Origin of the sequence: Methylobacterium sp. 77 (assembly GCF_000372825.1) — a bacterium.
Lineage (GTDB): Bacteria > Pseudomonadota > Alphaproteobacteria > Rhizobiales > Beijerinckiaceae > Methylobacterium.
Genome location: NZ_KB910516.1, coordinates 4,450,511 through 4,507,497, shown reverse-complemented (window position 1 = coordinate 4,507,497; position 56,987 = coordinate 4,450,511). Strand labels below are relative to the sequence as shown.

The following is a 56,987-nucleotide window of genomic DNA, read 5'->3' as shown; positions in this document are numbered from 1 at the left end:
GATCGGAGGCGATTCCTTCGCCGCGCCCCAGCACGAAGCCGCAGGTGGAGAGCCCGCCGAGACGGCGCCCGCGAACACCACCTACAAGCCCCTGCTTCCCAACCAGACCCGCGCACCGAAGCCGATCGAGGCGACCAAGGTCCAGACCACGACCGTCGCCAAGGGCCTCGACAGCCCCTGGGCCATGGAGTTCTTGCCGGACGGCCGCATGCTGGTGACCGAGAAGGCCGGAAAGATGCGCATCGTCGCGAAGGACGGCGCGCTCGGCCAGCCGATCGCCGGCGTGCCGAAGGTGGATGCGCGTGGCCAGGGCGGCCTGCTCGACGTGGCGCTCAGCCCGAGCTTCGTTGCCGATCGCCTGATCTATTTCAGCTATTCCGAGCCGCGCGAGAAGGGAAACGGCACGACGGTCGCCCGCGCCAAGCTCATCGAGGACAAGGATGGCGGTCGCCTCGACGAGGTGAAGGTCATCTTCCGCCAGATGCCGACCTATGACGGCGACAAGCATTTCGGCTCTCGCCTCGTCTTCGCGCCGGATGGCAAGCTGTTCGTCACCGTGGGCGAGCGCTCGGATAAGGTCACCCGCGTCCAGGCGCAGGATCTCACCAGCGGCCTCGGCAAGGTCTTCCGCATCGACACCGACGGCAATGCACCCAAGGACAACCCGTTCACGGGCGGCGAGAAGGCCAAGCCCGAGATCTGGTCCTACGGCCACCGCAACATTCAGTCCGCCGCCCTCGACGGTCAGGGGCGACTCTGGACCGTCGAGCATGGACCGCGCGGGGGCGACGAGTTGAACCGTCCCCGGCCGGGTTTGAACTACGGCTGGCCGGAAGTGACCTACGGCATCGAGTATAGCGGCGAGAAGATCGGCGAGGGCAAGACTCAGGCGGGCGGCACGGTCCAGCCGGTCTATTACTGGGATCCCGTGATCGGCCCGTCCGGCATGGCCCTCTACACCGGCACGCTGTTTCCGGCCTGGAAGGACGCCTTCCTCGTCGGTGGCCTCGTGAGCGGCGGCATCGTCGCGCTGAAGCTCGACGGCGACAAGGTGGTCACCGAGGAGCGCATCCCCCTCGATCACCGTATCCGCGACGTGAGAGTCGGCGGCGATGGTGCGGTCTACGCGGTGACGGACGGCCCGGACGGGCAGATCATCAAGCTGACGCCGTGACGGCAGGCTGAGCCGGACGCGAAGCGAGCGAGGCGAGCGCCGACGAAATGTCGGCCTCGCCGAGATGGCGAATGACCGGCCCGGAGGTCCAGACCAGCATCGCCTCGACGGGACGGCCCGGATAGATGTCCCGCAGAAGCGCCACGTAGAGGGCGATCTGCGCCGCCTCGTCTTCAGGGACGGGAGCATGATCCGCGGGCGGTCGACTCGTCTTGAAATCTGCGACGACGATTCTGTCCGGGCGGATGCTGAGCCGATCGACGCGGCCGAAGACCGATCTCGGACGCCCTTCCACGTCGACGCGCCCCGACAGGGTGACCTCGGCTCTCGCATCGCCGTCGAAGAGCGTGATGAGAGCGGGGTCGTCGAGCAATCTCAGGACATCCGCGACCAACCGGTCCTGTTCGGCAGCGGGGAGCGACGGCGCCCGTGCTCTGACGAACGAGGCAGCGGCGTTCGGTCTCTGGTTCTTATCGAGCCGTGGAAGGTGCTCGATCAGCGAATGGATGAGGATGCCCCGACGGCGTGAATGCGGGTTCGACTGCCGCCGTGGCACCTCGCGCTGCCCATCGGCGGCGCCGAGGGCACCGGAGGGACTGACCGGCGGCGCCACCTCGACTTCGATCCGCGCCGGCTGCCTCAGCCATGCCGGAATCGATGGCTCGGCAAGGTCCTCACCCGCATCGTCGACGGAGATGGATCGCGCCGTCCCATCGCGCCACAGAAGGGCGGGGCCATAGGCGGTCTCGATCGATTCGCCGGACCCGAACTCCTGCTCCAGCCCCTTTCGGACCATCTCGCACCAGGCGGTCTCGCCCTGCTCCTCGTGGCCGCGATAGGGCGCGATGACGAGGCGGTCGGCGGCGCGGGTCAGGGCGACGTAGAGGAGCCGGTTATGCTCCTCACGGGCGCGGGCCTGATGGTCCGCGCGGGCGGAGGCGACGGCTTCCGCATCCTGCGTCTTCGACCCGGCCCAGACCGGCGGCAACGCCCCGTCCCGGCCCCCCGGCATGGCGAGGAGTTGCGGATCGTTGCGCCCGAGCGGTTCGCAGCCGTCGATCATCACGACGACGGGCGCCTCGAGGCCCTTGGCGCCGTGAATCGTCATGACCCGGACCTCGTTGCGGCCGGATTCGAGATCGCGCTTGACGGTGAGCCCGTTGACGCCACGCCCCGGGGTGATGTCGTAGCGGGTGAGGAAGCAGTCGAGGGACGGAGCTTCCGCCGCCTGCTCCGCCTCGGCCGCCTTCATCAGGAACACGTCGATGGCATCCCCCGCCTCACCGCCGAGGCGCGCGACCAATCGCATCCGCCCTTCATGCGGCCCGAGCAGGCTCGCGTAGAAACCGAAGGGTCCGTGCCGTGCGGCAAGATCGATCCATAGGGTAAGGGCGGCATAGCCCCGAATCGCGGCCGGTTCGCCCGCCGCCGCATGACGCGCGAGCGCATCCTCCAGGGTCTCGGATTCCTCGCGACCAGCGGCGATGCGGACGAGGTCGTCGTCGTCGAGCCCGACCAAGGGTGTCTTCAGGGCGCCGGCCAACGTGAGATCGTCGGCAGGCAGCAGCCCTGCGCGGCCGACGGAGACGAGGTCGTTCACCGCGATATGGGCGGTGATGTCGAGGCGGTCCTGGCCCGCCACCGGCACGCCGCACACTTTCAGGGCGCGGATCACCTCCTCGAACGCAGCCGAGCGCTTGCGCACGAGAATGAGCACGTCGCCGGGGCGCCAGACGCGGCCTCCCTCGTCACCGGCGGTGGTCCAGGTCTTCACCGCCCGCGCCACGCGCCGGGCCGTGACGATGGAAGGTGCATTGGCCTCCGGCGCGTCCACCGGTGCCGCCCAGGCATCCGGCTCGTCCTCCTCGGCGGGAATCTCCACCGGCCAGATCTCGACCACACCCGGCGCGTCCCGGCGGGCGGTCTCGTGCGTGGTGCCGATCGCGGCATCGCCGAAGGACAGGCCCTGGTAATGCTCGGGAACGGCGAAGGTGGCGTCCACCGCGCGCAGGATGCCCTTGGTCGAGCGGAACGACAGGTTCAGCGTGACGTCCTCGAAGGGCAGCCCGGCCTGTTCCGACGCCGTCCGCCATTCGCGGTGCACGGTTGCGAATTCGCGCGGCTCCGCCCCCTGGAAGCTGTAGATCGATTGCTTCGGGTCCCCCACCGCGAAGCGCGTGCGCAAAATCTCGCGGGCGCCCTCGCCGCTGGCGAAATCCGCGGTGATGCGGCGCAGGATGTCCCATTGGCGCGGGTTGGTGTCCTGTGCCTCGTCCACGAGGACGTGATCGATCCCCCGGTCGAGCTTGTACAGGACCCAGGTCGCATCCACCCGCGAGAGCAGATCCAGCGCCTTGTGGATCAGATCGTCGAAATCGAGGGCGCCGAGCCGCGTCTTCTGGCGCTCGACCCGCCGATGAATCTCCATGGCGATGACGAACAGGGCCTGTGTCCGCTCCAGCGCCCGCGCGGCGCGTAGGGTATCGAAGAGCGGGTCGAGCCTGTCGCGTTCGGCGAGGAGCGCCTCCTTCACCTCGCCGGGGACGTCCTTGGTGCCGAGGCTTTTATCGGCCTTCGGCGTCCCCTTTTCCGTGAAGAAGACGGAGCGGTAGAGATCGAGCTTGTCGGTGGGGTCCGTCGCCGCCTCAGCCGCGACCAGCCTGTCGGCGAGGCCCTCATCGGTCGCCTTTCCCGTCCGCAGGCGCTGCGAAAGCTCGCTCCAGCCGTCGAGACCTCCGGTGAGCATGCGTTCCACGATCGCTTCCACCGTGTCGGCGGTGCGAAGGCCGAGGGCCGTGGACAAGGCTGCGACCGGCGCGGCGAGGCCATCACTACCGTCGAACAGGGAGCGCGCGCGCATCGCCGCGCGCAGGACCGAACGCAAGGTTTCGCCGGTGGCCTCCGGCCCGACACGGTCCCATGCCGCCCGGAGCTCGGGGTTCCTGGCCGTCATCGCCACAGCGAGCACACGGTCCGTCTCGGCCGCGAACATGTCCGAGGCCTGGTTTTCGTCGAGCACCTGGAAGCGGGCGGGCACGTTGGCCTCGAACGGGAACATGTGCAGCAGCCGCTCGCAGAGGGCATGCAGCGTCTCGATCTTGAGGCCGCCCGGCGTCTCGACCGCGCGGGCGAACAGGCGCCGCGCCACTTTCAGCAGGCGGCGAGCGGGCGCCTTTCCGGTCAACTCGGTGAGTTCGGCGGTCAGCGCGGCGTCGTCGAGGGTGACCCAGCGCCCGAGGGTGCGGAACACCCGGATCGACATGTTCGCCGCCGCGGCCTTGGTGAAGGTGAGGCAGAGGATGCGGGCGGGCGGCGCGCCGTTGAGGAGGAGGCGCACGACCCGGTCGGTGAGGACCTTGGTCTTTCCCGCTCCGGCATTGGCGGAGACCCAGGCCGAGGCCAGCGGGTCGGCGGCACGGCGCTGGCTCGCCTTGGTGAGATCGTCGACGACGAAGGGCAACCTGTCTGTCTCCGGGCTTGAAGCATCTCTCCATAGCCGGCCTTGGCCTCCTCCCTCCAGAGGCATTTCCCGCGAGGGAGATGGGTGATCGCCTCGCCAAAGCCCCCTATGTTCCCGCCTTGCACACCATGCGGAAGGCGCGATCCATGCACAGCCACAGTGTCGAGACCTGGCAGCACCGCCATGATTTCCTCGGGCGCTCGCATGCGCGGAACGAGCGCCGGACCGTCCTCGTCGTCGGCCTCACACTGGCGATGATGGTGGCCGAGATCGTCGGCGGCGCCGTCTTCGGCTCGATGGCCCTCACCGCCGATGGCTGGCACATGTCGACCCATGCGGCGGCGCTCGGCATCGCGGCCCTGGCCTACCGCTTCGCCCGCCTCCATGCCGACGACCCGCGTTTCGCCTTTGGCACGGCCAAGCTCGGCGATCTCGCCGCCTTCGCCAGTGCCATCATCCTCGCCATGATCGCGCTCGCCATCGGCTACGAGAGCCTTACGCGCCTCGCCAGCCCGCAAACCATCGCCTTCGGCGAGGCCCTTCCCATCGCCGTGCTCGGCCTGTTCGTGAACCTCGCCAGCGCCTGGCTGCTCCACGGCGACGGACACGACCATGGACACGCTCACGGCCACGGGCACGCTCGCGACGATGCGGACCATCATGAGCACCTCCACGATCGCCACGACGAGCATGGGCATGCCGGCGACGGGGACAGCAACCTGCGCGCGGCCTATGTCCATGTGCTGGCGGATGCGCTGACCTCGGTCCTGGCCATCGTCGCCCTGCTGGCGGGCCGCTACCTCGGAATCGCCTGGCTCGACCCCGCCATGGGGCTGGTGGGCACGGTGGTCATCGTCGCCTGGTCCTGGACGCTGATCCGCTCGGCCGGCGCGACGCTTCTCGATGCCGTGCCCGACCGGGGCCTCGCCAAGGCCGTGCGCGGACGCCTGGAGACGAATGGCGACACCATCACCGATCTCCACCTCTGGCGTCTCGGCCCCGGCCATACCGGCTTGATCGTCTCTCTCGTATCGGACGATCCGCAGGCGCCGGCAGCCTACAAGGCGAAGCTCGCCGGTCTCGAAGGGCTGTCCCACGTGACGGTCGAGGCGAATCCGTGCCCCGGCCATGGGCATGGCCAGGAGGCGGTTTGATCTATCCCTCGCCCTCACCAGCCAACGACCATTCGAGCACTCGGGCGAGGTGGTCGTAATCGCCGTAGGATTTGGCGTATTTCGGATAGGGCCGTGAGACGTAGGCCGCCTCCCCCGCCATGAAACGGGCGACGAGGCCGCGGAAGCGTCGTTCATGCTCCTCGACGATGGCATCCAGGGTCCGCGGGTCGCCGCGGGGCGGCTTGACGGAGAGCGGTTCGAACGGTTTCCGGCCGCCTGTGGCGTGAACGTAGAGCAGGTCCGGCGTCTCCTGGGTTCGCGCCACGCCCTCGAAGGCGCCGGCCTTCAGCATCGCTGCCTCCAGAGTGAGCTGAGGCGAGAATCCGGCGAAGACCTCCTTGTTGCTCGGCGGCTGGCCGGTCTTGTAATCGACGATGCAGGCGGTTCCGTCGCGGCGCAGCTCGATGCGGTCGGCGCGTCCGCGTAGCGTGAAGCTCTCCTTGCCCATGGGCAGGACCCAGCGTCCGGACATTTCGGCCCGAACCCGCGAGAGGGCGGGACGGCGCTCGGTCTCCCAGTCCAGGAACTCGGCGGCGAGGCGCTCGTAGCGCGGCCACCACTCGGCGTAGAGCTCGGGAAAGTCTCGCGCGATCTCGGCGAACTCCTCCTCCGCGAGCGCGCGCAGACGCGTCGCCGCGTCGTCGGGCAAGATGTCGGGATAGCTCTGCGCGAAATCGCCGAGGACCGCGTGAATCAGCGTGCCGCGCTCGCTGGCGCCGGGGCGCCCGGCCACGGGTTCCAGGGGATCGAGCCCGAGAACGTGGCGAGCGAAGATGATGTAGGGGTCGCGCACCAGGGTCTCGACCTCGGTGACGCTCAATGTCCTCGGGAACAGGGCCGGATCGGGCTTGGGCTTCGGCTGGGTCAGGCGCGGCGGCGCGGGCTCCGTCCCCCGGTCGAGGGCGGCGACGTAGCTCAGAAAGCGCCGGCCGCCCTCGCGGGCCCTGTCCCAGCAGGCCTCGCCGGCAAAGGCCTGCAGGCGCTGGAGAAAGCGCGAGGGCACGGTCGGCGCACCCTCGCGCTTGGCCGAGCGGGTGATGACGGCGTCGCGGCACCCGAGCGCCTGCACGAAATCATGCGCGGTCTGGCCGATCCGTCGTTCCGGCGGATTGAGGCCGATGCGCTCGCGCATGGGACGGTTGAGGAAGGCGTCGGTGACCGTCTTCATCGGCCAGACGCCCTCGTCGAGGCCGCCGAGGACGATGCGGTCGGCATCGAGGAGGCGCGCTTCGAGCAGACCCAGGATTCGCAGGCGAGGGTGAGGGCGTTCGCCGCCGCAGGCCACCACTCGCTCTCGCGCCAGCGCGGTGAAGAAGGCCGGGTAGTCGAGGGGCCTTCCCGACAGCAGGCCCGGCTCCGAGGTCGAGAGATCGTCGAACAGGGTGTCGAGGACGCAGAGCGAATTGTCCTCCGCCGGCACATCGCTCTCGGCCGGTGCGATCAGCCGCTCGAAGACGGCGGCATGGCTGCGCCCCAGGGCCACGAGGTCGGCGCTCCCCTCCTCCTCGGACCGGAGGAACCCATCGAAAGCCAGTTCCAGGCGATCGACGATCCGGGCGGCGAGATCCCAATCCGTATCGGTGAGGCGACGCTGTGCCCGTGGAATTCGTCCCGTCGCGACCCGGCGATCGGCAAGCACCCTGCGCAGGCCCTCGAAGCCGGGAGCCGGCGCAGGCCCGCGCAGGGCGCCGATCTCGAGGGCCGCCGCCCCGCGCCTGACCTCATCGCGCTTCATGGACAGGCGGACCAGAGGATGCGCCAGAAGGGAGATCACCCGGTGCGGCTGCAGGTCGGCCGCCATTTCGGCCGCCATCCGCGCGAGGCGCCCGGCCGGACTGACGGAGAGTGCCTCACCGGCGGAATCTTCCGCCACGATACCCCAGCGCGCGAGTTCGGCCGCGACCCGTATGGCGAGGTTGCGGTCGGGGGTGACGAGGGCGGCCGTGGCGCCGGGCTTCTCCAGCGTCTCGCGCAGGGCGATGGCGGCAGCGAGCGCCTCCTCGCGCTCGTCGGCCGCCTCGACGACCGCGACCCCCTCCATCCCCGTCTCGGCGGTCTCGCGGCGCGCATCGGCCGTGAGTTCGGACCAGGAATCGGTCGTCTCGGCGGGGCGCAGGGCCTGCGACAGCAAAGCGGCCCGCGCCCGGCCGCGATCCGTCGGCTGCCCGAGAGTGGTGATCGCGGCGCGATCGAGATCGAGGCAGCCGGCGCCGAGAAGCCGATGCAGGATGGCTTGGGGATGGCCGTGGGCGATCTCGCGCTCCGCCCCCTCCCCCGTCTCGATGGCGCTCCAGCCCTCATCGTCGAGGTCGAGATCGAGGCCCGGCAGCACCACGGCCCCCCTCGGCAGCGACGCGACGGCGGCGATGAGCTTCGCGGTGGCCGGGACCGATCCGGTGGAGCCGGCGATGATGATCGGGTCCGCCGGCTTGTCGCGACGCAGCCGCGCCGCCTCCGCAAGGATCAGGGTGCGCGAGCGCGCCACCGGATCGCTCAAGGCGCGGTCGTGCAGGATCTTCGGCCAGTTCTCGGCGGCGATGCGCACGAAATCGAGGGTCAGGCCGAAATAATGCGAATACTCGGCCTCCACCGCGCTGGCGATCTCGGTCCAGGCCACCCCCTCCACCGTGAGGGCATCCATCAGCTTTTCGAGATCCGAGGCGAGATAGACCGCATCGGCCGGCGAGGACGGGACGAGGAAGGGCACGTCGTCGCCCATGGGGAGCAGCTTGCGGTCGACGGTCTCGGCCCAGGCCTGGACGAGGCGGGCCAGGATCAGCCGGCGCTCCAGCGGCGGCATCGCCGGGGCGAGCTGGTCGGGACCGCTTTCCAGCAAGGGGTTGGCGGCGACGTCGAGTTCGGCCTCGTCGGCCTCACCCAGCGGGATCAGGCGCGGCAGGAGCGCGCTGCCGACCCTCTCGGCCAGGAGCGCGGACAAGGCCCGCGTCGCGCGCCGCGTCGGCAGGTAGAGGGTGACGCTGGCGAGCGCGAAAGGATCGCCGGCGACATCCCCCACGAGTCGACCGGAGATCAGCGCCTCGGCGAGCGTCGGCAGGAACGGCGCGCCGGTTGGGATCGTGAAGACGTGAGAATCTGTCATGCCGTCATCCCGATCTGCGCCCGTCACCGCTTCCGTGGGCGTCACTGCACCTGTGCGCTCGCCTTCACCCGCTTCTCGGCGGCCTCGATCGCTTCCGGGGTGCCGACATGGAGCCATTGACCATCGAGGCGCAGGCCGAACAGGCGCTCCCGCTCGATGGCACGATCGAACAGAAGGTTGAGGGAGAACGATCCTTCCGGCGTATCGGCGAACAGGTCCGGCTTGAGGATGGCGACGCCGGCATAGATGAAGGGCGCGACCTCGCGCTCGCCCCGGCGCTGAAGGGCGCCGCCGGCATTCATCACGAAATCGCCCTTGCCCTCGTAGCCGAGGCTCGTGGCGGTGGGCGCGACGAGGAGCAGGATGTCCATCCGCTCCGGCTCCCAGGTCTCGATCAGGCGGCCGAGATTGGGCTTCGGCCCTTCGAGCCAGAACGAATCCGAGTTGAGCACGACAAAGGGGTCGGCGCCCAGCAGCGGCAGCGCCTTCTTCACCCCGCCTCCGGTCTCGAGCAGGGCATCGCGCTCGTCGGAGATGCGGATCGCGGGAGCAGTGCGGCGGCGGCCGAGATGCCCTTCGAGCAGGTCGGCGAGGTAGTGGACGTTGACGACCGCATTCGCGATGCCGGCCTCCGCCGCCCTGTCCAGGGCATGGTCGAGGAGAGCGCGTCCCGCCACCTCCACCAGGGGTTTGGGCACGGTCGCCGTGATCGGACGCATGCGTTTGCCGAGGCCGGCGGCGAGGACGAAGGCCTGGGTGATGGCGGGGTCGGGTCTGTCGGACATTCCGTCGGCGTCTCGGGCGCGAGGGCTATGGCATCGGCCCGGATCGGACATCCGGGAGGATGATCTGGAGGCACCAGCGGGTGCGGCGGCATCGTGGGGAACTCGGCCCTCGGGTCAAGCCCGAAAGCGGCTCTTCTCCGTCTCGGCCGACCGGAGATCCGCCTCGGGCGCCGCCTACGCCTCGCCTTCGTCCGTCGCCATCTTCGCCACGAGATGCGGAAGGTGCTCCTCGTGCCACAAGCGGATGCGGGTGAGCGCGGGATGGGCGAGGTTGCGGGCGAGGTAGCCCTCGATCCGCGGCAGATGTGCGAGATAGCCCGGCTTGCCGTCGCGCTTGTCGAGGCGGGCGAAGATACCTAGGATCTTGGTGGCACGCTGGGCCGCCATCACGGCATAGGCCCGCGCGAAGCTCTGCATGTCGAAATCCAGCTCGCGGTTGCGCCGTTCGCGCACGTAGAGGCCGAGCAGGCGCAGCTCGAAATCGGCCGAGGCATCGACCCGCGCATCCTGCAGCAGCGAGGCGACGTCGTAGGCCGGATGGCCGAGCACCGCATCCTGGAAATCGATGACGCCGATGCGCTCGAGCCCCTCCCGGTCGGGCAACCAGATCAGGTTCGGCGAATGGTAGTCGCGCAAGGTCCAGGTCGGCCGCTCCGGCTCGACGCCGCGCAGCACCTCGGCCCAGAGCGCCACGAATTCGGAGCGCGCGGCCGCGGGCAGCGAAGCCCCGCGCACCGAGGGGCAGTACCAGTCGGGCAGGAGTTCGGTCTCGAACAGCAGGGCTTCGAGATCGTAGGGCGGCAGGACGTGATCGATGCCGTCGGCGACCGGCAGCACGCCGGGAAGCTCGGTCGCGTGCAGCTTGGCGAGGAGACGGACCGCCTCGGCATAGCGCTCGGGACGTGGACCGTTGGCATCCACCACCGGCTCCGAGCCGAGGTCCTCGATGATGAGCAGGCCCTCGTCGAGATCCTCGCCATAGATGCGGGGTGCCGAGAAACCGAGGGCGCGAAGGCCGCGGTCGACTCCGACGAAGGCATGGACGCTCTCGGCGAGTTTGACGATGGCGCTATAGGGCTTGCCGTTGCGCACCGGCGGACCGTCGGCCCGGGCCGGGGAGATCATCAGAACGGCCTTGCTCCCGTCCGGTTTCACCAGCCGCTCGTAGGCGCGCGACGAGGCGTCGCCCTGCATGAGACTGCGTTCCGCCTCGTCCCAGCCGCTGCGATCGAGCAGGGCCCGCAGGGCCCGGGCGCGCTGCATGCGGGCCCGCATCTCGCCGTGGGCATCGATGCGGGCGAAGCGTGCACCCTCGCCGAATTCCGGCCTGAGCGACAGGTCCACGGACAGGATCGGCCCGTCGCGCGGACCGAGGCGCTCGGGCCATTCCACCAGGGTGATCGCGGTCTCGGTCATCTCATCGAAGCCGAGCTCCACCAGTTCGTCCGAGCTGCGCAGGCGGTAGAGGTCGGCATGGACGATCTGCCGACCGTCCTTGGCCTCGTAGGGCTGGATCAGGGTGAAGGTCGGGCTCGGGACTTCGAGATCCGGCTCGCCCGCGAGTTCGCGGATCAGCGCGCGCGCGAGCGTCGTCTTGCCGCCGCCGAGACCGCCGGACAGCGCGACGATGTCGCCCGGTATCAGGAACTCGGCGAGAAAGCGGCCGAGATCCTCCGTGGCGCCCTCGTCGGGAAGGACGAAGGCCCAGGCGGGTTTGGTCTCGCGCCGGGGCTCGCCCGAACCGTCCTCACTCACCGCCACAATCTCCGCCTTTCACATCGACCGCCGTTTCGCCAGGAGATGCGTATTATGCCCTCATAGCCCGGCAATCCTAACCCGAGCCTTCTTAACCCAACTCCCAGCGGGGAAGAAAAGTAGCGGAGAGAATCCGGCCCACCGATCCTGTCTCCCGGTCGCCGGAAAGCGAGGCCGGCGACTTCTGTACGCCCGGAGACCACGAACGCCATGGACTGCGCTCGTCTCGTGGAATTCAACGATCGGGCCTCACGCCCGGCGCCCGAGGCAATACTCGCGCAACAACTTTCACGCGAACCTTCAGATATACAAATAACCAATTCTCTCTACTGGTCATCAATTCGACTGGGCGCTATCGTCGCCGACTCCGGGAGTGAGTCCACCCCTGCACATGCAATAGCCTTGGGGATCGGAATGGTCGCCTTCAATGCGTACACCGATCTAGACAGCAGGACGCTCGATATCTTCGACCGTTTCGACGAGGCCGTCGCCGTCACACGTCGCACGTTCGATGGCTACTCCGTCCGGTTCAGTGATGGCGATTCGGCATCCATCAATGGATTCGAGTTTTTCTATCCCGGAACCATGTATCCGTCATTCGGAACTGCCATGTCCATCTCCCGCCATACGGGCGGTGAATGGGCCTTCAGCATTTCACTGGATCTCGATCAGACGGATATGGGCCCCTATTTCTCGGAAGATCCGTTGCTTGTGAACACGGAGATCTTTGTCGGCGACGATCTGATCAACGGCTCGATTTTCAAGGACTACATCAACGGCTGGTCGGGTGCCGACAGGCTCGTCGGTGGCGCCGGGAGCGATACGTACGTCGTCGACAATCGGCGCGACAGCGTCATCGAGTTGAAGGATCAGGGAACCGATCTGGTCAAATCCTACGTCTCGTTTTCCCTCGCGGGCCAGTTCATCGAGAAGCTGACCTTGATCGGACGCGATGCGGTCGACGCCAGCGGCAACTCACTCGCCAATCTGATCAAGGGGAATTCGGCCGCCAATACGATCAAGGGCAATGGCGGCGACGATGTCCTCGTCGGCGGACTGGGCCGGGATATCCTCACCGGCGGCGAAGGAGCCGACCGTTTCGTCTACAAGAGCGTCGACGACAGCGTCGTCGGTCTCGAGCGCCGCGATCAGATCACCGATTTCACGTCCGGTCACGACCTGATCGATCTGTCTCCGATCCAGGCGGCGAACGGTGCGATCCAGGACGAGGCTTTCGGCTTCATCGGATCGCGCCCTTTCACGCACCATGCGGGCGAACTCCGCACCGTTCTGGTGGGGGGTTCGACCGTCGTGGAAGGCGATGTGACCGGAGACGGCAAAGCGGATTTTCAGATCGTGCTGCGAGACGTCATAGCGGAATTGCACGCCTCCGACTTCGTTCTCTGATCCGGCATCACTCGCCGGTTCCCCCTCGCCCCTATTCCGCCGCCGCGCGCTTCGGCTCGGGATTGTTCACGGGAAAGGTGCAGGTCACGCAGGTCCCACCGCCCGGCCGTGACGCGAGTTCGACCCGGCCCCCATGGAGTTCCACGAAGGAGCGCACGATGGAGAGGCCGAGGCCGACGCCACGGTGGCGGGTGCCGAGGGTATGGCTCTCGAAGCGGTCGAACACCCGCGCGGCGACGTCCTCCGGCATCCCGCGACCCTCGTCGCGCACGGTGAGGGTCAGTTCCGCATCCGTCCGCCGGGCCGTGACGCGAACCCTCTGGCCGGGAGAGGAAAAACCGACGGCGTTGGAGAGCAGGTTGAACAGGATCTGGCGGACGCGTTTTCCGTCGGCGACGAAATTGCCGATGTCGGCGGGCATGTCGAGGTCGAGTCCGATGGCGGATTCGGCCAGGCGATCCTCGAGGCCACGCGCGGCCGCCTCCACCGTGGCCCTCACGTCGATGACTTCGCGGGCGAGTTCGAGTGAGCCGGCATCGATCGAGGCGAGATCGAGAATGTCGTTGATCATCACGAGCAGCGCCCCCGACGAGCGCATGATGTGGTCGGAATATTCGCGCTGGCGGTCGTTGAGCGCTCCCACGGTCTCGTCGCCGAGGAGCTGGGTGAAGCCGATGATGTTGGTGAGCGGCGAACGCAGCTCGTAGGAAACGTGGTGGACGAAGGTGTCGCGCAGCTGCGAGGCGCGCTCCAGCGCATCGTTCTTGTCGGTCAGCGCCCGCTCCACGTTCACGCTGGCGGTGACATCGATGAGGGTGAGCAGCGTCGCCCCTTCCGGCAGGGGCTGGGCCGCGCAATCGAGCACCGTCCCGTCCACGATCTCCAGGCGGCAGGTCAGGCCGGCGCGACTTTCGAGCCCGGTGATGGCGCCGCGGATATCGAGCCAGGGCTCCTCGTCGGGCGAGAGCCTGCGGCAGGCCTCGATCACCGTATCGACGCGGGGACGCTCGCTGAGGGTCGCATCCTCCAGGCGCCACAGGGTGGCGAAGGCGCGGTTGGCGAAGGTCAGGCGGCCATCGGCGCCGAACACCGCCACCGGCTCCTTGAGGGTGTCCAGGGTCTCGGCCTGCACCCGCATCAACGCGTTGTAGCGGGATTCGAGCTTCACGTTCTCGGAGACGTCGTCGAACAGGTAGGTCAGACCGCCCTGCGGGTTGGGATCGGCGACGACGCGGAGCGAGCGTCCATCCGGCGGATGCCACCATGTCTCGCTGGCCTCGACGGCACGGTAGGCGGCGAGCACGTCGGCCTTCCAGGCCTTGAAGTCGGCCTGTTCGGGAAGTTTCCGGGCGGCGCGCAGATGGTCGAGAATCTCGCCGTCGAGGGGGCCTGAATCGAGGAAGGCCTGATCGAGGCTCCAGAGCTGGCGATAGGCGGCGTTGTGGAAGATCAGCCGCTGGCGCGCGTCGAACATCGCCACCGCGGTGGGAAGCTGGTCGAGGGTACGGACGTTGGCGTCCATCTGGCGCTGAAGGTCGGCGCGCACGCTCTCCAGCTCGGAGACGTCCACGGCGATACCGACGCGGCCGGAATCGATCGCGGTCTCGGTGACGTCGAGGATGCGCCGTCCACCGGCCACCACCGCCGAGAGGCGTTGAGCGGCCCTGCCCCCGGAAGCGGACCGGTCCCGGTCGCCGCGGGCGATGAGGTCGCGCGCCTGACGGTCGAGGAGTTCGATCCCTTCGGCGACGGCCCTCTCCCGGCTGCCGGCTTCCACGGCGGCGACGTAGGCGGTGTTGACCCAGGCGAGGCCGCCATCGCGGTTGCGGCGCCAGACCGGCTGAGGAATGGCGTCGAGCAGGCTCGCGAGGGCGGACAGCCCGCGCTTGGCCTCATCGAGGGTCTGACGCAATTCGGCGAGTTCGCGATGTTCCTCGGTGGTCTCACGCAGGCGCAGCAGGGCCCGTCCGGCCAGGGCTTGCCCGTGAGCGTCGACGATCCGACCCGATTGCGCCCGCACCGTCATGCGGAAGCCGGCGCCGCGCTCGCGCAGCGCCTCCAGGGCCGCCTCGATCGCGCCGGCATCCGCCGGCAGCAGCCAGGTGCCGAAGGCGAGGATGAGCCCGGCGGGACCGGGCTTCGTGCGGTTGCCGTCGAAGGCGAGGGTCAGGTCGCCCTCGATGACCGGCTCGCCCCGCCCGGACCACGTGACGATGACCTGCCGCTCGGAGCTGAGCAGCATCTCGGCCCGATCCTCGGAACCGCGCAGGATGTCGAGGTCGGCGATGAGTTCGCGCTCGCGCCGCGTCCATCGTCCCCGCTCGCGTAGATGCAGCAGCGACAGGATCGTCGCGAAGACGGTGAGGCCGATGAGGACCGCGAGGCCGGTGGCGTTGTGCATGTGCGGCGGCAGGCCGATCACCCACGAGGATTGGTCGCCGGCATAGCCGGCACCGAGCGTCGCCGCTATCGGCAAAGGCGTCGCCGCCCCGTCCGCGGAGGCCGCCATGGTCTCGCTCGCCATCGTCACGCTTGCCGCGAGACCGACCACGACAGAGACGACGGAAGCGCCGACACGCCTGCAAAGGCGCGCCGTTTCATCGACCCTCATGACCCGTACCGCCTCCACGAATCGTCGCTGAGGCGCGATTGCGCCCAACCCGCGCGTCGCCTCGAAAGGCGGGTGCGGGGTTACCTCCACATGAGGAATCACCCCACACTAGCGCGAGCCGGAATCCTGCCGGAAGAGGGTTAAGCTTAACTTCACCATTCCGCCGACCGGTTGCATGCTCATCGGCGCAGAAAGGACACACTTGTGCCGCCGGGGCGCCACGGATTTTTCGACGGGACCGACCTTCGACACGAAAAAAGCCCGGCGCGAGGCCGGGCTTTTCCAGATCGGGGCGAAGAGGCGATGCCTCCTCGCCGGTATCCTCAGTAGCGGTAATGGTCGGGCTTGAACGGTCCGGTCTCGCCGACGCCGATATAAGCGGCCTGCTCGGGGCTGAGCTTCGACAGCTTCACGCCGATTTTCTCGAGGTGGAGCATCGCGACCTTCTCGTCGAGGGCCTTCGGCAGGGTGTAGACCTGCTTCTCGTACTTGCCCGGGTTGGTCCAGAGCTCGATCTGGGCCAGCGTCTGGTTGGTGAACGAGGCCGACATCACGAAGGACGGGTGGCCGGTGGCGTTGCCGAGGTTCACCAGGCGACCCTCCGACAGGAGGATGATGCGGTGGCCGTCGGGGAAGGTGATCTCGTCCACCTGCGGCTTGATGTTCGACCATTGCATGTTCTTCAGGCCGGCGACCTGAATCTCGTTGTCGAAATGGCCGATGTTGCAGACGATCGCCCGGTCCTTCATCGCCCGCATGTGGTCGAGGGTGATGATGTCCTTGTTGCCGGTGGCTGTGACGAAGATGTCGGCGCGGGGGGCCGCGTCTTCCATCGTCACGACCTCATAGCCTTCCATGGCGGCCTGAAGAGCGCAGATCGGATCGACTTCCGAGACCAGCACGCGACAGCCGGCGTGGCGGAGCGACGAGGCCGAGCCCTTGCCGACATCGCCGAAGCCGGCGACCATGGCCACCTTGCCGGCCATCATCACGTCGGTGCCGCGGCGGATGCCGTCCACCAGGGATTCACGGCAGCCGTAGAGGTTATCGAACTTCGACTTGGTGACGGCGTCGTTCACGTTGATCGCCGGGAAGAGCAGCTTGCCCTCCTTGGCGAGGTTGTAGAGCCGGTGCACGCCCGTGGTGGTCTCTTCCGAGACGCCCTTGATCGAATCGGCCAGACCGGCGAACCAGCCCTTCGGCTTCTCGGCGAGCTTCTTCTTCAGGAGCGCGAAGAAGATCTCTTCCTCTTCCGACTCGGGCTTGTCGAGGAACGCGGTGTCGCCGTTCTCGGCGCGCAGGCCGAGATGGACGAACATGGTGGCGTCGCCGCCATCGTCGAGGATCATGTTCGGCATCGAGCCGTCATGCCAGTCGAACAGCTTCGAGGTGTAGTCCCAATACTCGGTCAGGGTCTCGCCCTTGATGGCGAAGACCGGGATGCCGGCGGCGGCGATGGCGGCGGCGGCGTGGTCCTGGGTCGAGTAGATGTTGCACGAAACCCAGCGGATGTCGGCACCGAGCGCCTTCAGCGTCTCGATCAGCACCGCCGTCTGGATCGTCATGTGCAGTGAGCCGGCGATCTTCGCGCCTTTGAGCGGCTGCGACGGACCGTATTCCTCGCGCGTCGCCATCAGGCCCGGCATCTCGGTCTCGGCGATGGAAATTTCCTTGCGGCCGTAATCGGCCAGACCGATGTCCTTGACGATGTAATCATGGGCCATGGCGTCGCTGCTCCGTCTCTCGCTTCGTGATGGTCGAGGGCTATAGCAGGGGCCGCCGCGGGAAGCAATCAAGACATAAAGATGTCTTTATACGTGTTCCAGGCTAGGGCTGATCGACACCCGGATCGCGGGATAGGGAGGGATCGAGAGGATGGGACGCTTCACTGACGCAATGCGCGCGCGCCTGCCGGGCGCCTTCACGCTGCCGGCGGAGATCGCGGCTCTGTTCGACTGGATCGAGGAGCGCGGCCTGCTGCACGAAAGCCAGCGCGTGCCGGGCGACCGGTTCGGGACTCTCCAGCCCCTGGAGCCGCCCTATCGCGGCGCGGTCGTCCTGTTCCGCGTCGAGAGCGAGGACGAGGCCCGGGCCTATGCCGAGGGCTGGTTCGGGAGCCCGGACTACGCGGCGCGCCTGATCCCCTTCGCCAGGACGGGAGCGGACGGATCCTATGCGGCCTTCTGGCTCGACGACGGGGGACGTCAGCACATCGTCCATCTCGGTTCCGAAGGCGACGGCCTCTGCGTGCTCGGCGAGATGCCCCTAGATTTTCTGCGGCTCCTCGCCATCGGACACAACGAGTTGGGCAGCGGCCTCGCGGATCCCGACGCGGAGCCGGAGGACGAACCGGAATACGATATGGAGGTCGACAACCCTCCCTTTCGCGATTGGCTGACGACGACCTACGGCGTGAGCATCCCAGGACGGTGTCGCAGATCGTGCCGGCACCGCCGGACAGCTTCGCGACGGCGAGCGACGACCCGTTCTGGCAATGGGTTCGCAAAATTCAGGACGTCAGGGACGGGGCAGCCACGCCCGGTCCCTGATCCCGTCCGGTGGCCTGCCCCCGTCAGGCCGCCTGACGGGGCTCCTCCACCAGTTCATCGGCGGGGCCGAAGAACTCGAACCGCACCCGGTCAGCCGGAACACCGTGCCGGGCGAGGCCGTGGACGAGGGAGGCGAGAAACGGCTTGGGGCCGCACAGGTAATAGGTGGCCTCGGTGAGCGGGGTCTCGCGCGCCAGCCACTCCGCCGTGACGAGGCCGCCGGCATCGTAGTCGACGCCCTGCCGGTCAGCGTCCTCCGGTTGCGCATAGAACGTCCCGACCGTGAGGTTCCGCGCTCGGGCCGCCAATCCCCGGACATGCTCGCGCATCGCGTGGACACGACCGCTGAGGCAGCCGTGCACGTACCAGACCGGCCGGTCGGAACCCGTGTCCACCAGCGTCTCCAGCATGCTCAGCATCGGTGTCAGGCCGACACCACCACTGACGAGGACGACGGGCGCCGTCGTCGAACGGTCGAGGAAGAAGTCGCCGGCGGGCGGCGCCAGGCGCAGGGCCGTGCCCGGCACGGCCTCGGCATGCAGCCAGCCGGACACGATCCCGTCCGGCTCACCCGCCCTGCCCTCGCGCTTGACCGTGATGCGGTAGGTCCGGTCGTTCGGCGCGCAGGAGATCGAGTAGTTGCGCTTGAGCACGCCCCGCCCCGGCAGATCGAGGAGGAGGCCGAGATACTGGCCCGGCTCGTGACGCAGGACCTGGTCGCCATCGCGCGGCACCAGCACGAAGGACCGGATCGTCTCGCTTTCCTCGGCTACGGATTCGACGACGAAGTCGCGCCAGCCATTCCAGCCGCCGGGCCTGTGCGCGAGATCGCGGGCGATGGCGGCCTCGCGCCCGATGAGGATATGCGCCAGGAACCAGTAGGCCTCGCCCCATGCGGCGCAGATCTCCGCGGTGGCCGCATCGCCGAGAACGTCCTGGATCGCACCGAGGAGCGCGTCGGCCACGAAGGGATAGTGCTCGGGCAGGATGTTAAGGGCGACATGCTTCTGGGCGATCCGCTCCACGGCTCCGCTCAGGGCACCGAGATCGTCGATGTGGCGCGCATAGGCCAGAACCGCGAGGGCGAGGGCCTTCGGCTGGGAACCGGTCTCGCCGTGATGCGACTGGTTGAACAGGTCGCGCATCGCCGGGTCCTGGAACAGGCGCTCGTACATGCGCTTCGTGATGGTCAGTCCATGGGCCTCTAGGGCCGGAACGGTCGCCTTGATCAGGGCGATGGTGGCGGGCGTCAGGGGCTGGGACAAAGCGCGCTCCAAAGGTTCATTTGATATGAACCTTATCACCCGCGCCAGCGATAAGATGCAAGCAGAATGTATCTTCAAAACGCTGTATGACAGCGGGATGCGTCTGACCCGCTACACCGACTACGCCCTGCGCACCTTGATCTATCTTGGCTTGAACGAGACTCGGGTGAGTTCGATCGCCGAGATCGCGCGCGCCTACGGAATTTCGGAGAGCCATCTCACCAAGGTGGTGCATCAGCTCGGCCGCATCGGCCTCGTGCAGACCACGCGCGGTCGTGGCGGCGGGCTGCGGCTCGCGCGTGCACCGGCCGAGATCGTGGTCGGCGCCGTGGTCCGGCAGACGGAGGAGGATCTCGCCCTCGTCGAATGCTTCGCCAACGGGGTCTGCGCGATCACCGCGCCCTGCCGGCTTCGAAAGGCGCTGGGCGAGGCGCTGGCCGCCTTCCTCGCGGTGCTGGACCAGTACACCCTCGCCGATCTCCTCGGCGACGGCGCGGCGCCCGATCTCGCCTTTCTCCTCGGCCTGCCGGCACCGGCCGCTTCCATGCCGCCGGGCCGGGCGGGTGCGTGATGCTACCCGCCGGGCGACCTCGCACGGCCGATTGAGCCTCAGCCCTCGTCCCGCAATTGCCGCCGGATGATCTTGCCGGTCGTCGTCATCGGCAGGCTGTCGCGAAACGCGATCTCGCGCGGGTATTCATGGGCCGAGAGCCGTTGCCTGACGAAGGCCCTGATCTCGTCCGCCAACGCGTCGCTACGAGTGAAGCCCTCGCGCAGGACCACGAACGCCTTGACGATCTCGGTGCGGAGCGGGTCCGGCTTTCCCACCGCCGCCGCCAGCGCCACGGCGGGATGGCGCAGGAGGCAATCCTCGATTTCCACCGGGCCGATGCGGTAGGCCGCCGAGGTGATGAGGTCATCCTCACGGCCGACGAAATGGATGTACCCGTCGGCATCCCGCCGGGCGGTGTCGCCGGTGAGCATCCACTCGCCGCGAAACTTCGCCGCCGTCGCCTCGGGCTGGTTCCAGTAGTTCAGGAACATCACAGGGTCGGGCCGGGCGACGCAGATCTCGCCGGGCTCGTCCACCGCCGCTTCGCTGCCGTCGGCGCGCTGGATCATCACCCGATGGCCGGGCACCGGACGGCCGGTGGAACCGGCCCGCGCGATGCCCGCTGCCTTGCAGGAGGCGAGGACGAGGTTGCACTCGGTCTGGCCATAGGCCTCGCCGATGGTGAGGCCGAGTTCGCTGCGCGCCCAGTCGAACGTCTCGGGCCCCAACGCCTCGCCCGCCGAGGCGATGTTGCGCAATCGGGAGAGGTCGAAGCGACCGCGCGGGTCGGAGACGCCGCGCAGCATCCGGAGAGCGGTGGGCGGCAGGAACGTCGTCGTGATGCCGAGATCGGCGATGAGTTTCAGGGCCGTCTCGGGCTCGAACCGTGCGGAGGCCCGCGCCACCACTGGGACGCCGTGGTGCAGGCTCGGCAGGACCGCGTTGAGGAGGCCGCCGGCCCAGGCCCAATCGGACGGCGTCCACATCAGGTCGCCGGATTTTGGCGGAAAGTCGTGCATCATGGCAAAGCCCGGCAGGTGCCCGAGGAGAACGCGGTGGCCGTGGAGCGCGCCCTTGGCGAGGCCGGTCGTGCCGGAGGTGTAGATCATCAGCGCCGGGTCGTCGGCCCGGCTGTCGATCGCCGTGAAATCGGAGGGGGCAGCGGCGAGGAGATCGTCATAGGCGAGCGCGCCAGCGACGGCGCCGTCCAGGCAGATGACGTGGGACAGAGCCGGCAGGGCATCGCGGATGCCGGCGATCTTCTCCATTCCGGCCGCATCGGTGACGAGCGCGCAGGCGGCGGAATCCGACAGGCGGTATTCCAGGGCCTCCGGCCCGAACAGGCCGGCCAGCGGCAATGCGATCGCGCCGAGCTTGTAGGCGGCGGCATGAGCGATGACCACAAAGGCCGATTGCGGCAGCAGCACCCCGACGCGGTCGCCCGGCCGTATGCCCAAGGCCGACAGGGCCGAGGCGAGGCGTCCGGACGCCTCGCTCAAGCCCCCGAACGTGGTGGTGGTCACCACGCCCGAAGGCGAGACGTCGTGGATCGCCGCGCGATCCGGCTCGATCCCCGCCCAGCGGTCGCACACGTCGACGCCGATATTGAAGCGCTCGGGGACGTCCCAGGTGAACCCTGAGACGAGGGCGTCGTAGTCGGAGGCCGGTTTCAGCACGGCGGAGTCCTCACGCCTCGATGGGCTTGAAGCCGCCCGCGAAGACGAAATCCGTGATCGGACGACGTCCGGTCGGGCTCTCCTTTGTCTTCTGCTCCTCCGAGTAATCCTCCGGGTCGGTCATGCGGCCGATGCCGTAGGCGGCCTCGACCCGGTAGGTGTCCGGCACGTTGAGGACGCCGATCGCGCGCTCCCGGTCGAACCCGGTCATCCCATGCGCATGCCAGCCCTGACGGATCGCCTGGAGCTGGAAGTTCGCCGAGGCCGCGCCGGCATCGAGGGAATGGCTCCAGGACGGTTTCAGCTCATCGCCGACCTTCATCTGTGAGTTCGAGATCAGGATGACGATGGCGCCGGTATCCTTCACCCATTTCTGGTTGCCGGGCACGATCAGGTCGAAGAAAACCTGCCAGTCCGGCGTACCGCGCAGGGCATAGAGGAAGCGCCAGGGCTGGGAATTGTAAGCCGACGGTGCCCATCGGGCCGCCTCGAACATCCGCAGCAACTCGACTTCGGGAACCGCTTCGCCGGTGAAGGCACGCGGCGAACGGCGCTCGATGAAGAGCGGATCGATCTCGTGGTCGGGCTGACGAGGTGGCAAGGCAATCTCCGTGGAATGACGAGCCCGCACGACGAAAGTTGGTCGACAAGGCGTTGCAACGGAGATGCACGAGGTTGGGCACAAAGCGCAAATGCGCCGCGCGCAATCGGATGTGCCGTCACGCCGCTTGCGTGGCGGTCGGTCGCGGAAGATCGATCAAATTGTATCGATCGCCTTCAACCGAATGAAGCACCGATCTGTACTATTAAACACATTCGCGCTTTCCTCTAAGCAACGATGCGACGAAACGGCGGTACCGAAGTTGGTGCCGGTGTCGTCTAAGGTTGGTGCGAAGATGAATTCGTGGCGAATGACATTGGCCCGCGGGCGGATTGCGTGACGGAACGTTCAGCACATCGACTGAGAACGGTTAGGCCTCTGGTGCCCGAATTTTCGGATGCCTCCAGAGACGTGCGCATGCTCGACGTCATCGACCGTCAGATGCGTTCGAAGAGCTACGGTCTCGCCTTCGATGCGGAGCTCGAAGAGCGCTTCGAGGACGATACGCGCGAGAAGCGCGTCCGCGACATCCGCCGCACGATCGTCCTCGGGCTGGTGGTTTTTCATATCTACAACGTCGCGGGTTTCGTGACGACGCCGGACCTGGCCCTGCTCAACTTGGGCCTCCGCATCTTCGGAATGACCCCGCTCGCCCTGCTCATCATCTGGGCGGTGGGTCGGGTCGACGGACCGGTCCGAGAGGCGATCGGCGGGATCGGCATGCTCGCCGCCACCGGTATTCCCATCCTGATCTTCTGGATGGGAACGGGTCCGCTCGTCTCGCTGACCACGGCGACGATCTGGCTCAGCGTGCTCTTCGCCAACATCACCCTGCCGCTACGGTTCTTCTGGGCCTGCTTCGTCTCGAGCATCACGGCGGTGGCGGTCCTGGCCGGGCTGTATCTCAAGCCGGAGATCGCCGCCTCGGTGGGCGGCGTCCTCGGCCTCGACATGGTGACGGGCATCCTCTTCAGCCTCGTCGCCACCTACAGGATCGAATCCGCCAACCGGCGGGACTATCTCGTGAACCTGCGCGAGACTCTGCGCGCCAACCGGCTGGCAGCCGACAACACCACCCTCGTCCACCTGTCCAGCACCGATCCCCTCACCGGCATCGCCAACCGCCGGGCCTTCGCGCGCGAGCTCGGAGAATTCTGGGAGGCCAGCCTGTCGGGCCGGCACTTCGCCGTGATGCTGATCGACATCGATCACTTCAAGCTGTTCAACGATTATTACGGCCATGGGGCCGGCGATACGTGCCTGCGTGAGGTCTCCGGCATCCTGGCGAAGACGGCGGCAGGGTCGGGCGCCTTCGTGGCCCGCTATGGCGGCGAGGAATTCGCCGTGCTGATCCATACGAGGGACCCCGACGAGGCCCACGGTCTCGCGGAACGGTTTCGTCGCAGCGTCGCCGAGAAGGGTCTCCTCCACGGAAACCGGAACGACGATCTCGACTTCGTCAGCGTCAGCGTCGGCGTGTCGACGAGTTGCGGCATGGCGGCCAGTTCGAGCGCCCTGATCGAAGCAGCCGACAGGGCGCTCTACGAAGCGAAGGGCAAAGGCCGAAACCAGACCTGCCGCAACGGCATGCCCGGCAACGACGAGGCGGGCCTGCCCAAATGCATGATGGTCGCCCATTGGAGCGTCACCGACGAGCGGCCGATCGCCCGGGCGAGTTGAACCAGCGCCGTCCGGGGAACGGTCACGTCGGTGCGGGGATGAACGCGTAGCCGGCCCCACGCCGTTCGATATGGCCACGGTGGGAGAGGTGCATGCCGGCGACCGCCAGCCCTTCCACCACCGCCCTGTCGAGCACGCGCCGCCGCGTCGCCTCGGCCTGCGCCTTGTCCATGTCCCAGATCACGGTCCAGTCGGGATGCGGCATCTGCAGGATGCGCGAATGGACGATGTCGCCCCAGACCAGCAGACGCTCGGCGCCATCCTCGAAGAGCAGTCCGGCATGGCCCGGCGTGTGGCCGGGCAAGGGAACCGCCGTGACGCCCGGCATCAGGCTCGCATCGCCGGAGATGCGCCGCACGCGGCCCGCATAGGTGGCGAGGACGGCCAGAGCGGTCTCGAAGAACACACCCATGTCGGCCGGGGCCCGGGCCCGCGAGGCCGCATCGCTCCAATAGGTCGCCTCGGCCTCCTGCACCACGATCTCGGCATTGGGAAAGCGCGCCGCGCCGCCGGGCAGCAGCAATCCGCCGGCATGGTCGGCATGGAGATGGGTGAGCCAGACGGTGTCGATGCGGGAAGGGTCGATGCCGCGCGCGGCGAGTGCCGCGGGCATCCTCCCGAGATCCGGTCCGAACACGCTGCCGCAGCCGGCATCCATCAGGCACAGCCGCGTCCCGTGGCGGACCAGGAACGCGTTGACCGGCTCCGGCGAAGGGCCGGCCGGCGGCAATCCGGCGGCGGTCAGCAGGTCTCGTCCCGCCTCGCTGTCGGCGGCCGGGATCATGCTCGGCTGCAGCGGAAACAGGCCATCGTCGAGGGGCTCGATCTCGAATGCGCCGACCCGGTAGGCAGGGGGTGGCGGCCTCGCCGAGGCGGCCTCGGTCCAGACCAGCGGCAATAGCGGCGCCGCGCCCAGCAGAGTGCGACGCGTCAGGGCGGAGCGCGGTGGCGAGCGAAACATGGCGATGGTCCTGCGATCGATCCTCGCCGGACCATCGCGCCGGTCTTCGCCTGGCGCGAGGGAAGCCGTCCCGATGAGGAGCGGGAATTCTTCCCGATCCGCTCCGGCACGGCTTGCCCCGGTGCCCGCTCTCGATGCCAGATACCGGACGGCGTCGCCGCGACGCTTCTCTCGTCCGAGGTGCGAAGGGCATGTGCCTGCGCGTCATGAAATCTCCGCCATGAGCCTCCTGTCCCGCCTCCTGCTGCGGTTCCTGATGGTGGCGGCCCTCTGCCTCGCCGGCACGGCGGCCTGGATCGTGCGCGAGACGCAAGACGGCCTGACCGGCGAGGCCGCGACCTCCGCGGCGCGGGTCGCTGCGCAGCTCGCCCGTCAGCCGGGGCTCGGCAGCGCCGATCTCGGGCAGAGGCTGCCCGGACAGGATTGGCAGGCGATGCCGACGATCCTCACCATCGTTCCGGGCATCTGCGTCGAGATCGCGATCCAGGCCGAGGCACGGCAGCGCCTGTGCAACGGATGGGACGGAGTCGGCGATCCGGCGCCGGCATGGTTCCGGTCCCTGTTCGATATGACGTTCGACTCATCCGCGCCGATCCTGCGGAGCATCGACTATCGCGGCCGCAGCATCGGCACGGTCGGCGCCTTTGCCGAGCGCGAGGCCGCCTCCACCCGAGCCTGGCGGCAGGTCAGGCTCACCGTCGGGATCGCGGCGGCCATGGCCCTCGCGACGGCGCTGCTCACGGCACTGGCGGCGCGCCCCCTGCTGACGCCGGTCGGCGCCATCGTCGCCGGCCTGCACGGGCTCGAACGCGGGAACGAGGTGGGGCCATTGCCACGGTTCGGCATCCGCGAGTTCGACAGGATCGCCGGTGCCTTCGACGCCATGGCCGCCCGGCTGAGGGCCAGCCGCGACGAGGCCGCCGCCCTGACCCTCAGGCTGTTCCAGGTTCAGGAGGACGAACGGCGCATCCTCGCGCGCGACCTGCACGACGAGTTCGGGCAATGCCTCACCGCTGCGGCGTCACTGGCCGAGGCGGTGGAGATGGGAGCGGGCGAGGACCGTCCGGATCTCGCCGGGGACGCGCAGGCGATCGGCAGGATCACCGACAGGATGATGGCGACGTTGAAGAGCGCGCTCTCGCGGCTGCAGCCACCGGACCTCGACGAGATCGGTTTCGAAGGCAGCCTGAGGGGTCTCGTGGCGGGCTGGAACCTGCATCGCCGGGAGGCGGCCCGGTTCCGCATCGACGTTGCGGGAGATTTCGCCGGGATGCCCGCTCAGGCCGCCCTCGGCCTCTATCGCGTCGCCCAGGAACTACTCACCAATGCCGTCCGACATGGCCGTCCGAGCCGCGTGATCCTGCGCATCTCGCGGGAGGAGAACGGGCACCAACCGGTGACGCTCGTCGTGGACGACGATGGCGGCGGCGACCCCGCGAGCATCGATACCCGGACGGGACGCGGCCTCCTCTTCATCCGCGAGCGCATCGCGGCACTGGGCGGAACCCTGTCGATCGGTGCTTCGGCCGGCGGAATCCGCGCCTGCGCCGTCGTTCCGACCAGAGCCTGACCCTGATGGCGGGGCGGGTGACCGATGCGGACGTGACGATCCTGCTGGTCGACGATCACCCCGTGGTGCGGGAAGGCTATCGCCGCCTGCTCGAGCGCAAGCCCGGCTACCGGGTGGTCGCCGAGGGGGGAGATTCCGACGAGGCCTATCGCCTCTTCCGGCAGCATGCCCCGACCCTCACGATCATGGACCTCGCCCTTCCCGGCGCCAGCGGGATCGCCGCCGCGCGCCACATCCGCCAATGGGACCGTCACGCGCGCATTCTCATCGTGACCATGCGGCAGGGCACGGCCATGGCGGTCAAGGCCTTCGAGGCCGGCGTGGCGGGCTATGTCTCGAAGAGCGCGCCGCCGAAGGAATTCCTGGCGGCGGTGGAAACGGTGCTGAGCGGATGCCGTGCGATGAGCGAGGATATCCGCAAGGGGCTCGCGGAGGGGCGCCTGCAGGATGCGTCTCCCCTCGACGATCTCGGCCCGCGCGAGACCGAAATCCTGCGGATGATGGCCCTCGGCTCATCCGCCGCATCCATCGCCGATACGCTGTGCCTGAGCCGCAAGACGATCCAGAACAACCTCTCGCTGATCAAGGCGAAGCTCGGTGCGGAGACCGACGCGCATCTGGTCTGGATCGCCGTGCGCGCCGGCCTCGTCCAGCGCGAGGACGAGGCCGGCGCGGAATGGGATTGAGCTACTCGACCACCTTGGCGGTCGGGCGGTCGTCGCCGCGCGAGGTCTCGTCGTGCCAGCCGCCCTTGCCGTCCTGGTAGCGGATGCCCTCGGTCGAGCCCGGCACTTGCTGTTCGGCGGCCGCCGCCTGCGCGGCCTGAAGGGCCTCATCGTGGCTCGGGAAGGTCTCGGAGAAGACGTCGCCGACCTTGTAGGCGAAGCCGCCATCGTGCTCGACGATGCGATAGGTGATCTCGGACATGCGTGTTCCTCCTCTTGCGCGCCACATACGAACTGGCGGCGTCAGGGTCGTCGGCAAGGCGAACGGAGCGGGCGCGCCCGAAGTTCCGTCGCGGCTCAGTGGCGGGTAGGAGGAGCCTGGTCCATCGCGGCCACGGCCGCCTCGCAGCCGGCGATCAGCGAGCCACGGACATCGTCGGGATCGTAGCCAGGACCATCGGGGAACGCCATGATGTGGGCGGTCTCGTCTCCCTCCCGTCGGATGCGGCCGATCCAGCCCTCCGCCACCCGCTCGAAGCAGACCTCGAAACGCGCACCGCCATGCTCGAACTCGTGGGGTTCCATCTGTCTCTTCCCTTACAGGCCACCGGGTGCCGGCCCGCAGCTTGGGCCTCGCCGGATGTGGGAAGCCGCGCTATGGCGTCAACGACCGAATGGAAAACGGAAAAACTCCGGCGATGCGCCTTGTCCTGACCGCTGCCTCCCTGTGCGTGATCCTTGCCGGCTCGGCAGCCTCGGCTCAATCGGGTGGAAGCCTGTTCGGCAGCCCGAACCGCGTGCCGGCCAATCCCTTCGCCTCGAACTACCCATCGGCGCCACCGCCTCGGGCCGAAGCCCGCGACGAGCGTGTCCCGGGCGGGACGGTTCGCAGGCGCGCGATGCGTCCGCGACAGAACGAGGCCCTTCGCCCGCCCCGCGACATTCCCCGTTAGTCGCCGATGGCGACCGACTTCTTCGACTGGATCAGCGCCGGAGGCGGCGTCCATCTCATCCTGCTGGCGGCCAGCCTCGTGATCGGCCTGATCGCGGTGACGCGGCCCTGACCGATCAACTCTGTCTCAACTCGCCGGCAATGGCGGTGACGATGCGCGGATCGTTGGGTTCCACCGACGAGGGATAGGCGCCGATGAGGCTGCCGTCGCGACCGACGAGATATTTGTGGAAGTTCCAGTTCGGGGTCGATCCGGGCTTCTCGGCAGCGGCCCAGCGATAGAACGGATGCGCCTGCGGTCCGCGGACGTGGGTCTTGGCCGTCACCGGGAAGGTGACGCCGTGGTTCTTGCGGGCGGCCTCGGCGATGGCGAGGCCGTCCAGTGGCTCCTGGTTGCCGAAATCCGGCGAGGGCACGGCGATCACCGTCAGACCGCGCTCGCCGAAGCGCGTCCACAACGCCTGAAGCCCGACGAACTGCCCGGCATAGCCACAGGCCGTCGCGGTGTTGACGACGAGGATGGGCTTGTCCGCATAATCCTTGAGGGCGATCAGGCCGCCCTCCGGCCTTTCGAACGTGAACGTGCCCGCGCGCCCTTCGGTCGTCGCGGCACGGGCCCCGCCGGCGATGACGGAGCCGAGAAGGATCAGGGCCTGGCGGCGAAGTAGGGTCATCGTCGGTCGCTCCTTGCGCATCGACGACGGGAATCGGCCCGCGATCGGCATCGTCGAAACTAGTTCGAGGATCGGCGGTGTCCACCATCGGGTGTTGCGGCGGTGGAACCTTTCGCAAGGGCTCAGCTTGAGCGAGGACCGAGTTCGACCATCGAACCCAGAGCGGAAAGACACGTCTCCATGCGCATCCTGTTGCTTGCAGCGACCCTCGCGACGCCTCTCGTCTTCGCGGGAGCGACGATCGCCGGGGCTCAGACCGCAGATCCGCAGAATGCGGGCTCCGCGCCGGTGCAGGCGGCTCCCGCCACCCTCAACAACGATCTGCGCCCGACCTTCGTCGCCCAGGCGCCGACGGATCGCGTCACCTCCAAGCTGATCGGCCTGACGATCCAGAACGGCGCCAACGAGACCATCGGCGAGATCGCCGACATCGTCCTCGATGAGAGCAGCACCATCAAGGCCTGGGTCGTCGGCGTCGGCGGCTTCCTCGGCATCGGCACGAAATACGTGGCCGTCGACCCCAGCGCCCTGAAGCTCACCCGCGTCGACGACAAGACGCTGAAGGCGTCGATCGACACCAACAAGGATCAGCTCCGCGCCGCGCCGGAATACGTCTATCTCGGCCAGGCCAAGCCCAATGCCTCTGACGCCAAGCCGGCGGAGACCAAGCCGGCGGAAGCGAATTCGTCCGATGCGAGGCCGGTGGACGCGAAGCCCGTCGAGACCAAGACCGCCCCCTGAACCATTCGAGAGAGGCCGACCTCTCTCATCGGAGGCTGAAGATCTCCCGTACGATCGACGGCCTCAAAGGATACGGTGGACCGGAAACACGAAAGGCGGTCGAGACATGAAAGTCTCGACCGCCTTTCGTCGTCATTGGTACGAGCGTGGGTGGAACAGCGTCAGTCGCGCGTGCAGAGGGCTTCGCGTACGGTGCTGGCGACCGCATCGTTCCTGACCTCGTTCGTCACGAAGACAGCCTCGTGCCCGTCCTCGATCTCCTCGGACAGAGGATCGCGCGGGGCTTCGTTGGCGAACACGATACGCAGGTCGGGTCTCAGGGCGCGGGCCTCGAGAACCAGTTTGGTGGAGCACAGCTCGCCCTTGAGGCTGATATCGGTGACGAGAACGTCGACCGGCAGGCCGAGTGCCAGAACCGTCATCGCATCGACACCGGAATCGACCGTCGTAGCCGCGTATCCGGCACGCCGGATCTGCGACGCGACTTCGTCGCGCCAATGCTTCTGTCGTCCGGCGATCAGAACCTGAACGCCGTAGGCTCCACCGGTGGAAGCCGTCGGTTCCATGGTCGAAACTCCCCGTTTCCGCCTGGGCGCGCCTGGATCGGCTCAGGCCGGCTCCAGCACGTATCTTCGGTGCGATGCAGCATCGTAGGACAGGATGACGCTACAGGACAAGGCGCACGCCGAGATCTGCGGCATTGAGGAGAGGAAATTCCCGGATGGCTTGACTGTTCCCTCGAAAGGGCCGGCCGGAGTTGACGTGGGCGGCACGGCCGAGGCAACACCGCCCCGCCGCGCAGAGAATCGCCAGCGGCGGATAGCCGGAGCCAGACCGACTGATGTCAGCCGCCAAAGCCCCTCCCGTCTCGCCCCTCGCACCGAAGACCGTGCCCGAACTGCCGGCCATCGGCGGCGTCGGCATCGCCACCGCGCAGGCGGGCATCCGCTATTCCGGGCGCACCGACGTGCTCTACCTGTCCTTGCAGCCGGGAACGCAGGCGGCGGGGGTGTTCACCCGCTCGAAATGCCCGTCCGCGGCGGTGGATTGGTGCCGGGAGGCGTTGTCGAGCGAGGGCGCCCGCGCCCTGATCGTCAATTCCGGCAACGCCAACGCCTTCACCGGAGCGCGTGGGCGGGACGCCGTTGCGCTCACCGCGAAGATTGGCGCCGAGGCTGCGGGCTGCCGCCCGGAGGAGATCTTCATCGCCTCCACCGGCGTCATCGGCGAGCCCCTCGACGCCACGAAGTTCGAGGGTGTGCTGAGCGACTGCGCGGCGCGCACCGAGACCGGCCCCAAAGCCTGGGCGGCGGCGGCGCAGGCGATCATGACCACCGACACCTTCCCCAAACTCGCCACGAGGACGGCGACGATCGACGGGACGCAGGTGACGATCAACGGCATCGCCAAGGGTGCGGGCATGATCGCCCCCGACATGGCGACGATGCTGAGCTTCGTCTTCACCGATGCGGCCCTGCCGCAATACGTGCTTCAGACGCTGCTGAGCGCCGGCACGCAGACGAGCTTCAACTGCGTCACCGTCGACGGAGATACCTCCACCTCCGACACGTTGATGCTGTTTGCCACCGGCGCCGCCGGCAATGCGCCCGTGACCGATGCGGGCGACGAGCGCCTGTCGGGCTTCCGCGCGGCATTGGACGATCTGCTGATCGAGCTGGCGCAGCTCGTCGCCAAGGATGGCGAGGGCGCGCGCAAGTTCGTCACCATCACCGTCAAGGGCGCGACGGGCGATGCCTCGGCCCACCGCATCGCCATGTCGATCGCCAACTCGCCCCTGGTGAAGACGGCGATCGCCGGAGAGGATGCCAATTGGGGCCGCGTCGTCATGGCAGTGGGCAAAGCCGGCGAGCCTGCCGACCGCGACCGCCTCGCGATCTGGTTCGGCGACGTCCGCGTCGCCCGCGAAGGTGCCCGCGATCCGGATTACAGCGAGGACGCCGCGAGCGCCGTCATGCGCGAATCCGATGTCGCGGTCACCGTCGATCTCGGCCTCGGCGAGGGCACGGCGCGGGTTTGGACCTGCGACCTGACCAAGGGCTATATCGAGATCAACGGGGATTACCGCTCGTGAGCCGCTCGGCCAGAGGCGCAAAGCTTCGGTTCAGGACCGCAATCCTGTCCGTCCTGCTCGCATCCCTCGCGATCCCCGCCTGGGCGGACGATCACGATAAGCCGGAGAGCCGCATCGTCGTCACCGGCCGCGCCCGTGCCGAGTCGCCGCCGGATTTCGCTTCAGTGGAGATCGGGATCGACGCCAAGGGTGCGACGCCCGCCGCCGCCCTCGACGGATCGAGCAACGTCGCCCGCGCGCTCATCGCCCTGTCGGCCGGGTTCGGTGTCGGCGAGGCCGATATCGGCACCACGGCCGTCACCCTCACTCAGGCGACGCGCGAGGTGCGCCAGCCCGACGGAAGCACCACCGAGAAGCCGGACGGCTACCGCGCCGCCAACAGCGTGCGGGTGCGTCTCTCGGACATGGGCAAGCTCGGCGAACTGATGCGCAAGGCTCTCGATGCGGGCGCCAACCGGATCGAGGGCGTGGTGTTCGGCCTGAAGGACCCCAACGCGGCGGAAGCGTCCGTCCAGGTCGCGGCCATGAAGGATGCGATGGCACAGGCCGGGCGCCTCGCCGAGGCCGCCGGGGTCAAGCTCGGGCGGCCCTTGCTGATCCAGACGACGCCCCAAGGCGGCGGGATGCCCATGGCGATGGCCGCGGCGCCGATGCGGTCCAAGCGATCCGGCGCGCCGGTGCCCCTCGCGGCGGGGACGATCGAGACGAGCGCCGAGGTCTCGGCCACCTTCGCGATTGTACCGTGACGCAAGATTTCGCCGTGACGGCGCCCGCGATCCGCATCCTGCTCGTGGTGGCAGTCGCCCTGGTGGATACCGATGGCCGCATCCTCCTGGCCCAGCGCCCGGAGGGCAAGCAGCTCGCCGGCCTGTGGGAATTTCCCGGCGGCAAGGTCGAGCCGGGCGAGCGGCCGGAGGAGACCCTGATCCGCGAGCTGCGCGAGGAGATCGGGATCGAGGTGAAGGAGCCCTGCCTCGCCCCCCTCACCTTCGCGAGCCATGCCTATCCCGACTTCCACCTGCTGATGCCGCTTTATGTCTGCCGGCGCTGGGACGGCATCGCCCGTTCCATGGAGGGGCAGGCCTTGAAATGGGTGCGCCCGCGCGAACTCAGGGACCAGCCGATGCCGCCGGCCGATGCGCCGCTGATCCCGTTCCTGGTCGATCTGCTCGGGCCTTGATGGCCGAGGCCGGCCGCCACAGGTTGCTTTGGCTGGCAGGGGGACGGAGAGCATGGCGCGGAAGGGAACGACGAAGGCGGAACTAGTCGCGGCGGAGAAGCCCAAGCGCGCGTCGCGCAGGACCACGCCTTCGCCCGAGACCCTCGCGCCGCTGGGCCTCGACCGGCTGATCGGCCTCGTCCTCGACGAGACGGCGCGCAATCCCGCCTTCAAGAAGATCGTCACCGCGGCGATTGCCGGGCTCCAAGGCCCCGATGCCGTGGCCGCCCTCGTCGACCGGCGGCTGACCGCGCTGGAGCGCGCCCACGGCTATATCGACTGGCAGAAGCGGCGCAGCTTCGCCGCCGATCTCGATGCCACCGTCTCGACCATCGTCTCCGAACTGGCATCCCTCGACGTCGACGCCGCCCTCAGCCGATTGGTCCGCTTTATCGGGGGAGCGCAGGGCGTGCTGGAGCGCGTCGACGATTCGAGCGGTCAGGTGGTGGGTGTCTACGAGCGGGCGACGCAGGCCGCCGCCGATCTGGCGCTCCGACTTGCCCCGGCGGACGCCGCCCGGTTGGCCACACGGCTGGTCCCGCTCCTCGATACCGACGGGTTCGGTATTCTCGATGCCCTGCTCCTCACCATCGTGGAGGGGCTGCCGGATACGGAACTGGAACCGGTCGATGCGGCCCTCGCATCGGCGATGCCGCCGGAACCGCAGAATTCCGGCAAAGCTGCGGCCAAATCGTCCGCCATGTCGGCGTCGCTGGACACCAAGGCCTGGGACCGGAAGATGCAGCGCACGCGCCTCTTGCGGATGCGGCAGGCCCTCGCCGACCGGCGCGGAGACGTCGAGGCCTTCATCACCCTGGAACGGGCGATCTCCCCCGAGCATCCGGACATCGTCGCCGTGGCGGAGCGCCTGCTCACCGCGAACCGCGCGGCCGAGGCGCTCGACTGGATCGGACGGAAGCAGAAACGCGGAATCGTCGTGGTCACCCGCGAACAGATGCTGACGGGCAGCTTCGACCCGGAGGCACCCCAGCGCGAGCGGGACATTCTGGAGATCCGCATCCTCGATGCCCTCGGCCGCAGGCAGGAGGCGCAGGAGAAACGCTGGGCACGTTTCGAGGCGTCCCTCGACCGCGAGATGCTGCGCGACTACGTCGCGAAACTGCCGGATTTCGAGGACGAGGAAGCGCTGGAGCGCGCCTTCGACCATGCGGCGACCCATGCCGATGCCTATCGCGCCCTGCATTTCCTGGTTCACTGGCCGAAGCTCGACCGTGCGGCGCGCCTCGTCCTCGCCAAGGCCGGGACCTGGGACGGCAACCGCTACGAGATCCTCGCGCCCGCGGCGGAAATCCTGGAGGAGGGCCAACCGGCGGCGGCGAGCCTGCTCTACCGGCGCATGATCGACGACATGCTGAGCAAGGGCCGCTCCAGCGCCTACGGCTACGGCGCCCGTCACCTCGTGACGCTCGACGCATTGGCCCGGCGGCTCGAACCCGGCGATGTCACGCCGGACCATGCCGCCTATCGCGAGGCCCTGCGCAAGACCCACGGGCGCAAAGCCGCGTTCTGGGAGAAGGTGAAGGGCTGACGCCCCGGAATCTCCATTGCCGTGCCGCGATACCCGAGATTGATACAAGCTAAAAAACAACTTGAAGTAAATTAATTTTCTGCGAGGTTCAGAGCGACGATGATCGATTCCGGTCATCGGCAGGCGACATTCCACGCAGGATTTCTTCCGACATATCCCGCTCGCGCGCCGGAGAGGCGACGGTCGAACGCTCTGTCCTGTCTGAAATCATCGACCGTGGACCCGCCTGGGCAGAATGCATCAGTCGAGGGGAACCGAACCATGGATATTCCCGACATCGTCAAGACGATCCTGCGGTCTACGGCTCCAACATTGCTGACCGCCCTCGCCCTGCCGCCGCCGTTCAACCTGATCGGGGCATCTGTCGTTTCGGGAATTCTCGCGAAATACCTCCCCGCCGACGAAGCTCCGGCGGTATCTTCGGCAGCACCGGCTTCGACACTTCCCGTCCTGGCGCCACAGCAGGTCAGCGAGATCGTCCAACGCAACGCCGGCGATCCGGCTTTCATCCTGCAACTCAAACAGGCGGAAGCAGATCTGAGGAAGTACGAACTCGATGCCGGCCTCCGCTTCGCCGAGGTCGAAGCCAAGGACCGCACCGGAGCGAGGGATTTCCAGCAGGCGACCGGCATCACCTTGAGTGTCTTCAAGGCCGGGATGTGGATCGTCTGGATCGCCATCTGCGGCATGGTGCTGACGATCCTCGGCAGTCTTTGGTTAGCTTTCGGGACCGATGTCGAGGCGAATAGCGGCTCCATTGCCGCCTTCGGCCTGATCGGAACCGCAGTCGGGTTCATCAATGGCATCGCCGCGTCGATCGTCTCGTTCTACTGGGGCAGCAGCCAGGGGTCGAAGGAGAGCAACGAGGCCATCCGCTCGACTTTTCAGAACCTTGGGACGGAACTGGCGAAGCAGAGCACGCGCCCTGCCCCAGCCGCACCGCCTCCGTCCCCTCAATCCTTCGCGTCGTCGACGGAATCGGCAGCAGTCCTGCCATTGGCCCTGGCCGGTTTCACGCGCTCCGAGCCCGCGATACCGGCCCCGCCGGGAATCCTCGCCGACGTCATCAAGGAGCTGAAGCAACCTCATCGGCACTTTCCGGAGAGCGTATCCTGGGCATTGACCGCCGATGGCATCGCCATTGAGGGAGTGCCGGCACAGGGGACGCCCGGCGAGCCGAAGACCATCGCCAGGATCTGGTCGCGCTACGGCGATCTCTGCGCGGCCTCGGCCAAGCGCTACGGCGTTCCCGTCGAGTTGATCGTGGCCACGATCGCGGCGGAAAGCGGCGGCGATCCCAATGCGCGGCGTGCGGAGCCTCGGATCAACGACGAGAGCGTCGGCCTGATGCAGACCCTGGTCGGGACCGCACGTCAGGCCCTGGGCAACCGCACGCTCGGCGGCGACGATCTCCTGCGTCCCGAAATCTCCATCGAGGCGGGTACGGCCTACATCGCCCAGCAGCGCGGGCTGAGCCATTTCGATCCGCCCCTGGTGGCAGCCGCCTACAATGCCGGATCGCTTCGGCGGGATGCGTCGCCGGGCAATCGGTGGAAGCTGCTCTGCTACCCCACCGGCACCGGCCGCCATATCGACAACTGGGTCGCCTTCTTCGGGGATTGCATGCGGCTCAGCACCAGGGACGGATGGGACGCCGCCGACAACGTTCCCGGCTTCGCCACCTGCCTGAAACCTGCGCCGGCTCAGACTGTGTGACGGGTTCTACCCCACCTCGATCGCGTCGACCCTGTCCGGATAGAAGGCGAGGTGCTCCCTGATCTCGGCAACGGCGGGGAACGGCGCTTCGTAGCTCCAGACCGCGTCGGGACGCGTCGTGTCCCCGACCGTCAGCGTGTAATAGCTGGCCTCGCCCTTGTAGGGGCAGTGGCTGCTGCGCGCCGACCGTTTGAAATGTGCCCAGCGCGCGTCGGCGCGGGGCAGGTAATAGACCGGCCCATAGCTCGCCTCGCGCAGCACGAGGGCGGCGTCCGACTCGGCGATCACGGTGCCGGCGAGAAGGACGCGGACGCGCCGACCGCTGGTTTCGATGGTGATGGGATGGTCAGGACCGGGCTCTCTCATCGCTGTCTCCTCAAAGGTCGTTTCTGCCGGGCGTGATCTCCGGAACGCCCAGGGCGTCGGCGAGACGGGCCTTGGCGCTTCCGGGCTTCAGCGGTTTCTGCTGGCTCTCATGCGGCGCCCAGCCGGAGAGCCACAGGATTTCGAACGTCGCCCGAAGGCGCCCATCGGAATCGGCGAACCGTTCGGCATAGATCGCGGCCATGCGCATCAGCGTATCGCGGCGCAGGGGCGTGCGGCGGCGCTCGGTCAGCACGTTGGTGAGGCCCATGGCGCGCAGGTCGCGCATCAGGGCGAAAGGATCGGCGTAGCGCACGGTGATCGTGTCGACATCGGTCACCGGCAAGGCGAAACCGGCGCGCTGGAGCAGGCTTCCCATCTCGCGCACTTCGGCGAAAGGCGCCACGCGCGGGCTGATCCCGCCCTCGATCTCGACCTCGGCCTGTCCGAAGGCCTGCCGCAACTCGGTCAGGGTGCGGCCGCCGAGAAGGCAGCCGACGAACAATCCATCGGGCTTCAGCACCCGGCGCAATTGCGCCAGCGCGCCCGGCAGGTCGTTGACGTGCTGCAAAGCGAGCAGCGACACGGCGAGGTCGAAGCGGGAGGCTGCCAGCGGCAGCGCCTCCGGATCGCCGACGACAAGACTGATATCGGTACCGGCCTCGGCCAGCGGGGCCAGACGCGTGACGGCACCGACGCGGCCGGAGCCCAGAAGATGGCGCGCGGGGGCTTCGTTCGGCGTCCCGAGGTCGAGGGCTTCCGGAAAGGGCCGCAGGACGGCAGCCAGACGATCGCCGAGATCTTCGGCGAGACGCGCGAGCAGGAAATCGGCGTAGCCGGCACGGGTGGCCCGCGCGAGTCGCCGACGGGCGAGGGCCGTATCGAATAGGGGCGGTGGAATCGTCATCTCGATCTTATAGCTGGCGCGAAAACGTGATCCTGCCAGCGCGGAACGGGCGAGAGCGGCGAACGGTTGGCGCATCATAACGGAAACCGGAGACCGGCCCCATGATTCGACTTCTGACGGGAATCGCCTTGTCCACCCTCGCAATCCTGTCCCTGAGCGGCGGCGCCGAAGCCAAGGGCTGCATCAAGGGCGCGCTCGTGGGCGGCGTCGCCGGCCATGTGGCGGGCCACGGCGTAATCGGAGCGGCGGCCGGCTGCGCCATCGGCCGTCACAGGGCCAACAAGAAGGACAAGGCGCAGCAGAATCAGGGCCAGCAGCCCACGGCGCAATAGGGCATTTTTCCCACCGATCGCGTTCCGCGAAACGTCATCGCGGAAAAGGTCGTCGCGGAGCGGCGGGCAAGGCCTTAAGCCAGAGGCATGGTGTCCGCCGCTCAGCTCCTTCGGCGAGGCGTTCGCTCGATCTCGGCGGGCGCCCTCGGCCTGATCTATCCGCCGACCTGCGCCGGCTGCGGCGCCGCCACCGCCGATCCTCACGCCCTGTGCTCCCGCTGCTGGTCGAGCCTGCGCCTCATCGAACAGCCCTATTGCCAGCGCCTCGGGACGCCGTTTTCCGTCGATCTCGGACTCGTCCCCCTCCTCTCGCCCCGCGCCATCGCCGATCCGCCCGTCTTCGAGCGTGCGAGAGCCGTCGCGCTCTACGACGACGTGGCACGTGATCTGGTCCACCGCCTGAAATACGAGGACCGGCTCGATCTCGCCGCGCCCATGGCTCGGATGATGGCGGCGGCCGGCGCGGAATTGTTGCGGGAGGCCGATTGCCTCGTGCCGGTGCCGCTGCACTGGACGCGGCTCTGGCGTCGCCGCTTCAATCAGGCCGCCCTCCTCGGCCGCGGAATCGGCCGCATCGCCGGCCTTCCCTGCGAGACCGCGATCCTCGCCCGGGTGAAGGCGACGCGTTCGCAGGTCGGCCTCAGCCGGGCCGCGCGGGCAACGAACCTTCAGGGCGCGTTCCGGGTGCCCGCCGCCGCGAAGGCGCGTCTCCAGGGGCGCAAGATCCTGCTCATCGACGACGTCACCACCACCGGCTCCACCGCCAATGCCGCATCGCGGGCGCTGCTGCGCGGAGGAGCGCGATCGGTGGACGTGCTCACTTTCGCCCTGGTCGCCGCCGAGGCGGGGTGAAGGGCGAGACGATGCGCCCTTGACAGCCGGGCTCGGCCACGGCCTCCCAACGCCCATGACGGAATCGACTTCACGCCCCATTGCGGTGATCGGCGGCGGCCCGGCCGGCCTGGCCGCCGCCGAGATGCTGGCCGAGGCGGGCCATCGCGTCACGGTCTACGAGCGGATGCCCTCGGTGGGGCGCAAGTTCCTCATCGCCGGGCGCGGCGGCCTCAACCTCACCCATAGCGAGCCGCTGGAGGCATTCCAGCGGCGCTACCACCCGGCGCAGCCGCCCCTCGCGGAGGCGATCGCCGCGTTCCCCCCGCAAGCCTTGCGGGACTGGTGCGAGGGCCTCGGCCAGGCAACCTTCGTCGGGTCGAGCGGCCGTGTGTTCCCGAAGAGCTTCAAGGCCTCGCCACTCCTGCGGGCCTGGCTGCAGCGGCTCGACGCGGGTCGCGTCCGCATCCTGACCCGGCATCGCTTCCTCGGCTGGGAGGCCGATGGGAGCCTGGCGTTCGAAACGCCGGAAGGCCGCAGCGTGGTGAAGACCGGGCCGACGCTCCTCGCCCTCGGCGGTGCGAGTTGGCCACGGCTCGGCTCGGACGGGGCCTGGGTTCCGCTCTTCACCGAGGCCGGGATCGCCGTCTCGCCCCTCAGGCCCGCCAATGTCGGCTTCACCGTGCCGTGGTCGGACGTGTTCCGGGAGCGCTTCGCCGGGACGCCGGTGAAACGCATCGCCCTCCGGCTCGGAGACGAGACCGTTCGCGGCGAGGCCATGATCACGGCGGACGGAATCGAGGGCGGGGCGGTCTACACCCTTTCGCGCCTCATCCGCGAGGCGATCGAAGCAAAGGACGAGGCAGGGGGCGAGGCTCGGCTCATCCTCGATCTGCGGCCGGATGTGACCGAGGCGGTCCTGACGCGACGTCTCGCGACGCACAAGCAGGGCGCGTCCCTCGCCACGCGCCTGCGCAAGGATGCGGGGCTCGATCCCGTGGCGGCGGGTCTGCTGCGCGAGGCCGCCGGCCGTTTTCTCCCGTCCTCGGCGGTCGAACTCGCCGCCCTGATCAAGGCGGCGCCCTTACGTCTTCTCGCTCCCCGCCCGATCGAGCGGGCGATCTCCACGGCGGGCGGCGTCGCCTTCGAGGCCATCGATACACGCTTCATGCTGAAGGCGCGGCCGGGCGTGTTCGTCGCCGGCGAGATGCTGGACTGGGAAGCCCCCACCGGCGGCTACCTTCTGCAGGGCGCCTTCGCCAGCGGCCGCGCCGCGGCCGCCGGGATGATGCACTGGATCGAGGAGACCGGGTCCGACCTATAACCGGGAACAGAACCCGACCATGCCCTTGGCGTCGGACGGGCAGGACGCGCTGGCACCGCCATTGGCGAAGGACGGACTGCCCGAGGACAGGCAATAGGCCGAGACGAAGGCCTCGCCGCTCTCGCAGCTCACCTCGCAGCCGCCGGAAGCACAGCTCTCGCTGCGCACCGGACGCAATGCGGAGGCGGCGGTGCTGGCCGTGACGCCGGCCGCTCCCGGCTCGCCCTGAGTACCGGCCAAGCCCTTTGGACCCGTATCGCCCTTTGACCCGGTATCGCCCTTGGGTCCGGCCGGTCCCTGCGGGCCGGTTTCGCCCTTCAGCCCAGCCTCGCCCTTCTGCCCGGCATCTCCTTTCGCCCCCGTCTCACCTTTGGGTCCTGTATCGCCTTTGGGACCGGCCATGCCGGGCGCGCCGGCAAGCCCCGCCATGCCCTGCGGACCGGCCTCTCCCTGCGGGCCGGCATCGCCCTTGGCGCCGGGCTCGCCGGCGGGCGCGCAATTGGCCACCACGGCCTCCCTCTCGTCATCGCCGGCCTTCAGCGCCGCGACGCAGGTGGCCGGCCGGTAGGGAAGACGGAACAGGAACCGCCCGCGCGAATCGGCCATCACCGAGATGTCCTCGTCCAGAACGACGACGGTGCCACCTTTCCGAACACTGCCCGAGATCCGCAGATCTCCCGCCTCGATCCGCGCATCGTAGACCTGGATCGGCTGCGATGGCGCCACCATCCGCCTGGGCTTGGCCCTGGCCGCCCCGGGTCCCGGAGCGGCGGCGGCGTCTGTCGCCGGAGCGGCGCTCATCCCGCGGCCGGGCTGGCCGGGACTGACTTGACCGGGCGCCTGAGCCGCTGCGGGAACGACTGCAGATCCTGCGAGAATCATCAATCCGATCAGAGACTTGGCGACATGGTCGAGGCGCATGGACATTCTCTCCAGGCTGGTGCGCCGGAGGTCCGGCACGGGGGAGGGACAATGCCGGCTCCGGTCATGCGGTCAAGTCCGGTCGGGCGCCCATGCCGCCGTCCCGTCCCTGCCCTATCCACACTCGTCCACAGCCATCCACAGGGGAAGCGGCTCAGCCCATTGGGTAATTTTTCATTCCCCTGAAACCTGTTGAGTATGTTCTTGTTTTGTTCTTATCGTCGGGCGATGGAACGGACATGATGGCTTGGGCTCGACGGGCAATGCGCGATGAGGACGGAACGGAAGCGGACGAGCCGGCGCGGCGACGGCAGATCGCCCTGGCCGCGTTGCGCGATCATCGAGGACCGAATTCCGACGCGCCCGCGATCGACACGCTGCCGCTGGGGATCGCCCATATCGATTCGGGGCTGCCCGGCGGCGGCCTTTCCCTCGGCCGCCCACACGAGATCGCGCCGCAATCCGAGGGCGACGAGGCGGCGGCCCTGGGCTTCACCCTCGCCCTGATGGCGCGCCACCTCGCGCGGGTGGAGGGGGAGGCCCTTCTCGTCATCGGCAAGGGCCATCCGACGCCCTACGGTCACGGCCTCGCCGGGCTCGGTCTCGATCCCGGCCGCCTGCTGATCCTGGAGGTCGAGAACGACGCGGATGCCTACCGCGCCGTGGAGGAAGCCCTGCGCTCGCAGGGCTTGAGGGCGGTGGCGGGGCTCGTGGATGCCGGCCTGCCGCTGAAGCAGAGCCGGCGACTGCATCTGGCGGGCGAGGCTGCGTCCCGCCTCCTCCTCGTCCTGCGGCCGCCCCAGGCGGAATGCCCGAACATGGCCGCGACCCGCTGGCGGATCGGCTCGGGCGCGGCCCTTCGGGACCGTTTCGGCTGCATCGAACGGCCATGCTGGCGGGCGCGGCTCGACCGCTGCCGCAATGGACGGACGGGCGATTGGCTTCTGGAGTGGGATCATGCCGCGCATCGTTTCGGTCTGGCTGGAGCAGTGGCCGCTGACGCGGCTCGGACGCGCTCAAGCCATGCCTGAGCCAAGAGTGCCTGAGCCAAGAAGGCCTGAGCCAAGAAGGCCTGAGCAAAAGCTGCCCGAGGCAGCCTCTCCCGCCGTGGTGGCCGCCGTGGGGCCGGGGGGCCTGCGCATCACGGCCGTGGATGCCGCGGCATGGGCTCTCGGCCTGCGGCCGGGCGAGCCCCTCGCGCGAGCCCGTGCCCGGATCGGGCCGGGCATCGCCGTCCATCCCGCCGACCCGGAAGCCGATGCCGCCGCCCTCGCGCGGCTCTGCCTCTGGGCGCGGCGCTACGCGCCCGTGGTGGCGCCGTTCGGGGCGGTGGAGGGCGGCGATGGCTTCTTCCTCGATGTCGAGGGGGCAAGCCACCTGTTCGGTGGGGAAGACGCGCTGATCGCCGACCTCGCCGCCCGCCTGTCGGCGAATGCCATCCCCGCCCGGCTGGCCTTGGCCGATACCCCGGCCTGCGCCTTCGCGCTCGCTCGCCATGGCGGTTCGGCGAGACCCGTCATCGTTCCGCCGGGAGAGAACGCACCGGCCCTGCGCGACATCTCCGTCGGCGCCTTGCGGATCGAGCCCTCCATTGCCGAATCGCTCCGCCGCCTCGGGCTGCGCCGGATCGGAGAGCTGGCGGACGCGCCCCGCCCTCCCCTCGCACGGCGCTTCGGCGAAACCCTGCTGCTGCGCCTCGACCAGGCATTGGGGAGGAGGCCCGAACCGCTGGTCTCCCTGGCCGAGCCCGCCGCCTTCGGCGCGAGCCGGGGCTTCCTCGACCCGATCGGGCATCAGACGATCATCGTCGCCACCGCCATCCGGCTGATGCAGGAGATCGCGCCCCGCCTCGCCGCCTCGGGCTTCGGTGCGCGCTCCCTGCGATTGAGCCTGTACCGGGTCGACGGCATCGAGAAGACCCTCGATCTCGGCCTGTCGGAACCGACACTCTGTGCGACCCAGGTCGGACGGCTGCTGGATCTGCGCCTCGAGCGGCTCGGTCCGGCCCTCGATGCCGGTTTCGGCTTCGAGACCGTGCGGCTCGACGTGACCGGGATCGGTCGGCTGGAAGCGCGCCAGGACGCGCTGGCCGCGACCGGCCTCGACCAAAGGACCGATACCAGCGGAACCGCCCGCCTCGCCGATGCTCTGCGCCAGCGCATCAGGGCCAGGGTGATCCGCTTGAGCCCACGGGCGAGTCACATCCCCGAGCGCGCCGACGCCCTGGAACCATGGCGGGTGAGACATGTCGCCCTCGACTGGGCCGGACGGGTGAATGCCCGCCCGCAGGGGCCGATTCCGTCCCGGCCCCTCGTTCTCCTGTCCCGCAGCGAGGCGGCCGACGACGTGTTCTCGCTGGCTCCCGACGGGCCGCCCCAGCGCTTTCGCTGGCGCCGGCGCTTGCACCGGATCGCCCATGCCGAGGGTCCGGAACGCATCGCCGACGCATGGTGGCACGCTCCCGCACCGGCTCGGGATTACTACGTGGTCGAGGACGAATCCGGCCGGCGGCTCTGGGTCTACCGGGAGGGATTCCACACGGCGCAGAAAGCGGCACGCTGGTTCGTGCAGGGGCTGTTCGCGTGAAGGATGAGCAAGGTCCCGCGAGTCTGTCCGCCACACTTCGCAGGGGAAGAGAGCCCTCGCGTCGGCGAGGGTCGGGAGAGGGGAGCGTGCTTCTTGAAAAGTTCGCCTCCTCTCCCGCCTGCTCCGCGGCCTCCCTCTCCCGCAGAGGAGAGAGGGTCGAAAGCGCATGACCCCGCTCTATGCCGAGCTCGCCGTCACAACTAATTTCTCCTTCCTGCGCGGGGCCTCGCATCCGCAGGAGATGGTGGCTCAGGGTGCCGAGCTCGGATTCCACGCCATCGGCATCGCCGACCGCAACACGCTGTCGGGCGTGGTGCGCGGCCATGCCGAGGCCAAGCGCCGAAAGAAAGCGGGCGAGCCGACGATCCGCTATCTGCCCGGTGTCCGCCTCGTCACCGAGGAGGGGTTCGAGGCGGTCGCCTACCCGATGGACCGCGACGCCTATGGCCGGCTCTGCCGCCTGCTCACGGACGGCAACCGGCGCTCGCCGAAGGGCGAGTGCCGGTTCGGCGTCGAGGAGATGCTCGCGGCGGCAGGAGGCCAGATCTTCATCGCCATTCCCCCGGAGACCACTTTGCCATCCGAGGCGGCGGAGGAAGCCTTCGGCCGTCATCTCGCGGCCCTGGCGGAGACGGCGCCCGACCGCGTCTTCCTCGGTGTCAGCCATCGCTATCGTGGCGATGAGCGCCGTCGTCTGGGCCGGCTCGCCGGGTTCGGGAAACGCCTCGGCGCGCCGATGGTGGCGGTGTCGGACGCGCTCTATCACCATCCCGACCGGCGTCCCCTGCAGGACGTGGTCGCCTGTATCCGCGAGGGCTGCACCCTGGTCGAGGCCGGTTACCGGCTGGAGGCCAATGCGGAGCGCCACCTGAAACCGCCGGCCGAGATGGCCCGGCTCTTCGCCGACCACCCGGAGGCGATCGCGCGCACCATCGAGATCGCGCAGGCCTGCACCTTCTCGCTGGAGGAGCTGAAATACGAGTATCCCGACGAACCCGTCCCCCCCGGCAGGACGGCGCAGGGCCATCTCGAATACATGACCCGGCACCGCGCCGGTTTGCGCTATCCCGACGGCATCCCGGAGATCGTGGAGACGTCGCTCGCCAACGAGTTCGAGCTGATCCGCCGGCTCGACTACGCCCGCTACTTCCTCACCATCCACGACATCGTCGAGTTCGCCCGGAACCGGGGTATCCTGTGCCAGGGCCGCGGCTCGGCGGCGAATTCCGTGGTCTGCTACTGCCTCGGCATCACGGCGGTGGACCCGACCGAAATCCGGCTGCTCTTCGCCCGCTTCATCTCCGAGAGCCGGGACGAGCCACCCGATATCGACGTCGATTTCGAGCACGAGCGGCGCGAGGAGGTGATCCAGTACCTCTATCGCCGCTACGGGCGGGATCGCGCGGCGATCTGCGCCACGGTGATCCACTACCGGCCCCGCAGCGCCATCCGCGAGGTCGGCAAGGTCCTGGGCCTCACCCCCGACATCACCGGCGTGATGGCCGACACGGTGTGGGGTTCCTGGGGCGCCGGCCTGCCCGACCAGCACATCGCGCAGGCCGGGCTCGACCCCGCCAACCCGGCGATCCGGCAGGCGGTGGACCTCGCGATCCAGCTCATCGGCTTCCCGCGTCATCTGTCGCAGCATGTGGGCGGGTTCGTGCTGACGCGGGGGCGCCTCGACGAGACCGTGCCGGTGGGCAACGCCGCGATGCCGGACCGCACCTTCATCGAATGGGACAAGGACGACATCGACACGATCGGACTGCTCAAGGTCGACGTGCTGGCGCTCGGCATGCTGACCTGCCTCAAGCGTGGCCTCGATTTCCTGCGCGAGGATTACGGCACCGACTACGAGACCCTGGCCGAAATCCCGCGCGAGCAGCCCGACGTCTACGCGATGCTGTCGAAAGCCGATTCCGTCGGCGTATTCCAGGTCGAGAGCCGGGCGCAGATGTCGATGCTGCCGCGCCTGAAGCCGAAGGAATTCTACGACCTCGTGGTCCAGGTCGCCATCGTGCGGCCCGGCCCGATCCAGGGCGACATGGTCCATCCCTACCTGCGGCGGCGCTCGGGCGAAGACCCTGTCGTCTTCCCCTCCCCTTCGCCCGAACACGGTCCGGCCAACGAACTCGAACAGGTTCTGAAGCGGACCTTCGGCGTGCCGCTGTTCCAGGAGCACGCCATGCAGATCGCGATCACCGCAGCCGGCTTCACGCCCTCGGAAGCCGACGGCTTGCGCCGGGCCATGGCGACCTTCCGGCACAACGGCCAGATCGTGAATTTCAAGACCAAGTTCATCGAGGGCATGGCCGGGCGGGGCTACCCGCGCGACTTCGCCGAGCGCTGCTTCAAGCAGATCGAAGGGTTCTCCACCTACGGCTTTCCCGAGAGCCATGCGGCGAGCTTCGCGCTGCTGGTCTACGCCTCGGCCTGGATGAAGTGCCGTCACCCGGACGTCTTCCTGGCCGCGATCCTGAATTCGCAGCCCATGGGCTTCTATCAGCCGGCCCAGCTCGTGCGGGACGCCCGCGCCCACGGGGTCGAGGTGCGCGGACCGGACGTCAATGCCAGCGCCTGGGACTGCACCCTGGAACCGGCCTCGACGCCGCCGGGGCAAGAGCGGCGCTTCGCCGTCCGCATCGGCCTGCGGCAGGTGAGCGGCTTGCCGAAGGCGGCCATGGCCCGGCTCGTTGCCCTGCGCGGCAACGGCTATGCCAGCGTCGAGGGCCTGCAGGCCGCCCTGACGCTTCCCCGCAACGCCCTCGAACGCCTGGCGGAGGCCGACGCTTTCCGCTCCCTCGACCTCGACCGCCGTGCCGCCCTCTGGGCGGTTCGGGCATTGGAGGGCACCTCGATGCGCGCCAGTGCCGCGCGGGGCGTCCCCACCAACCGGCGCACCCATCTCCTCGATGCGCCGATGCCGCTCTTCGCCTTCCACGCCGATGATGGGCTGTTCCGGGCGGAACCGTCAGTGGATCTGCCGGCGATGGCGCTCTCCGAGCACGTGGCGGAGGATTACGTCTCCACCGGCCTCTCGCTCAAAGGCCACCCGGTGGCGTTCTTCCGCGCCCGCCTCGCCCGCATCGGTGCAATCCCGGCGGCGGCGCATCACGATCCCGCCCTGGCCCAGAACGCCCGCGTGACGGTGGCGGGCCTCGTCCTGACCCGGCAGCGCCCCGGCACCGCCAAGGGCGTGGTGTTCCTGACGCTGGAGGACGAGACCGGCATCTGCAACGTCATCGTCTGGAAGAAGGTGTTCGAGGCCAACCGGCGCATCGCCATGAGCGCGCGCTTCATCGCCGTACGCGGGCGCATCCAGCGCTCGGGCCTCGTGGTCCATCTCCTGGCCGAGCGGTTTCGAGACCTGACCGAGGAGTTGCGGACCTTGCGCGAGGGCGGCCTCAAACTCCCACCGGAAACGACGGATTTCGGTGCCCCGCCCGACCGGCGCGTCTACCGCAGCCGGGATTTCCACTGATCGTCCCGACCCGCCCCTCCCCCCTCGCGGGGAGGTCCCTCACGGCCGCAGCAGCACCTTGCCCACGGCCTCGCGGCGCTTGAGGATGCCGAGTGCCTCGACATAGTGGTCCAGCGGAAAGGTGCCGTGGATCTTCGCCTTCAGGCGCCCTTCCGCCACCCAGGCGAGAAGCTGCTCCTGGTTCGCCCGGTGCGCCTGGGGCTCGCGCTCCACGAACACGCCCCAATGCACGCCCTGGATATCGATGCCCTTGAGGAGGGCGAGGTTGAGGGGGATGCGCGGGATCTCGCCGGCAGCGAAACCGATGACGAGGTAGCGTCCCTTCCAGCCGAGCGAACGCAGGGCCGGTTCGGCGTATTCACCGCCGATCGGATCGTAGATCACGTCGACGCCGCGCCCCTCGGTGAGCGTCCGCAGGCCCTCGCGCAGGTTGCCCTCGCCGTAGTCGAGGCTCATCTCAGCCCCATGCGCCTGAGCCACCCGGAGCTTCTCCGGCGAGGAGGCGCAGGCGATCACCCTCGCCCCCATGATCACGCCGAGTTCCACCGCCGCGAGGCCGACGCCGCCCGATGCGCCGAGCACGGCCAGCGTCTCGCCGGGCTGAAGCCGCGCGCGGTCCCGCAGGGCATGGAGCGAGGTGCCGTAGGTGATGGTGAGCCCGGCCGCCTGTTCGTCGCCCACCGCATCGGGCACGGGGGTGAGGTGCGCGACGCCGACCGCGATGCGTTCGGCGCAGGTCCCGAAGGTGCGGTGGACGATGACCCGGTCGCCGATTTCGACGCCGGATGCGCCCTCCCCGAGGGCCTCGATGATCCCGACCGCCTCGCCGCCGGGCGAGAACGGCAGTTCCGGCTTCACCTGATAGCGCCCGGCGATGATCAGCGTGTCGAAGAAGTTGAGCGCCGCCAGCGTCACCCGCACCAGGGCCTCGCCGGGACCGGGCACCGGATCGGGCAGGTCGACGATCGCGAGATCCTCGGGACCGCCGAGCCTGGTGCAGAGCAAAGCCTTCATGCCGATCCCTCTTTGAAAACGCAGCATCTCTCGATGACGCGCGCTTGCACCGATTGGCGGCAGCGGCGCAAGCCTTCGTCGTCAGCGTCGCTCGTAGAGCCCGGTCAGGCAGCCCTTGGCGAGAACCCGACCAGCCATGGCCTCGATGAGCGCGGCGCGTCCCGGACTCGCGGGCAGGTCGAGCGGAGCATTCAGGGCGTAGATCTGGAACAGGTAGGCATGCGGCCCGTGTCCCGTGGGCGGATCGGGCGGCAGCCACTGATCCTTGAGGAAACTGTTCCGCCCGAGATCGTGACGCCGCCCCTCTCCGGCGGGGCTCGCGACATCGCCCTCGCCGAGGGTATCGCCCGCCGCAAGGTTCCAGGCAATGAGATGGACCAGGGGCTTCGGTGTCGGGCTGCCGGCATCCTCGACCAGAAGAACCACATGGCTTGTGCCGGCCGGCAGGCCGCTCCATGCCAGCGGCGGCGAGACGCCCGGCCCATCGGCGGTGACCCGCGCCGGCAGGCTCGCCCCATCGGCGAAGGCCGCGCTCGTCAGCGAGATCGTCTCGGGCAAAGACCCGAAATCCTGGTGATAGGCGGTTCTGTCGAGACCGGCCTTCAGGCCCGACAGGGCCGCGCCGACAGCGTGCGGAAGCTTCTCGAGCATGACGTCTCCTCGTCGATTCGCATCGTCAACGAGGAGGCAGAGGCCCGGTTCAGGCCGGACGCGCCGCCGCGACCATGTAGTTCACTGCCGTGTCGCGGCTCGCCCGCCAGGAGCCGTCGAGGGGGTTGAACACGACGCCGGTCGTATCGGTGACGGAGAGCCCGCCGCGCGCGATGGCGCGGGACAATTCCTCCGGCTTCACGAACTTGTCCCAGTCATGTGTTCCGCGCGGCAGCCACCCGAGCACGTATTCCGCCCCGACAATGGCGAGGGCGAAGGAGCGCAGGGTGCGGTTGAGGGTGGCGGCGAACAGGAGGCCGCCGGGCTTCACCGCCTGGCAGGCGCTGGCGACGAAGGCCGGCATGTCGACCACGTGTTCCACCACCTCCATGATCAGGACCACGTCGAAGCGCTCGCCCGCCGCCACCACCTCCTCGATGGTCTGCGAGCGGTAATCCACGGCCACGCCTTCGGCATCCGCATGCGCACGGGCCACGGCGATGTTGGTCGGCGCCGGATCGAGCCCGGTGACGCTGGCGCCGAGTCGTGCCAGCGGCTCGGACAGGACGCCGCCGCCGCAGCCGACATCGACGATGGTCAGACCCTTCAAGGGATAGGGCGTGCGCGGGTCGCGATCGAAGCGGGCGCAGATCGCATCGCGGATATAGGCGAGGCGCACCGGGTTGAATCGGTGAAGCACCTTCATCGGCCCGTCCTCGGCCCACCACGTCGCCGCGATGCCCTCGAAGCGGGCGACTTCCTCGGCGTCGATGGAAGAGGATGCCGCTGGGTTCATTCGCCTGACCTTCCGACCTGAATGCGGGCCAGCACGCCCGCATGCCCGATTGTTGACACGTCCGAAGTGCCCTTGTACCCGCCGAAGCACCGGCCGGTACAGCGGCGGGACACGGATCCGTCGCGTTGCCGCAGGAGCCGGGTTCCCGACGCATGGCTGGTTCCAGAATGGATCGACGCGGACCCGACATGCCCCGTTTGGTAATGAAGTTCGGCGGCACATCGGTGGCGACCGTGGACCGTATCCGCAACGTGGCTCTCCACGTCGCGCGCGAGATCGCGGCCGGCTATGACGTCGCCGTCGTGGTCTCGGCCATGTCGGGCAAGACCAACGAACTCGTGGCCTGGGTCAAGGATGCGAATCCGCTCTACGACGAGGCGGAGTACGATGCCATCGTCGCCTCGGGCGAACTCGTCACCGCAGGGCTCCTTGCCGCCGCACTCCAGAAGAACGGGATCAAGGCCCGCTCCTGGCAGGGCTGGCAGATCCCGATCGAGACCTCCGACGCCCATGGCTCGGCCCGCATCGCCGCCATCGACCCGAAGAACCTCGAGGCCGGCTTCCAGCGCGGCGAAGTCGCCGTCATTGCCGGCTTCCAGGGCATCCATACCGAGACCGGCCGCGTCACGACGTTGGGCCGGGGCGGCTCGGACACCAGCGCGGTGGCCATTGCCGCCGCCATCGGCGCCGAGCGCTGCGACATCTATACCGACGTCGACGGCGTCTACACCACCGACCCGCGCGTGGTGCACAAGGCCAAGCGCATGGAGCGCGTGACCTTCGAGGAGATGCTGGAGATGGCCTCCCTCGGAGCAAAGGTGCTCCAGGTTCGCTCCGTCGAGCTCGCCATGGTCCATCGCGTACCGACCACGGTGCGCTCAAGCTTCGACCCGCCCGACAACGCCCGCACAGGCACCCTCATCTGCGACGAGGACGATATCGTGGAACAGCAGATCATCACCGGGATCGCCTTCTCGAAGGACGAGGCGCAGATCACCCTTCGCCGCGTCAAGGACAGTCCCGGTGTCGCGGCAGCGATCTTCGGGCCGCTGGCGGATGCCAACATCAATGTCGACATGATCATCCAGACCGTGTCGGGCGACCAGTCGACCACCGACATGACCTTCACGGTGCCGTCGGCCGATTACGACCGCGCCCGGACGATTCTCGATGCTCAGAGCAGCGTCATCGAATTCGCCCAGATCGAGGGCGCCACCGATGTCGTGAAGGTTTCGGCCATCGGCGTCGGTATGCGCAGCCATGCGGGCGTCGCGGCCAAGGCATTCAGGGCCCTGGCGCAGAAGGGAATCAACATCCGTGCGATCACCACGTCGGAGATCAAGTTCTCCGTATTGATCGACGCGGCCTATACGGAGCTTGCCGTTCGTACGCTCCACTCGCTATACGGCCTCGATCAGGCTTGAGCGCCCGACCCTCCCCGTCGCGCATGAAACTTGCGCGTGCGGGGGGAAGGATTGAATTCGGATCGAGGAGACCATGCCTGCTGCGCCCGGAGGCCCGCGCCTGCTGCTGCGCCGCCTCCGCGAAGCGATGGCGGAGCCGGTCAGTCCACAAGCACGCCTCGACCGCATCGTCACCCTCATCGCGGCGAACGTCATCGCCGAGGTCTGCTCGGTCTATGTCCTCAGTGACGACAACACGCTTGAGTTGTTCGCCACCGAGGGACTGAATCGCTCGGCCGTCCACCTGACCCGCATGCGGGCGGACGAGGGCCTCGTCGGCCTCATCGCCAAGACCGCCGAGCCTCTGTCGCTCTCGGACGCCCAGTCGCACCCGTCCTTCTCCTACCGGCCCGAGACCGGAGAGGAGGCCTACCACGCCTTCCTCGGCGTGCCGCTCCTGCGCGCGGGCAACACGCTCGGCGTCCTCGTGGTGCAGAACCTCACTTACCGGGTCTATTCGGAGGAGGAGATCGAAGCGCTCCAGACGACGGCGATGGTGCTGTCCGAGATGATCGCTTCGGGCGAATTGCAATCCCTGGCGCCCGGCGCCGGCTCGGCCGCACGGCGTCCCGTGAGCCAGCGCGGGGTCGCGCTCGCCGACGGCATCGGCCTCGGACACGTGGTGCTGCACGAGCCTCGCATCATCGTGAAGCAGCTCATCGCCGAGAATCTGGAGCGCGAGGTCGAGCGCCTGGAAGAGGCCATCGGCGAAGTCCGCTCGGCCATCGACGATCTCGTGGAGCGCGGCGACAGCATCGGCACCGGCGAATCCCGTGAAGTGCTGGAAACCGTTCGCATGTTCGCCCACGACAAGGGCTGGCTGCGCCGGATGCGCGAGGCGGTGCATTCCGGCCTCACGGCCGAGGCCGCCGTCGAGCGCGTCCAGTCGGACAACCGCGCCCGGATGATGCGGCAGAGCGATCCCTATCTCCGCGACCGGCTGCACGATCTCGACGATCTCGCCAACCGGCTGCTGCGCACGCTCATCGGCACGGAAACCAACGGCACGCATCGTGAGCTGCCGGAGAACGCGATCCTGGTCGCGCGCTCGATGGGTCCGGCGGCCCTTCTCGATTACGATCGGGCGTTCCTGCGCGGCGTGGTTCTGGAGGAAGGCGGCCCGACGAGCCACATCGCCATCGTCGCCCGGGCTCTGGGGATCCCGGCGGTGGGCGAGATCGCCAACGCCACGGCGCTCTGCGACGCGGGCGACGCGATCATCGTCGATGGCGCCACAGGCGAGATCCAGGTCCGTCCCGGCCCTGAGATCGAGGCCGCCTATGCCGAGCAGGTCCGCCTGCGCGCGCGTCGCCAGGAACAGTATCGGGCGCTGCGCGACCTTCCCGCCATTACAAGGGACGGGGTCGCCATCGGCCTGCAGCTCAATGCAGGGCTGCTGGTCGACCTGACGCATCTCCACGAGACCGGGGCGGAAGGCATCGGCCTGTTCCGCACCGAGCTGCAGTTCATGGTGGCGCAGCGGATGCCCTCGGCCGCGGAGCAGCAATCGCTCTACGAGGCGGTGTTCGCCGCCACCGGCGACCTTCCGGTGACGATCCGCACCCTCGATATCGGCGGCGACAAGATCCTGCCCTACATGCCGGCCCTCGAGGAAGAGAACCCGGCTCTCGGCTGGCGCGCCATCCGCATCGGGCTCGACCGCCCCGCCCTGTTGCGGGTGCAGCTGCGCGCGCTCCTGAGAGCCGCGTCGGGACGGCCCCTGAAAATCATGTTCCCGATGGTGGCGACGGTGGACGAGTTCGTCCGCGCCAAAGCCATCGTCGATCGCGAGAAGGCGCATCTGCGCCGGCACGGCTACGTCCTGCCGAGCGATTGCCGCCTTGGCGTGATGGTCGAAGTGCCGTCCCTGCTGTTCCAAATCGACGAGATCGCCAAGGTCGCCGACTTCCTGTCGGTGGGCTCGAACGACCTGATGCAGTTCCTGTTCGCCGTGGATCGCGAGAATCGTCGCGTCGCCAACCGGTTCGACACGCTCAGCGTCCCGGCCCTGCGCGCGTTCCGCCTCATCGCGCAACGGGCGGCGGCCGCCGGCTGCCCAGCCACGATCTGTGGCGAGATCGGCGGAAAGCCACTGGAAGCGATGGCGCTGATCGGATTAGGATTCCGCAACCTCTCCATGTCGCCCGCCGCCATAGGTCCGGTGAAGGCGATGGTGCTTGGAATCGATGCCTCCGCCGTCGCGGCTCTGATCGACGCCGAGATGGAGCGCTCCAGCGACAGCGCGTCCCTGAGGCCGGTCCTCACGGCCTTCGCCAAGGCCCACGGCGTGCCTATCTAGCGAGCGTGACGGCTGATGGCCGACCGCTGAGCTTCGCGCATGTCCGTGCGACATCCATAGTCCACAGTTGAGAGTATCCTCCGGGCGATGACCCCTATTCCTTCAGACCGCCTCGACGCCATCCTGACGCGGCACGACATCGTCACCGCCACGCTCAGCGCGGGCTCGGCCGATTCCGACAGCTTCGTCCAGCTGTCCCGGGAGCTCGCCGAGCTCGATGGCGTGGTGGCGGCCATCCATGTCTATCGCGCCGCCGCGACGAATCTCTCCGAGATCGAGGCCCTCATCGACGAGCCCGGCGGCGATTCCGAGATGCGGGCGCTGGCCGCCGACGAGAAACCCGAGGCTGAAGCGGGGCTCGAGGCCGCGCACAAGGCGCTGCAGGTCATCCTGCTGCCCAAGGACGCCGCCGACGAGAAGAGCGCGATCCTCGAAATCCGCGCCGGCACCGGCGGCGACGAAGCCGCGCTGTTCGCCGGCGACCTGTTCCGCATGTACGCGAGATATGCCGACCTGAAGGGCTGGAAGGTCGACGTCATCTCCGAGAGCGAGGGCACCGTCGGCGGCTATCGCGAGGTCATCGCCGAGGTGAAGGGCAAGGGCGTGTTCGCCAAGCTCAAGTTCGAGAGCGGCGCCCACCGCGTCCAGCGTGTCCCCGATACCGAGGCGCAGGGGCGCATCCACACCTCCGCCGCCACCGTTGCGGTGCTGCCCGAGGCCGAGGAGGTCGATATCGTCGTCAACGATGCCGATCTGAAGATCGATACGATGCGCTCGCAGGGCGCCGGCGGCCAGCACGTGAACAAGACGGAATCGGCGATCCGCATCACGCACATGCCGAGCGGCATCGTCATCTTCGTCCAGGAGGAACGCTCGCAGCACAAGAACCGGGCTCGCGCCATGTCGCTCCTGCGTGCCAAGCTCTACGATGCCGAGCGGACCGCCAAGGACGCCGTTCGCGCCGCCGACCGCAAATCACAGGTCGGTTCGGGCGATCGTTCCGAGCGTATCCGCACCTACAACTTTCCGCAGGCGCGGGTCACCGACCACCGCATCAACCTCACGCTCTACAAGCTGGAAGAGGTGCTCGCGGGCGAAGCTCTCGACGAACTGGTGGATGCCCTCATCACCGAGCACCAGGCGGAGCTCATGGCCGCGGAAGGCATGGTGTGACGGGAAGGATCTGGTGCGACAGGAAAGGGCCTGATGTGACGAAAGAAGCCCTGGTTTGGCGGGAGACGGCATGACGGAGGGCGGCATGACGGGAGACGGCATCGATCCCCTGCTGCCGCGCTCGCAGGCCCTCCGCCATGCCGTCATGGCCTTCTCCGAAGCCGGGATCGACGGTGCGGCCGGCGATGCCCGGTTCCTTCTCCTCCATACCCTCGGCATCACCCAGACAGAGCTCGTCCTCTCCGGCGCGGAGCCCATCGGCGCACAGGGCGCCATGCGGTTCGGCGAAGCGATGCGGCGGCGCCTCGCGGGAGAGCCCGTGGCCCGTATCCTCGGCGAATGGGAATTCTGGGGTCTTCCCTTCATCCTCAACGCGGCGACGCTGGTTCCACGGCCCGATACCGAGACCGTGGTGGAGGCCGCGCTGGCGCTTCATCCGACCCGAGACCGGCCGCTTCGCCTTCTCGACCTCGGAACCGGGTCCGGCTGCATCCTCGTCTCGCTACTCAGCGAGTGGCCCCATGCCTTCGGAATTGGCCTCGACCGCTCGCATGAAGCGCTTGCCTGCGCCCGGACCAATGCCCGGACCAATGGTGTCGGACGGCGCGCCGCCTTCGTCGCCGGAGACTGGTGCTCGGCTCTCGGCAAACCCTTCGACGTCATCCTCTCCAACCCGCCCTACATTCCGAGCGGGACGATTCCGGCATTGGCCCATGAGGTCCGGTGCCACGATCCGCTCGGAGCACTCGATGGAGGAGAGGATGGCCTCTCCGCCTATCGGCGGATCGTGGCGGAGGTGATCGGATCATGCGAACGTCGTCCCTTGCTCGACCCTGAAGGAGCCCTCGTCTTCGAGGTCGGCCATGATCAGGCCGAGGATGTTCTGACGATCGGCCGGGCGGCAGGCTTCACCCGAACGTCTGTCAGACGGGATCTGGCCGGCCATGCCCGCGTCGTCACGCTGTCCGGCCTTTCGACGATGGGCAACGACGGCGAGAGCTGAAAAAGAGCTTGTTGTAGGCTCGGCTAGCCGCTAATGTCACAGTCAGGTCGCGAACGGTCCGTTAAGGCGGATCGAGGTAGAAATATCGGCGGTGTTCTGTCCGCGATATTTTTAGACGATCTCCCCACCATCGAGCTGATACGCACGAGAGGCCGTGTGGAAGCTTGGTGACCTGAGTGCCAGACAGCCGATAAGCGCCGGAATGCGAGCGCAGGAATCGGTTGACCGGACATACGGCAAGCACGGCGAAATCGATCGCGGAACCACCGACCGGATCTTACGAGGCCAAGGACGACCCCCGGAACGGGTCAGTCTCCTCTGCCCGTAGCCCCGCCGCATCATCAGACGCTCCGATTTGAACGAGGGTCAATCGAGACCGATGAGACCAAACCAGAATAGACGGATGCGCGGTCGCAACCGCCCCAAAGGTCCTAATCCGCTCACGCGTTCCTACGAGTCCAATGGGCCGGATGTAAAAATCCGCGGGACCGCGCAGCACATCGCCGACAAATACGCCCAGCTCGCGCGTGATGCGCAAGCGAGCGGCGATCCGGTGGCGGCAGAGAATTATTTCCAGCACGGCGAGCATTATTTCCGCATCATCTCGGGTGCCCAGGAGCAGAACCGCCAGCAGAATGGTGGCTACGCCCGCACCGGCTACGACGACGATGAGGATGGCGACGACGAGGGTCAGGGCGCGAGCCTGGGCTATGCCGCCAGCGGCTACGGCAACAGCTACAATGAAGAATACGGCGACCCGGCCCAACAGCCGCAGCCGCCCGCCTACGAGCCGCGCCAAGATGCCCGGCAAGATGCCCGCCAGGATACGCGGCAAGATTCCCGTCAGGACACGAGGCAGGATTCCCGCCAGGACAATCGCCAGGACTCGCAGTCCGACCAGCGCAACACGCGCCGCGATCGCTTCCAGAACCGCAACGACCGCCCGCAACGGTTCGACGGCAACCGCGACGGCCAACGTCAGGATGTCGCCCGGCAAGACGGTTCGCGCCAAGATGGGTCCCGCTATGACGGAAACCGTCATGACGGTGGCCGACAGGATTACAACCGCCAGGATTCCTTCCGAGGCGAGAACGCCCGGCAGGAAAACGCAAGACAAGACCAGCCGAGGCAAGACCAGGTCCGGCAGGATTATAGCCGGCAGGACCAGCCGCGGGCCGATCTCAACCGTGGTCAGGGCCGCAACGACAGTCCACGCTACGAAAATCCCCGCACCGAGTATCAGGGCAACGACGCTTCGCCGAGGCCGGACCAAGCCTCGCAGGACGTGTCACGTCAGGAAGCGGCTCGCCAAGAACCGATCCGGCATCAGGAACCGGTCCGTCACCAGGAGCCGGTTCGGCACGAGGTAGCGCGGCAGGACACCGCGCGACAGGATTCGCCGCGGAACGACAGCCGTCGTTCGTCGGAGACAGCGCCCCGGCGCTCTCGTCGACGGGAAGAGGCCGAGCTTCGCCCGTCGGAAGATGTCGCCGCTCTGCCGGCTTTCATCACGGCCGTGCCTCGTCCTGCCGTTGCGGCTCCCGTAGTCGAACGTCCGGTGGAGACGCCGAACGTGTCCGAACAGACCCGCGACCTCGCCGGTGAGCTGCCGAGGGACGATGCATCTCCGGCCGCTCCCAAGCCGCGTCGTCGTCGTCGCCCCCGCTTCGAAGGATCGGATGCCTCGGATTCCGGCGATGTCAGCACGGGCGATGCGCCGACCACGGTAGAATAAGGCATCTCGCCTGCCTCTCGACCAAGGTCGAGATGGCAAGGTCTTCGAGGTGTCAGGATTTTCAGCTCCATCAAAAGCCGCCCCTTATCGGGGGCGGCTTTTTTCATGCGAGCGCGCCATCTCGACCGGCCGCGACATGCCAATCCGCATAAGCATGGACGTGATGGATCTGTCTCCG

The 56,987-nt window shown here is 68.2% G+C and carries 47 protein-coding genes (2 of these 47 running past the window's edge); 25 read left to right on the top strand and 22 right to left on the bottom strand.

What is annotated here, in order from left to right; genetic code table 11:
• Window positions 1–1,174 carry the 3' portion of a PQQ-dependent sugar dehydrogenase gene (locus tag A3OK_RS0121360; protein WP_019906933.1) on the top strand. It extends 101 nt beyond the left edge of the window, so 1,174 of the gene's 1,275 nt are visible here — the last part of the coding sequence; its start codon lies off the left edge, out of view; the stop codon is at window positions 1,172–1,174.
• Here the strand turns inward: A3OK_RS0121360 and addA are convergent.
• On the bottom strand, window positions 1,158–4,634 hold the full coding sequence (gene addA / locus A3OK_RS23200; RefSeq protein WP_019906932.1) for a double-strand break repair helicase AddA: 3,477 nt from the start codon (window positions 4,632–4,634) through the stop codon (window positions 1,158–1,160). The genes A3OK_RS0121360 and addA overlap by 17 nt on opposite strands.
• Before the next feature lie 146 nt (window positions 4,635–4,780).
• Between addA and dmeF the strand changes: the two genes are divergently transcribed.
• Window positions 4,781–5,788 (top strand): CDF family Co(II)/Ni(II) efflux transporter DmeF, encoded by a 1,008-nt coding sequence (dmeF, locus tag A3OK_RS0121350; protein ID WP_026597513.1) that lies wholly within the window; start codon window positions 4,781–4,783, stop codon window positions 5,786–5,788.
• Window position 5,789: 1 nt separating this feature from the next.
• Here dmeF and addB read toward each other — a convergent pair whose 3' ends face one another.
• The 3 genes from addB to tsaE form a co-directional block, all read right to left on the bottom strand.
• A complete protein-coding gene (gene addB, locus A3OK_RS0121345) occupies window positions 5,790–8,909 on the bottom strand; it encodes a double-strand break repair protein AddB (RefSeq protein WP_026597512.1) in 3,120 nt (1,039 codons plus the stop codon).
• 41 nt (window positions 8,910–8,950) lie between these two features.
• Window positions 8,951–9,694, bottom strand: coding sequence for a nucleotidyltransferase family protein (locus A3OK_RS0121340; protein WP_019906929.1), 744 nt, complete (start codon window positions 9,692–9,694; stop codon window positions 8,951–8,953).
• 174 nt (window positions 9,695–9,868) lie between these two features.
• On the bottom strand, window positions 9,869–11,449 hold the full coding sequence (gene tsaE, locus A3OK_RS0121335; RefSeq protein WP_245259395.1) for a tRNA (adenosine(37)-N6)-threonylcarbamoyltransferase complex ATPase subunit type 1 TsaE: 1,581 nt from the start codon (window positions 11,447–11,449) through the stop codon (window positions 9,869–9,871).
• Window positions 11,450–11,863: 414 nt separating this feature from the next.
• Here tsaE and A3OK_RS24770 point away from each other — a divergent pair, with 414 nt between their 5' ends.
• Window positions 11,864–12,856, top strand: a complete 993-nt coding sequence (locus tag A3OK_RS24770) for a M10 family metallopeptidase C-terminal domain-containing protein (RefSeq protein WP_019906927.1) — start codon at window positions 11,864–11,866, stop codon at window positions 12,854–12,856.
• 31 nt (window positions 12,857–12,887) lie between these two features.
• Here A3OK_RS24770 and A3OK_RS0121325 read toward each other — a convergent pair whose 3' ends face one another.
• From A3OK_RS0121325 to hmpA, 4 genes are all read right to left on the bottom strand, one after another.
• Window positions 12,888–15,467, bottom strand: a complete 2,580-nt coding sequence (locus tag A3OK_RS0121325; protein WP_019906926.1) for a PAS domain-containing sensor histidine kinase — start codon at window positions 15,465–15,467, stop codon at window positions 12,888–12,890.
• Between the two features lie 323 nt (window positions 15,468–15,790).
• On the bottom strand, window positions 15,791–17,191 hold the full coding sequence (ahcY, locus tag A3OK_RS0121320) for an adenosylhomocysteinase (RefSeq protein ID WP_019906925.1): 1,401 nt from the start codon (window positions 17,189–17,191) through the stop codon (window positions 15,791–15,793).
• Between the two features lie 103 nt (window positions 17,192–17,294).
• Window positions 17,295–17,687 carry a hypothetical protein gene (locus A3OK_RS0121315; RefSeq protein WP_019906924.1) on the bottom strand — a complete coding sequence of 131 codons (393 nt, stop codon included), beginning with the start codon at window positions 17,685–17,687 and terminating at the stop codon, window positions 17,295–17,297.
• 352 nt (window positions 17,688–18,039) lie between these two features.
• Window positions 18,040–19,281 carry an NO-inducible flavohemoprotein gene (gene hmpA, locus A3OK_RS0121310; protein ID WP_019906923.1) on the bottom strand — a complete coding sequence of 414 codons (1,242 nt, stop codon included), beginning with the start codon at window positions 19,279–19,281 and terminating at the stop codon, window positions 18,040–18,042.
• A gap of 97 nt (window positions 19,282–19,378) precedes the next feature.
• On the opposite strand from hmpA, the gene A3OK_RS0121305 reads away from it, so the two are divergent.
• Window positions 19,379–19,852: an Rrf2 family transcriptional regulator gene (locus tag A3OK_RS0121305; protein ID WP_019906922.1), complete on the top strand. Its 474-nt coding sequence runs from the start codon at window positions 19,379–19,381 to the stop codon at window positions 19,850–19,852.
• Between the two features lie 38 nt (window positions 19,853–19,890).
• Here the strand turns inward: A3OK_RS0121305 and A3OK_RS0121300 are convergent, their stop codons facing one another.
• Both A3OK_RS0121300 and A3OK_RS0121295 read right to left on the bottom strand, forming a co-directional pair.
• Window positions 19,891–21,510 (bottom strand): AMP-binding protein, encoded by a 1,620-nt coding sequence (locus A3OK_RS0121300; RefSeq protein ID WP_019906921.1) that lies wholly within the window; start codon window positions 21,508–21,510, stop codon window positions 19,891–19,893.
• 10 nt (window positions 21,511–21,520) lie between these two features.
• Window positions 21,521–22,117 carry a nitroreductase family protein gene (locus tag A3OK_RS0121295; protein WP_026597511.1) on the bottom strand — a complete coding sequence of 199 codons (597 nt, stop codon included), beginning with the start codon at window positions 22,115–22,117 and terminating at the stop codon, window positions 21,521–21,523.
• Window positions 22,118–22,528: 411 nt separating this feature from the next.
• On the opposite strand from A3OK_RS0121295, the gene A3OK_RS0121290 reads away from it, so the two are divergent.
• Window positions 22,529–23,791 carry a GGDEF domain-containing protein gene (locus A3OK_RS0121290; protein WP_019906919.1) on the top strand — a complete coding sequence of 421 codons (1,263 nt, stop codon included), beginning with the start codon at window positions 22,529–22,531 and terminating at the stop codon, window positions 23,789–23,791.
• Window positions 23,792–23,813: 22 nt separating this feature from the next.
• On the opposite strand, the gene A3OK_RS0121285 is transcribed toward A3OK_RS0121290, so the two are convergent.
• Window positions 23,814–24,752, bottom strand: a complete 939-nt coding sequence (locus A3OK_RS0121285; protein ID WP_019906918.1) for an MBL fold metallo-hydrolase — start codon at window positions 24,750–24,752, stop codon at window positions 23,814–23,816.
• A 220-nt stretch (window positions 24,753–24,972) separates the two neighbouring features.
• Between A3OK_RS0121285 and A3OK_RS0121280 the strand changes: the two genes are divergently transcribed.
• Together A3OK_RS0121280 and A3OK_RS0121275 are read left to right on the top strand one after the other, a co-directional pair.
• On the top strand, window positions 24,973–26,322 hold the full coding sequence (locus tag A3OK_RS0121280) for a histidine kinase (protein WP_019906917.1): 1,350 nt from the start codon (window positions 24,973–24,975) through the stop codon (window positions 26,320–26,322).
• 5 nt (window positions 26,323–26,327) lie between these two features.
• Window positions 26,328–27,008 (top strand): response regulator transcription factor, encoded by a 681-nt coding sequence (locus A3OK_RS0121275; RefSeq protein WP_019906916.1) that lies wholly within the window; start codon window positions 26,328–26,330, stop codon window positions 27,006–27,008.
• A 1-nt stretch (window position 27,009) separates the two neighbouring features.
• Here the strand turns inward: A3OK_RS0121275 and A3OK_RS0121270 are convergent, their stop codons facing one another.
• Together A3OK_RS0121270 and A3OK_RS0121265 are read right to left on the bottom strand one after the other, a co-directional pair.
• Entirely contained in the window at window positions 27,010–27,249 is a 240-nt protein-coding gene (locus tag A3OK_RS0121270; protein ID WP_019906915.1) for a hypothetical protein, read from the bottom strand.
• Window positions 27,250–27,344: 95 nt separating this feature from the next.
• The gene (locus A3OK_RS0121265; protein WP_019906914.1) at window positions 27,345–27,572 is read right to left on the bottom strand and encodes a hypothetical protein; all 228 of its coding nucleotides are present in this window, start codon (window positions 27,570–27,572) and stop codon (window positions 27,345–27,347) included.
• A 113-nt stretch (window positions 27,573–27,685) separates the two neighbouring features.
• Between A3OK_RS0121265 and A3OK_RS23195 the strand changes: the two genes are divergently transcribed.
• Window positions 27,686–27,940 (top strand): hypothetical protein, encoded by a 255-nt coding sequence (locus A3OK_RS23195; RefSeq protein ID WP_019906913.1) that lies wholly within the window; start codon window positions 27,686–27,688, stop codon window positions 27,938–27,940.
• A gap of 115 nt (window positions 27,941–28,055) precedes the next feature.
• On the opposite strand, the gene A3OK_RS0121250 is transcribed toward A3OK_RS23195, so the two are convergent.
• Window positions 28,056–28,613, bottom strand: a complete 558-nt coding sequence (locus tag A3OK_RS0121250) for a glutathione peroxidase (protein ID WP_026597510.1) — start codon at window positions 28,611–28,613, stop codon at window positions 28,056–28,058.
• 180 nt (window positions 28,614–28,793) lie between these two features.
• Here A3OK_RS0121250 and A3OK_RS0121245 point away from each other — a divergent pair, with 180 nt between their 5' ends.
• Window positions 28,794–29,354, top strand: a complete 561-nt coding sequence (locus A3OK_RS0121245; protein WP_019906910.1) for a PRC-barrel domain-containing protein — start codon at window positions 28,794–28,796, stop codon at window positions 29,352–29,354.
• A gap of 161 nt (window positions 29,355–29,515) precedes the next feature.
• Here A3OK_RS0121245 and A3OK_RS0121240 read toward each other — a convergent pair whose 3' ends face one another.
• Window positions 29,516–29,920 (bottom strand): hypothetical protein, encoded by a 405-nt coding sequence (locus tag A3OK_RS0121240; protein ID WP_019906909.1) that lies wholly within the window; start codon window positions 29,918–29,920, stop codon window positions 29,516–29,518.
• 275 nt (window positions 29,921–30,195) lie between these two features.
• On the opposite strand from A3OK_RS0121240, the gene argJ reads away from it, so the two are divergent.
• The 5 genes from argJ (at window position 30,196) to A3OK_RS23775 (ending at window position 35,930) form a co-directional block, all read left to right on the top strand.
• Complete coding sequence (argJ, locus tag A3OK_RS0121235; RefSeq protein WP_019906908.1) at window positions 30,196–31,446, top strand: bifunctional glutamate N-acetyltransferase/amino-acid acetyltransferase ArgJ; 1,251 nt, start codon at window positions 30,196–30,198, stop codon at window positions 31,444–31,446.
• Window positions 31,443–32,192 carry an SIMPL domain-containing protein gene (locus A3OK_RS0121230; RefSeq protein ID WP_019906907.1) on the top strand — a complete coding sequence of 250 codons (750 nt, stop codon included), beginning with the start codon at window positions 31,443–31,445 and terminating at the stop codon, window positions 32,190–32,192. The genes argJ and A3OK_RS0121230 overlap by 4 nt, the downstream gene beginning before the upstream one ends.
• Window positions 32,193–32,206: 14 nt before the next feature.
• Window positions 32,207–32,626, top strand: coding sequence for an 8-oxo-dGTP diphosphatase MutT (mutT, locus tag A3OK_RS0121225; RefSeq protein WP_026597508.1), 420 nt, complete (start codon window positions 32,207–32,209; stop codon window positions 32,624–32,626).
• A gap of 52 nt (window positions 32,627–32,678) precedes the next feature.
• Complete coding sequence (locus tag A3OK_RS0121220; RefSeq protein WP_019906905.1) at window positions 32,679–34,214, top strand: DUF6880 family protein; 1,536 nt, start codon at window positions 32,679–32,681, stop codon at window positions 34,212–34,214.
• Between the two features lie 261 nt (window positions 34,215–34,475).
• Window positions 34,476–35,930 (top strand): transglycosylase SLT domain-containing protein, encoded by a 1,455-nt coding sequence (locus tag A3OK_RS23775; protein ID WP_019906904.1) that lies wholly within the window; start codon window positions 34,476–34,478, stop codon window positions 35,928–35,930.
• Window positions 35,931–35,936: 6 nt separating this feature from the next.
• Here A3OK_RS23775 and A3OK_RS0121210 read toward each other — a convergent pair whose 3' ends face one another.
• Together A3OK_RS0121210 and A3OK_RS0121205 are read right to left on the bottom strand one after the other, a co-directional pair.
• Window positions 35,937–36,296, bottom strand: a complete 360-nt coding sequence (locus A3OK_RS0121210) for a DUF427 domain-containing protein (RefSeq protein ID WP_019906903.1) — start codon at window positions 36,294–36,296, stop codon at window positions 35,937–35,939.
• 10 nt (window positions 36,297–36,306) lie between these two features.
• On the bottom strand, window positions 36,307–37,200 hold the full coding sequence (locus A3OK_RS0121205) for a methyltransferase domain-containing protein (RefSeq protein WP_026597507.1): 894 nt from the start codon (window positions 37,198–37,200) through the stop codon (window positions 36,307–36,309).
• Between the two features lie 101 nt (window positions 37,201–37,301).
• Between A3OK_RS0121205 and A3OK_RS0121200 the strand changes: the two genes are divergently transcribed.
• From A3OK_RS0121200 to A3OK_RS0121190, 3 genes are all read left to right on the top strand, one after another.
• Entirely contained in the window at window positions 37,302–37,532 is a 231-nt protein-coding gene (locus A3OK_RS0121200; RefSeq protein WP_019906901.1) for a hypothetical protein, read from the top strand.
• Between the two features lie 87 nt (window positions 37,533–37,619).
• The gene (locus tag A3OK_RS0121195; RefSeq protein ID WP_019906900.1) at window positions 37,620–38,384 is read left to right on the top strand and encodes a ComF family protein; all 765 of its coding nucleotides are present in this window, start codon (window positions 37,620–37,622) and stop codon (window positions 38,382–38,384) included.
• 55 nt (window positions 38,385–38,439) lie between these two features.
• On the top strand, window positions 38,440–39,687 hold the full coding sequence (locus A3OK_RS0121190) for a TIGR03862 family flavoprotein (protein WP_019906899.1): 1,248 nt from the start codon (window positions 38,440–38,442) through the stop codon (window positions 39,685–39,687).
• On the opposite strand, the gene A3OK_RS23185 is transcribed toward A3OK_RS0121190, so the two are convergent.
• Entirely contained in the window at window positions 39,682–40,608 is a 927-nt protein-coding gene (locus A3OK_RS23185) for a collagen-like protein (RefSeq protein ID WP_036302424.1), read from the bottom strand. The two genes, A3OK_RS0121190 and A3OK_RS23185, sit on opposite strands and share 6 nt — an antisense overlap.
• 239 nt (window positions 40,609–40,847) lie before the next feature.
• On the opposite strand from A3OK_RS23185, the gene A3OK_RS0121175 reads away from it, so the two are divergent.
• The 3 genes from A3OK_RS0121175 (at window position 40,848) to A3OK_RS0121165 (ending at window position 46,675) form a co-directional block, all read left to right on the top strand.
• Window positions 40,848–41,639, top strand: coding sequence for an ImuA protein (locus A3OK_RS0121175; RefSeq protein WP_245259394.1), 792 nt, complete (start codon window positions 40,848–40,850; stop codon window positions 41,637–41,639).
• A gap of 76 nt (window positions 41,640–41,715) precedes the next feature.
• Entirely contained in the window at window positions 41,716–43,194 is a 1,479-nt protein-coding gene (locus A3OK_RS0121170; protein WP_019906896.1) for a DNA polymerase Y family protein, read from the top strand.
• A gap of 166 nt (window positions 43,195–43,360) precedes the next feature.
• The gene (locus A3OK_RS0121165; protein ID WP_019906895.1) at window positions 43,361–46,675 is read left to right on the top strand and encodes an error-prone DNA polymerase; all 3,315 of its coding nucleotides are present in this window, start codon (window positions 43,361–43,363) and stop codon (window positions 46,673–46,675) included.
• 39 nt (window positions 46,676–46,714) lie between these two features.
• Here A3OK_RS0121165 and A3OK_RS0121160 read toward each other — a convergent pair whose 3' ends face one another.
• From A3OK_RS0121160 to ubiG, 3 genes are all read right to left on the bottom strand, one after another.
• Window positions 46,715–47,689, bottom strand: coding sequence for an NADPH:quinone oxidoreductase family protein (locus tag A3OK_RS0121160; RefSeq protein ID WP_019906894.1), 975 nt, complete (start codon window positions 47,687–47,689; stop codon window positions 46,715–46,717).
• Between the two features lie 81 nt (window positions 47,690–47,770).
• Window positions 47,771–48,340 (bottom strand): YbhB/YbcL family Raf kinase inhibitor-like protein, encoded by a 570-nt coding sequence (locus A3OK_RS0121155; protein ID WP_019906893.1) that lies wholly within the window; start codon window positions 48,338–48,340, stop codon window positions 47,771–47,773.
• Window positions 48,341–48,389: 49 nt separating this feature from the next.
• On the bottom strand, window positions 48,390–49,136 hold the full coding sequence (gene ubiG / locus A3OK_RS0121150) for a bifunctional 2-polyprenyl-6-hydroxyphenol methylase/3-demethylubiquinol 3-O-methyltransferase UbiG (protein WP_019906892.1): 747 nt from the start codon (window positions 49,134–49,136) through the stop codon (window positions 48,390–48,392).
• A gap of 188 nt (window positions 49,137–49,324) precedes the next feature.
• Here ubiG and A3OK_RS0121145 point away from each other — a divergent pair, with 188 nt between their 5' ends.
• The 5 genes from A3OK_RS0121145 (at window position 49,325) to A3OK_RS0121125 (ending at window position 56,809) form a co-directional block, all read left to right on the top strand.
• Window positions 49,325–50,560: an aspartate kinase gene (locus A3OK_RS0121145; RefSeq protein WP_026597503.1), complete on the top strand. Its 1,236-nt coding sequence runs from the start codon at window positions 49,325–49,327 to the stop codon at window positions 50,558–50,560.
• 73 nt (window positions 50,561–50,633) lie between these two features.
• A complete protein-coding gene (gene ptsP, locus A3OK_RS0121140) occupies window positions 50,634–52,898 on the top strand; it encodes a phosphoenolpyruvate--protein phosphotransferase (RefSeq protein WP_019906890.1) in 2,265 nt (754 codons plus the stop codon).
• Window positions 52,899–52,985: 87 nt separating this feature from the next.
• Entirely contained in the window at window positions 52,986–54,071 is a 1,086-nt protein-coding gene (prfA, locus tag A3OK_RS0121135) for a peptide chain release factor 1 (RefSeq protein WP_019906889.1), read from the top strand.
• 70 nt (window positions 54,072–54,141) lie between these two features.
• On the top strand, window positions 54,142–55,074 hold the full coding sequence (prmC, locus tag A3OK_RS0121130; protein WP_019906888.1) for a peptide chain release factor N(5)-glutamine methyltransferase: 933 nt from the start codon (window positions 54,142–54,144) through the stop codon (window positions 55,072–55,074).
• A gap of 403 nt (window positions 55,075–55,477) precedes the next feature.
• Entirely contained in the window at window positions 55,478–56,809 is a 1,332-nt protein-coding gene (locus tag A3OK_RS0121125; RefSeq protein ID WP_019906887.1) for a DUF4167 domain-containing protein, read from the top strand.
• A gap of 103 nt (window positions 56,810–56,912) precedes the next feature.
• Here the strand turns inward: A3OK_RS0121125 and A3OK_RS0121120 are convergent, their stop codons facing one another.
• Window positions 56,913–56,987: the final stretch of a hypothetical protein gene (locus tag A3OK_RS0121120; protein ID WP_019906886.1), read on the bottom strand. It continues 720 nt past the right edge of the window; the window shows 75 of its 795 coding nt (coding positions 721–795); its start codon lies off the right edge, out of view — the gene reads right to left on this strand; its stop codon occupies window positions 56,913–56,915.

Excerpts from the sequence above, each read along its gene's own strand:
- A3OK_RS0121165 (WP_019906895.1), top strand. The coding sequence starts at position 43,361 with ATGACCCCGCTCTATGCCGAGCTCGCCGTCACAACTAATTTCTCCTTC.
- prfA (WP_019906889.1), top strand. The coding sequence starts at position 52,986 with ATGACCCCTATTCCTTCAGACCGCCTCGACGCCATCCTGACGCGGCAC.
- A3OK_RS0121290 (WP_019906919.1), top strand. The coding sequence starts at position 22,529 with ATGCTCGACGTCATCGACCGTCAGATGCGTTCGAAGAGCTACGGTCTC.
- A3OK_RS0121285 (WP_019906918.1), bottom strand. The coding sequence starts at position 24,752 with ATGTTTCGCTCGCCACCGCGCTCCGCCCTGACGCGTCGCACTCTGCTG.
- A3OK_RS0121245 (WP_019906910.1), top strand. The coding sequence starts at position 28,794 with ATGCGCATCCTGTTGCTTGCAGCGACCCTCGCGACGCCTCTCGTCTTC.
- A3OK_RS0121275 (WP_019906916.1), top strand. The coding sequence starts at position 26,328 with ATGGCGGGGCGGGTGACCGATGCGGACGTGACGATCCTGCTGGTCGAC.
- A3OK_RS0121250 (WP_026597510.1), bottom strand. The coding sequence starts at position 28,613 with ATGACCCTACTTCGCCGCCAGGCCCTGATCCTTCTCGGCTCCGTCATC.
- A3OK_RS0121155 (WP_019906893.1), bottom strand. The coding sequence starts at position 48,340 with ATGCTCGAGAAGCTTCCGCACGCTGTCGGCGCGGCCCTGTCGGGCCTG.
- A3OK_RS0121145 (WP_026597503.1), top strand. The coding sequence starts at position 49,325 with ATGCCCCGTTTGGTAATGAAGTTCGGCGGCACATCGGTGGCGACCGTG.
- A3OK_RS0121240 (WP_019906909.1), bottom strand. The coding sequence starts at position 29,920 with ATGGAACCGACGGCTTCCACCGGTGGAGCCTACGGCGTTCAGGTTCTG.
- A3OK_RS23185 (WP_036302424.1), bottom strand. The coding sequence starts at position 40,608 with ATGCGCCTCGACCATGTCGCCAAGTCTCTGATCGGATTGATGATTCTC.
- A3OK_RS0121340 (WP_019906929.1), bottom strand. The coding sequence starts at position 9,694 with ATGTCCGACAGACCCGACCCCGCCATCACCCAGGCCTTCGTCCTCGCC.
- A3OK_RS0121190 (WP_019906899.1), top strand. The coding sequence starts at position 38,440 with ATGACGGAATCGACTTCACGCCCCATTGCGGTGATCGGCGGCGGCCCG.
- A3OK_RS0121325 (WP_019906926.1), bottom strand. The coding sequence starts at position 15,467 with ATGAGGGTCGATGAAACGGCGCGCCTTTGCAGGCGTGTCGGCGCTTCC.
- argJ (WP_019906908.1), top strand. The coding sequence starts at position 30,196 with ATGTCAGCCGCCAAAGCCCCTCCCGTCTCGCCCCTCGCACCGAAGACC.
- A3OK_RS0121160 (WP_019906894.1), bottom strand. The coding sequence starts at position 47,689 with ATGAAGGCTTTGCTCTGCACCAGGCTCGGCGGTCCCGAGGATCTCGCG.
- A3OK_RS0121220 (WP_019906905.1), top strand. The coding sequence starts at position 32,679 with ATGGCGCGGAAGGGAACGACGAAGGCGGAACTAGTCGCGGCGGAGAAG.
- ahcY (WP_019906925.1), bottom strand. The coding sequence starts at position 17,191 with ATGGCCCATGATTACATCGTCAAGGACATCGGTCTGGCCGATTACGGC.
- A3OK_RS0121265 (WP_019906914.1), bottom strand. The coding sequence starts at position 27,572 with ATGGAACCCCACGAGTTCGAGCATGGCGGTGCGCGTTTCGAGGTCTGC.
- A3OK_RS0121205 (WP_026597507.1), bottom strand. The coding sequence starts at position 37,200 with ATGACGATTCCACCGCCCCTATTCGATACGGCCCTCGCCCGTCGGCGA.
- A3OK_RS23195 (WP_019906913.1), top strand. The coding sequence starts at position 27,686 with ATGCGCCTTGTCCTGACCGCTGCCTCCCTGTGCGTGATCCTTGCCGGC.
- A3OK_RS24770 (WP_019906927.1), top strand. The coding sequence starts at position 11,864 with ATGGTCGCCTTCAATGCGTACACCGATCTAGACAGCAGGACGCTCGAT.
- A3OK_RS0121195 (WP_019906900.1), top strand. The coding sequence starts at position 37,620 with ATGGTGTCCGCCGCTCAGCTCCTTCGGCGAGGCGTTCGCTCGATCTCG.
- A3OK_RS0121125 (WP_019906887.1), top strand. The coding sequence starts at position 55,478 with ATGCGCGGTCGCAACCGCCCCAAAGGTCCTAATCCGCTCACGCGTTCC.
- addB (WP_026597512.1), bottom strand. The coding sequence starts at position 8,909 with ATGACAGATTCTCACGTCTTCACGATCCCAACCGGCGCGCCGTTCCTG.
- ubiG (WP_019906892.1), bottom strand. The coding sequence starts at position 49,136 with ATGAACCCAGCGGCATCCTCTTCCATCGACGCCGAGGAAGTCGCCCGC.
- A3OK_RS0121200 (WP_019906901.1), top strand. The coding sequence starts at position 37,302 with ATGATTCGACTTCTGACGGGAATCGCCTTGTCCACCCTCGCAATCCTG.
- A3OK_RS0121270 (WP_019906915.1), bottom strand. The coding sequence starts at position 27,249 with ATGTCCGAGATCACCTATCGCATCGTCGAGCACGATGGCGGCTTCGCC.
- dmeF (WP_026597513.1), top strand. The coding sequence starts at position 4,781 with ATGCACAGCCACAGTGTCGAGACCTGGCAGCACCGCCATGATTTCCTC.
- A3OK_RS0121305 (WP_019906922.1), top strand. The coding sequence starts at position 19,379 with ATGCGTCTGACCCGCTACACCGACTACGCCCTGCGCACCTTGATCTAT.
- A3OK_RS0121280 (WP_019906917.1), top strand. The coding sequence starts at position 24,973 with ATGAGCCTCCTGTCCCGCCTCCTGCTGCGGTTCCTGATGGTGGCGGCC.
- A3OK_RS0121315 (WP_019906924.1), bottom strand. The coding sequence starts at position 17,687 with ATGGACGATGTGCTGACGTCCCCCGTCGTCGAGCCAGAAGGCCGCATA.
- prmC (WP_019906888.1), top strand. The coding sequence starts at position 54,142 with ATGACGGAGGGCGGCATGACGGGAGACGGCATCGATCCCCTGCTGCCG.
- A3OK_RS23775 (WP_019906904.1), top strand. The coding sequence starts at position 34,476 with ATGGATATTCCCGACATCGTCAAGACGATCCTGCGGTCTACGGCTCCA.
- ptsP (WP_019906890.1), top strand. The coding sequence starts at position 50,634 with ATGCCTGCTGCGCCCGGAGGCCCGCGCCTGCTGCTGCGCCGCCTCCGC.
- A3OK_RS0121175 (WP_245259394.1), top strand. The coding sequence starts at position 40,848 with ATGATGGCTTGGGCTCGACGGGCAATGCGCGATGAGGACGGAACGGAA.
- A3OK_RS0121210 (WP_019906903.1), bottom strand. The coding sequence starts at position 36,296 with ATGAGAGAGCCCGGTCCTGACCATCCCATCACCATCGAAACCAGCGGT.